Consider the following 55,462-nt stretch of genomic DNA (forward strand, 5'->3'; position numbering starts at 1 on the left):
ACTCGGCGACGAACCGCCGCAACCGCTCCGCGTCGCGCTCCCACACCACCAGCTCGGCATGCCGGGCCAGCGTCCGGGCGTCGGTGTACGGATGGCTGGTGGCGAGACCGGCGAGAACGATGCGCACGGCGTCCTCCATTCAGATCAGCGGCGGAAACGCAGACCATCATGACAGCCCCCGTCGAACCACCGTTCGGGGTGACACTGAGTGCTCGGCCGGGTACGATTGTGCTGCCGCCCATCGCTGATGGGAGTGGAAGTGAGCCCGGGTGGACTGCCGGACGACAGAAGCCCGGGCTTTGCGTTGCCCAGGCTCAGTCGACCACGACGTAGGTCATCTCGACACCAGCGCCCAGCGCCCCAAAAAGAAGCATCGCCCACGGTGGCCAGCGACGCCGCACCAGCGACCACGTCAGGCAGCTCCTGACGCTTGGGATCGAGCCCTGTGCCGACGACCACGCAAGCGGACGGTCGCAGGGCAGCGACGGCCTCGATGATGGCACTCCTGCGCTTGTGGTTCTCATCACGCCAGTGCAGTCGTCGCTGGCGCCGCAGAAGCAGCGCTCGCAGCGCGGCCCTGTGACACTCTGCCCGTACCGGAGAGACCAGCACGGCGGCCATCAGGTAGTAACCATGCGAGAACCGCATGGACTCGTCGACGTAAGCGGAGAACGGGGGGTTCACGAGGAATCATGCTAGCCCCGCCGTTCACGTACAGTGATCACCTCTTCACACTTCGTCCACCTCGGCCGAGGCGCGGCCTCCTGAGAGTCTGGCGTAGCCGGGGCCTCGGTCGAAGAAGCGGTCGGTGGTGGGGCGGAGGTTGGCGCGAAGTTCGGCGGTGCCCTGTTCGTCGATGCGGTCGCCGTCCAGGACCACGCCGTAGTCGCCGAGGGCGCCCGCGATCGAGACCTTGCCGTCGCGGACGTCGGCCGCCACCGCGCGCGGGTCGCGGTCGTAGGGGGAGCCCCAGCCGCCGCCTCCCGTGGTGCGGATGCGGATGATCTCGCCCGCCTGCACCGGGTGGTCGTCCACCAGGCCTTCCATCTCCTTGCCCGCGATCTCCACCCGGAACGGACGGCCGGCCAGGCCGCCGTTGACGCCCCAGCAGGAAAGGATCGAACGGTCGGCGATGGACATGTACGACGCGTCCCGCAGCATGCGGATGTGCTTGTCGTAGCCGAGGCCGCCCCGGAACATGCCGGGGCCGCCCGAGTCGCAGGCCAGCGCGAGCCGCTCCACCCGGAACGGCCAGCGGGCCTCGGCGAACTCGACCGGGATGTTGCGGGAGTCCGGCACCACGTGGATGGTGTCCTCGCCGTCGGCGTACCAGCGCCCGCCGGACCCGCCACCGAGGACCTCTCTCATCAGGTACGGCTGCCCGTCGGCGTCGGCGCCGTGCACGCCGGTGTAGCGGATGGTCTCCTGGTCGGCGGGCATCCGGCCGCCCGTGGCCTTGGCGAGCACGCCCGCCAGGACGCCCAGCAGGCGCAGGATGACGAAGGTGCGGGCGTTGGTGGGGGCGGGGAAAATCGGGGTGAGCAGAGTGCCCTTCTCCGGAAATATCATCTTGATGAGGGGTACGACCCCCTCGTTGACGTCGAGCTCGGCCATGCGCTCCGGCGAGTCGGCCAGGTTGCGCAGGATGGGCGCCAGCCACTTCTTCAGGAAGACACCGTCGGCGTAGTCGCCCGCATGGTTGATCGGCCCCTTGGCCTGCGGTGACGTGCCGGTGAAGTCGATCGTCAGCGGTGCGTCGGCCGCGTGGTCGACGGTGAGCGTGATGCGCTGGGCGTGCAGGCGGGGCTCGTCGACGCCGTCGTGCTCAGCGTAGTCCTCCCAGGTGTAGACGCCCTCGGGGATCTTGGCCAGCAGTTCCCTGCGGAACGTCTCGGTGGTCTTGTCGATGATCGTGTCGAAGCACTCCTCGACGGCGGCCCTGCCGTACCTGTCGAACAGCTCGCTCAGGCGGCGGGCGCCCATCAGGCACGCCGAGCACTCGGCGTCGAGGTCCCCGGCGAGCGAGTCCGGCATCCGGGAGTTGCGCGTCATGATGCGCAGCGCCGTCTCGTTCGGCACGCCCTCGTCCCACAGCTTGATCGGCGGGACCATCAGCCCCTCCTCGAACACCGACCGGGCGTGCGAGGGCATCGAGCCCGGCACGGAGCCGCCGATGTCGTCGTGGTGGCCGAACGCCTGCACGAACGCCACCACCTCGCCCTGATGGAAGACCGGGACGGTGACGCACAGATCGGGCAGGTGGCCGATGCCGCCCTCGGACAGGTAGACGTCGTTGTGGAAGTAGACGTCGCCCGGCTTCATCGTCTCGACGGGGAAATCGCGGACGATCGGCTGGACGAGCGCGCTGTAGGACCGGCCGGTCAGCTTGCGCAGCCGTACGTCGTGGATGCCCGCGCGGAAGTCGTGCGCGTCGCGGATCATCGGCGAGCGGGCCGTGCGCGCGATGGCGGTCTCGACCTCCTTCTCCACCGAGGCGAGGGTGCCCTCGACGATCTCCACCAGAATCGGGTCCGCAGCCTTCACCCCACGACCGCTCACAGCCCCCGCACGCGGATCCGTCCGCACATCCACGTGCGGGTCCACATGCGGGTCCACTGGGTCCACCTGCGGGGCCGTTTCTGGGGCGGCCGCCGATTCGGGGGGTGCCTCTGAGTCGTTCACCGGAGCCTCACCGTTCACGCCGCACCTCCACGTTGCCGTACTCGTCCACCTCGGCGGTGAAACCGGGGTGGATGGGGATGGTGGAGCCGTACTCCTCGATGACCGCGGGCCCCTCGACGACGGCGCCGGGTTCCAGCGCGGCGCGCTGGTGGATCGGCGTGTCGTGCCGCTCCTCGAAGTGCACCTTCCTGGCCGCCGCCACGGGCTCGACCTTCTGGTACGGGCTGCGCCGGATGGCCGGCCGGGTGATCGGCCCGATGCCCGAGACGCGGAAGTTGACCCATTCGACGCCGTGGCGCTGATCGTCGCGGTAGGCGTAGCCGTACAGCTTCTCGTGGGCGTCGTGGAAGCGGCTGACCACCTCCTTCCGCCAGCCCTCGTCGATCGGCCCGACCGGGGCGGGGACGCGGACCTCGTACGCCTGGCCGTAGTAGCGCAGGTCGGCGCTGCGGACGTGGACCGGCTGGTCGAAGCCCTCGCGGTCGAGCGCCTCGGCCGCCTCGGCCTCCAGCTCGGCGAACAGCCGCGCCGTCGTGTCCAGCTCCAGCTCGCGGGTGACGTGCGTACGGACGTAGTCGTTCTTGACGTCCACGGTGAGCAGCCCGAACGCCGACACGTTCCCCGGCTCGGGCGGGACGATCACCGCGGGCAGGCCGAGGATGTCGATGAGGCGGCAGGCCAGCAGCGGCCCCGAGCCGCCGAACGTCACCAGCGGGAAGTCCCGTACGTCCAGGCCGCGCTTGACGGTGAGCCGGCGGATCGCGTTGCTCTGGTTGAACGCGCTGATCTCCAGGATGCCCGTCGCGGTGCGCTCGGGGGTGAGCCCGAGCTTGTCGGCCAGCGCCTCGATGCCCGTCCGGGCGGCGTCGGCGTCGAGCGGGATCTCGCCGCCGAGCAGGTGCGGCGGGATGCGGCCGAGGTAGACGTGCGCGTCGGTGACGGTCACCTCGGTGCCACCCCTGCGGTAGCAGAGGGGGCCCGGATCGGCGCCCGCCGAGCGGGGTCCGACCTTGAGCGTGCCCTCCGGCGAGATCCACGCGACCGAGCCGCCGCCCGCTCCCACGGTGACGATGTCGATCATCGGGATCTTGCAGGGGTAGCGGCCGACCGCGCCCTCGGTGGTGATGGACGGCTCGCCGTCGATCACCACCGCCACGTCCGTCGAGGTGCCGCCGCCGTCCAGGGTGATCACCGACGGGTGGCCGGCGGTGTCGGCGATCAGCGCCGCGCCGAGCGCGCCCGCCGCCGGCCCCGACAGCACGGTGGTGATGGGCTGGTTGACGACCTCACGGGCCGACAGCACGCCGCCGTTGGACTTCATCACCGAGAACGTCCGGCCCAGGCGGCTCGACAGGTTGGCGATGTACCGGCGCATGCCGGGCTTGACCGCCGCGTCGACCAGCGTGGTGACGGCGCGCTCGTACTCGCGGTATTCACGCAGCACGTCGCTGGAGATCGAGACGACCGCCTCGGGGTGCTCGCGCGCCAGCACCTCCCGCATCCGCCGCTCGTGGTCGGGGTTGGCGTAGGAGTGCAGGAAGCAGACGCCGATCGTGGTGACGCCTCTGGTACGGAACCAGCGGGCCACCTCGACCGCCTGCTCCTCGGGAAACGGCCGGACCTCGGCGCCCAGGTGGTCGAGCCGGCCGCCGACGGTCCGCACCAGGTGCACCGGCACGATCCGCGGCGGCTTGACCCAGAAGTAGGAGTTGCCGTAACCGTCGGGGACGCTCTGCCTGCCGATCTCCAGGATGAACTCGAAGCCCTCGGTGGTGATCAGCCCGAGGTCGGCGATGCGCTCTTCGAGCAGCTGGTTCGTGGCCACGGTGGTGCCGTGCACGATCGAGGAGACGTTGTGCTCTCCCAGGTGCTCGCCCAGATGCTCGCCCAGCTTGCCGAGGCCGGTGATGAACCCGTCGGCCGGGTTGGCGGGGGTGGAAGGGGTCTTGGTCGTGACGATCTCACCGGTCTGCTCGTCCACGGCCACCACATCGGTGAACGTGCCGCCGGTGTCGACTCCAATACGGACGCTTCGCATGGCTCCTCAGCTTCGGCGCCGGCCGAGCACTTCGTGGATGACCTTTGGCGCGTTCTCGGTGCCGACGTAGGCCGCGAGTCGCACCACCATCTCCTGCGATTTGGCCAGCTCGGCCTCCACCCTGGCCTTACCCGACTGGCCGGCCTGCACGCCGAAGTAGGCGCCGATGATGGTGCCGACCACTCCGGCGACGCCGGCGAACAGCGCGGCGAACTCGCCGGTGGCGAACACGGCCGCGCCGAACGCGACGAGCACGGCGATGATGCCGGTCACCACCACGAGGAAGCCGTAACGCCATCTGGCCGCATCGGCCTGCGCGGCCGTGACATCGTCCGGCGTCATCATGGCGTCGAGTGTGGGCGGTTTGTCGGTGACCACAGATTCCTCCTGTTGTTTCAGAGGAGAAATCTCCCATGAGGTCATAGAACTAGCCAAGCGATAAGGTGGCACCCCGTGACTGATCTGTCTGCCTTGTCTCCTGTGCCCTCGGGGTCCCGCGCCGCTGTGCTGAAGTTCTACTTCGGCCCCATGGACTGCGGGAAGTCCACGCTGGCGCTGCAGATGAACTACAACCACAGCCGCCAGGGCAGGCGTGGGCTGGTGCTGACCAAACATGACAGGTCGGGCGGCCCGAGGGTCACCAGCAGAATAGGGCTCGGCCGGGAGGCCGTCGAGGTGGTCGACGGCCTCGATCTGGTGGAGCTGGTACGCGGGCACGACCGGATCGACTACCTCATCTGCGACGAGGCGTGCTTCTACGCCGTGGAGCAGATCGAGCAGCTCGCCGACCTGGTCGACGAGCACGGCGTCGACGTCTACGCCTTCGGCCTCGCCTCGGACTTCAGGTCGGTGATGTTCCCCGCGGCGCAGCGGCTGTTCGAGCTCGCCGACGAGGTGTGCCGGCTGCAGGTCGAGGTGCTGTGCTGGTGCGGGCGGCCGGGGCTGCTGAACGGCAGGATCGTCGGCGGGCGGCTGGTGCGCACCGGCGAGCAGGTGGTCATCGGCGACACCGACGCCTCCCCTGTCCGCTATCAGGTGCTCTGCCGCCGCCACCACCGCACGGGGCTGCTCGGCGAGGGCATGCCGCAGGGAGCAGGGGAGCCCGGGGAATCCGTCGTCGGTCAGACCGCGCAGTAACCGTCGTCGCATCCGTCGGCGGGGGCGGCGAGCTGGGTGATCGGCTTCTGGCCGGTGCGTTCGGCGACCTCGTCGATCGCGGCCTCGAACGTCTCCACCGGCTGCGCGCCCGACACCGCGTACTGGCCCTCGAACAGGAACAGCGGCACCCCGGTGACACCGAGCGTGCGCGCCCTGGCGATCTGCTCGCCGACCTGCTCGGCGCCCTCGCCCGTGTCGCGTACGCCCACCTCGGTGGCGAGCCGGGCCAGCACCTCCGGGTCGCTGACGTCCAGCCCGTCGGTGAAGTGGGCGCGGAACAGCCGCTCGGCCATCTCCATGCCGAGCCCCTGCCGGGACGCCACCTCGACCAGCCGGTGCGCCTGCAGCGTGTTGGCGCTCAGCGCACGGTCGTAGCGCAGGTCCAGGCCCTCCTCGGCGGCCACGCCGATGACCCGGGAGGCCATCTGCCCGGCGTTGGCGCCGAACTTGCGGTCCAGCATCGCGAGCACCGGCTCGGCCTCGGCGGGCGTGCTGGGATCGAGCTGGAAGGGACGCATCGTCACTTCGATCGTGCCGCCCTTGGCGCGGAACGCCTCAGCCGCCCGGGCGAAGCGGGCGTGGCCGATATAACACCAGGGGCAGACCACGTCGGAGAAGATTTCAACTTTCACGTTCGATGACAACCTGTGGCGCGGCTGCGGCATTCCACTCCTGTACGGTCAGCCGGAGGCGAGCTCCTCCAGCCGGTAGGGGAGATAGGCCGAGCCGTCCACGAGGGCCGACGCCCCGCGCCACCAGCCGAACCACTCGGCGCTGCGCCACATCCAGTCCACCCGCTCGATCGCGGCCACCACGTCGCCGACGTCCGCCCAGCGCTCGCCCAGCTGCTCGGCGGTGGCGCCGTGGCGCAGCGCCCAGTCGCGCAGGATCCGGGCCGCCGCCGCCTCCACCGGCTTGGTGTACGGGTCGGGCTCGTCACCCGGCAGGCGGTGCGGGCCCAGCCCGGCGGCCACCCCCCAGCTCCACTGCGCCTCGGCGGGGCGGGAGTAACGCAGCGAATGGAAGTCCAGGTTGGAGCCGAGGTCCTCGTCGGCCCGCCGGGTGACCACCGCGTCGAGCCGCCCGCCGGCGTCGAAGTGGACGACCAACCGCTGGCCCGGCCGCACGCCCCGGGGCAGGTCGAAGCGGTCCTCCGCCTGCCAGGAGTTGAGGTCCACCTCGGCGGCCGGCTCACCCCACAGCTCGTCGGCGGCGTCGTCGGACACCCAGGCGGCCAGCATCTCCAGCGCGGTCAGGTCCGTCCACGGCTCGATCGCGACCGCCGTGCGCAGCACCTCGTCGGGCGCGGGCAGCTTGCCGCCCCTGGGCCGCGTCCACCACTCGACGCCCAGGTCCCGGGTGCCGACGAGCAGCGCGGCGATGGCGGCGAGCTCGGACGACCGCCGGGTGAGCGACGCGCCCACCGCCAGGCCGACGCAGCGGTCGGCACGCTCGTCACCGATGACCGGGCGCGCGTCGGCGATCAACGCGTCGGCGGTCGGGTGCTCCTCTCCGAGCAGGTCTCTGACGACTCGTCTGGCCTCGGTCCGTGCGTCTTCAGCATGTGCCTGCCGCATACCGTCACGCTACGCCGGGAGATCCTTTTCCGCGAGACCCGGCACGTCCGGGCCTTGGCCGCTCGCCTCCGGCCTGCGGCCGGCCCCGCGAATCCGGCGGACCCTCCGGCCCCTGACTGTACGCACGCGGCCGCGCCGAAGCGCTAGCGGCGGCCGCGTCCGAGCAGCCAGCCCACGGCGGCGCCGGTGAGCGCCACGCCCGCACCCATGCCGAAGGCGGCCAGCATCACCCACGGGCGCGTCTCGGTGCGTTGCTCGACCGGTCGCTCGTAGACGGCCGGGCCGGCGACCGCCGCCCGGCCAGGCCATGGCTCCCGTGGTGCCGCCTCGGAGACCGGCCGGCGCAGGCCGCCTTCCCCGGTTGCTCCGGGGACCGGCAGGTCAGGGCTGCCTTCGCCGAACTCCCCGACGGGCGCTCCCGTGGGACGATCCGGGGCGCGGAGGTGGTCCTCCACGGCCGCGAAGAACTCGCCGGCCGTCTTCTTGGCCACTGAGCCGAGCATGCGCTGACCCACTCCGCCGATCATGCCGCCGATCACCGCGTCGGCGTCGTAGTCGACCCGGGTGCCGCTGTCGATCTCGCTGAGTCGTACCAGCACGGTGGCGTCCACCGTGCCCGGCGCGCCCTGTCCCCGGGCTCTGAGCACGAAGCTCTCCGGTGCGGAGGGGTCGGCCAGCGCCACCTCCCCCTGGTAGACGCCCTTCAAGGACGCGATCCCCGCGTTGACCGTCATCCGGTAGGTGTCCGGCCCGCACGCCTCCAGGCGCTCACAGCCCGGGATGGTGCGCACCAGCACCGCCGGATCCTGCAGCGCGGCCCACACACGGTCTCTTTCGATGCCGATCACGGCACTGCCTGCGACTTTCACACAGCCACTCTAGAAAGCGATCTCCCGCCGCGATAAGGGCAACACCTGCCCAACCGGTTCCCGATCCGTCAGGAGGGCTGGCAGGATGGGGCGGCATTGTGCGGGGGGGACGACGGGGGCGGCAAAGGTGGGCGAGGCGAGGGCGGCCGTGGGAGCGGCCGTGGTGACCGTAGTCCTGCTGGCCGGGGCCTGTTCGGCGGGATCGCCGTCGCGCGTCGCCGGCACTGAGCCCACGCGAGCCCCACCCCCGCGCCGCAGGATGGCCAGGGGCTTCCGCGTCCTGGTCAGGAAGATCAAGCGCCGGGGCTTCGAGCTGGGCAACCTCCAGGCGTACCTGGAAGCCGCCGCCTCCGCGCGCAGGTAGGCCCCCGTCCGCCCTGAGGCGTAGGCGGCGGTCAGCCGCGCGGGTGACGCGCCGGACCACCGCCGGGCGCCATCGTTGAGCCTCGTGTGACCAAGGTCGCATCGCATTGCTCTACAGGCTGTAGTACTACTTTGAGTAGATGTACTACAGCCCGTAGAGCTCAGGACCGGCGAGGGGAAAATGGACGCACTAGATCTTGCGCGGTGGCAGTTCGGGGTGACCACCGTCTACCACTTCCTGTTCGTGCCGTTGACGATCGGCCTGGGCGTCTTCGTGGCAGGACTGCAGACCGCCTGGCACCGTACGGGGAAGGAGCACTACCTCCGGCTGACGAAGTTCTTCGGCAAGCTCTTTCTGATCAACTTCGCGATGGGCGTGGTCACCGGCATCGTGCAGGAGTTCCAGTTCGGCATGAACTGGTCGGAGTACTCCACCTTCGTGGGTGATGTGTTCGGCGCGCCGCTGGCCATGGAGGCGTTGCTGGCGTTCTTCATGGAATCCACGTTCCTGGGCCTGTGGATCTTCGGCTGGGACCGGCTGCCGAAGAGGGTGCACCTGGCGTGCATCTGGGCGGCCGCGATCGGCTCGAACCTTTCCGCCTACTTCATCCTGGCGGCCAACGCGTGGATGAAGCACCCGGTCGGCTACGAGGTCGTCGACGGCAAGGCCCGGATGACCGACCTGTGGGCGGTGCTGACCAACTCGACCGCCCTGGCCCAGGTGCCGCACGTGATCGGCTCGGCGTTCGTGGTGGCGGGCGGGTTCGTGCTGGCGGTGTGCGGCTACTGGCTGCTGCGGACGCGCGCCGACATGTGGCGCGGCGCCGCGCGGGCGGCGCTGGTGATGACGGCCATCGCGGGGGCGGTCGTCGCGGGCACCGGCGACACGTCCGCCAAGCTCCTGTACGAGCAGCAGCCGATGAAGCTGGCCTCCGCCGAGGGGCTCGAACGCGACACCGCCGGCGCGGCGTTCTCGGTGGCGCCCGGCATCGAGATCCCCAAGGTGCTCAGCTTCCTGTCCACCAACGACTTCGACGCCACCGTGCAGGGCACCGAGGACCTGCAGGCGCGGTTCGAGAAGGAGTTCGGCCCCGGCGACTACCGGCCGAACCAGACGATCGTGTTCTGGTCGTTCCGCGTCATGATCGTGTTCGGCCTGGCCACCGTCGGCCTGTCGGTGCTCGCCCTGTGGCTGACCCGGCGCCGCCGGCCGATGCCGGGTTGGCTGTCCCGGCTGTTCGTGCTGGCCCTGCCCGCGCCGCTGATCGCGGTGACCGCCGGCTGGCTGCTGAGCGAGATGGGCAGGCAGCCCTGGGTGGTGGCGGGCGAGCTGCTCACCGCGGCCGGCGTCTCCCCCGGGGTGAGCCTGACCGAGGTGGCCATCTCACTGACGATCTTCACCCTGCTGTACGGCTCGCTCGCGGTGGCGGAGGTCGTCCTGCTGACCAGGCATGTGCGCAAGGGCCTCGACGAGCCCGAGCCCGTCCGCACGGCCGAGAAACTCGAACCGTCGCTCATGTATTGAGACGCGGACAATCCTGAGGTGCGGACAGTCATGAGGTGCACACAATGATCGACCTGTGGTTCGTCATCATCGCCTTCCTGTGGACCGGCTACTTCGTCCTTGAGGGCTTCGACTTCGGTGTGGGGTTGCTGGCGCCGTTCGTCAGCGCGGACGGCGAGGAGCAGCGGCAGAGCCTGCAGACGATCGGCCCGGTCTGGGACGGCAACGAGGTCTGGCTGATCACCGCCGTGGGCGCCATGTTCGCCGCCTTCCCGGCCTGGTACGCGGGCATGTTCAGCGGCTTCTACCTGCCTGTCGTGCTGGTCCTGGTCGGCCTGATCGTGCGCGGCGTCGGCCTGGAGTGGCGCGGCAAGGTGGCCGACCCCGCCTGGTGCGACCTGGGCATCGTGGTCGGCAGCGCGCTGCCGGCGTTCGTCTGGGGCACGGTCTTCGCCGATCTGCTGTACGGCAGCGCCGGGGCGGCACTGCTCGGCGGGGCGTTCACGCTCTCGGTGTGCCTGCTGCACGGCGCGGTGTTCCTGGCACTGCGGACCGAGGGTCCGGTACGCCGGCGCGCCAGGACGGCCGCGCTGGCCGCGAGCGTCGTGGTGATCCCGGTGGCCGTGGTGGCGCTGTCGAGCATGGGCTCCCCGCCGGCGCTGGTCGCCTTGGGCCTGCTGGCGGCGGCCACCGTGCTGGCCTTCCTGCGCAGGGAGGGCTGGGCGTTCACCGCCATGGCGGCGGCCATCGTGCTGGTCTCGGTGGCGGTCTTCAGCCAGCTCAGGGGCGCGCCCCTGCCCGGCCTGACGCTGGCCGAGGCGGCCTCCGGCCCCTACACGCTGACCATGCTGACCTGGATCGGGCTGATCGCGCTGCCGTTCGTGCTCGGCTATCAGGGGTGGACGTACTGGGTGTTCAGAAAGCGTGTTCAGGTGGCGACCGCGCCGCCGAGGTAGAGGCGGCCCAGACGGGGGTCGGCGGCCAGCCTGCGCGCGGGGCCGGAGATGTGCACCCGGCCGAGGTCGAGCACGCAGCCGACGTCGGCCATCTCCAGCGCCCGGCGCGCGTTCTGCTCCACCAGCAGCACCGCGACCCCGGCCCGGCGCATCAGGTCGATCTGGTCGAAGACGGTCTGAGTGGTGCGCGGGTCGAGCCCCATCGACGGCTCGTCGAGCAGCACCACGGCGGGTTCGAGCATGAGGGCGCGGGCGAACTCGACCTGCTTCTGCTGCCCGCCGGACAGCAGCCCGGCCATGCTTGCCCACCTCTCGGCGACGACCGGGAACAGCGCCTTGACCTCCTCGATCCGCCGCTCCAGCCTGGCCGTGTCGCGGACGGTGTAGCCGCCGAGCCGGACGTTCTCGGCCACCGTCATCTCGCGGAAGACGCTGTGCCCCTGCAGCACGTGGGCCAGCCCGAGACCGAGCAGCCGCTGCGGCGAGCGGCCGGTGACGTCGTGGCCGTTCAGCAGCACCCGGCCCGACCTGGGCGCGAGCAGTCCGCTGGCGACTCTGAGCACAGTGGACTTGCCCGCGCCGTTGGGGCCGACCAGGCAGACCACCTCGCCGGCTCTGACCGTGACGGACAGGCCGCGCAGCACCGGCGCCGCCCGCCCATAACCGGCCACGACCTCTTCCAGGCAGAGCACGATCTCAGACACCTAGGTACGCCTCCAGCACACGAGGGTCGTTGCGCACCGCCGAAGGCGGCCCTTCCGCGATGGGCCTGCCCCGGTCGAAGACGATCACATGGTCGCTCATGCCCATGACCATGTCCATGTTGTGCTCGACGACCAGGAACGTGCGGCCTTCGGCGTTGAGGTCACGCACCAGCGTGACGATCCGGTCGATGAGCGCCGGGTTGACGCCGCCCGCCGGCTCGTCGAGCAGCACCAGCTCGGGCTCGGCCATGAGGACGGCGGCCAGCTCCAGCAGTTTCTGCTGGCCGTAGGAGAGGTTGCGGGCCTCGGCCCGCTCCAGGTGGTCGATGCCCATCCGGCGCAGCCAGTGGCGGGCCCGCTCCACCTCACCCCTGTCGTGCAGCCCGGCCAGCAGCTCGCGCAGCCGGGTGCGGCGGACGGCGACGAGCATGTTCTCCAGCACGGTCAGGCGGGGGAAGATCCGGCAGAGCTGGAAGGTGCGGCCGAGTCCGGCGTGCGCCACGCGGTGTGGCGAGCGACCGGTGATGTCGCGGTCGCGGTAGGTCACGCGGCCCGAGTCCGGCTTGATCATTCCGGTGACGAGGTTGAAGAAGGTGGTCTTGCCGCAGCCGTTCGGGCCGATCAGGGCGTTGATCGCGCCGTCGCGGATCTCGACGGACGCCCCCTCCACGGCCAGCACCCCGCCGAAGGCCTTGGTCAGCCCCTCCGTGCGCAGCGAGATCATCGGGCCGCCCCTTCCAGCCGCTGCCCCGCACTCTCCTCGGGGATGGAGCCCGTGTCCCGTTTCCTGGCGAACCTGGCGATGATGCCCTCCGGCATGAAGAGGACCACCAGGATGAGCAGCAGCCCGGTCGCGGTCAGGTGAATCTGCGTCTCGCCCAGCGCGACCAGGAAGTACTCGCCGGCCGGGGCGACGATGAGCGCGCCGAGCAGCGGGCCGAGCAGGTGCCTGGCCCCGCCGAGCAGGCTCATCAGCACCATGTACGAGCCGATCAGGATGGAGAAGACGAAGATCGGGTCGAGACTGCCGAACCAGAGCGCGTACAAGCCTCCCGCCAGGGCGACGAACAGGGCCGACAGCGCGAAGGCGGCGACCTTGTAGGCCGCCGTCGGCACGCCGAGCGACTCGGCCTTGTCCTCGTCCTCCCTGATCGCCCGCAGTCCGGCGCCGAAGCGCGAGCGGCCGATGAACCACCAGGCCGCCAGCACCAGGGCGAGCAGCGCCAGGAACAGGTAGAAGAACACCAGGTGCGTCTCCCCTCGGTGCAGATCCGGGAACGGCGAGGGCACCTGCAGGCCGGTCGAACCGCCGGTCAGCGAGCGCCAGCCCTGGACGAGCAGGTTCATCATCGACACCAGCGCGATCGACACGATCACGAACGACGCGCCGCGCACCCGCACCGCCGCGATCCCCACGGCCACGGCGAACCCCGTGACCAGCACTGCCGCCGCGAGCAGCGCGACGAGCCAGGGCACGCCCAGCCGGGTCACCAGCAGCCCGGTGCCGTACGCGCCGAGCCCGAAGAACGCCGAGTGGCCGAGCGAGACGTAGCCGGTGAACCCGCCGAGCAGGTTCCACGAGGTGGCCATCGCCGCGTACATCACGGTGAGCACCCCGGCGTAGACCAGGTAATAGTTGGGCACGAGCCACGGGTAGCCGATCGCCAGCGCGGCGGCGAGCGCCAGGAGTCCTCTAGAAGCGATGCGCAAGCCGGCCTCCGAAGAACCCCTGGGGGCGCACGAGCAGGGTCAGGAAGAGGAATACGTAGAACATCATCGTCGCCCAGGTGGCGTCGACCGTCACCAGCACGAGGCCTTCGACCACGCCGAGCATGACCGCCGCGAGCGCCGCGCCGAGCACGCTGCCGAGGCCCCCGACCACGATGATGGCCATCAGCTTGCCGATCCACACCCAGTGCGAGGCGGGGAAGAACGGCGTGATCAGCGCCAGCACCGTGCCGCCGACGGCGGCGGTCGCCAGCCCCAGCCCGAATCCGTAGCCGGCGACCCGCTCGGTCTGGATGCCGACCAGCCTGGCCGCCTCCCGGTGCTGGATGGTGGCGCGCAGCGACCGGCCGAACCTGCTTCTGATCAGCACCGCGAACAGCACGCCGAGCGTGACGGCGGCGACCCCGAAGGCGATCAGTTTGTCGTACGGCAGGTGCACCCCGCCGACGGTGAACGACCGGGTCGCGTAGTCCATGCTGATCGACTTGTAGGACCCGCTGTAGACGGTGCCGAGCAGCCCTTCGATGGTGAGCGCGAGGCCGAAGGTGAGCAGCACCGACATCATGGCCACGTTCTCGGGGTCCAGCCGGGCGATGAGCAGCCGCTGCACCGCCACCCCGAGCGCGAAGAAGATCGGCACGGTCAGCGGCAGCGTCAGGAACGGGTCCACGCCGAGCGCGGTGTGCAGCGTGTACGTCAGGTAGGCGGCCAGGAACAGAAAGGCCGGGTGCGCCACCATCACCACCCGCATGACGCCGAAGTACAGCGACAGCCCGGAGGCGAGCAGGGCGTACAGGCCGCCCGTCAGCACGCCCAGGGCCAGCCCCTGCAGGAGCAGGCTCACCACTGCTTCTTCGGGTAGACGAGCTCGGTCGTCTGGGCCTCGGACCCCTCGGGCAGCACGATCTCGACCTTGCCGTCCACGTACTGCTGGATCATGTGCGCCTGCTCGGGCCGGCCCTTGTCGTCGAAGGAGAGCGGGCCCACGACGGTGTCGAAGGTGGCCTGCCGCAGGTGCGCGGTCAGCTTGTCCTGGCACTCCTTGGCGGGCTCGACGCATTTGACGGCGTTGACGGCCGCCTCGACGACCTGGCCGACGGTGTAGCCGTTGGCGGCGTCCTCGTTGGCCTCTCCGTCGAACATCTCCTGATAGCGCTTGACGAGCTCGTCGTTGCCGGTGAAGCCGGAGCGGGCGGACCAGCCGACGGGCGAGACGATGTGCTCGACGGCGCCCTTGACCGCGTCGGGGAACTCCGACAGCGTCGGCCCGGTGGAGAAGGCGGCCAGCTTGGGCTGCACCTTCAGCTCCTGCAGGGCGCGCACCAGGCCCACGGAGTCCTCGAACTGCGTGCCGCCGACCACGATGTCCGGCTTCGCGGCGGCGATCTTGGCGGCGATGGGGGCGAAGTCGGTGGTCTCCGGCGGGTAGACCTCGTCCACCACCGTCTCGATCCCGGCGGCGGCCAGCTTGTCCCTGAGCCCGTAGGCGGTGCCCTGCGCGAACGGGTCGTCCAGGCTGGCGTACGCCGCGGTCTTGGGCCGTTGGCCGGCGGGCAGCTTGACGAGGTAGTCGGCCAGGTAGTCGTAGTGGTCGTCCGCGATGGCGGGAGCGGCGTAGAACAGTCGCGTGAAGCCCTGCTCGAAGACCTCCTTGGCGGCCCCTGCGGGCTCCACGAAGAGCATGTCGTACGACTCCGCGACCTTGGCCGCCGGGATGACCAGCCGCGAGGAGAACGGCCCGAAGACCAGGTTGACCTTGTCCTGGGTGATGAGGGACTCGTAGTCGGAGCTGACCCTGTTGGGGTCGGAGGCGTCGTCGCGGAAGATCAGCTCGACCGGCCTGCCGAGCAGCCCGCCCCTGGCGTTCACCCGGTCCGCCCAGACCTGGTAGCCCTCCTGGATACCCTTGCCAGGCTCGGAGAAGTCGCCGGTCAGCGGGAGCGAGATGCCGATCTTGACTGGTCCCTGTCCCGGCTGCGGCGCCGCGCCGGGCTCGTCCGTCTTCGCGCAGGCGGCCAGTCCCAGACTCACTATCGTGATGATCGCCAGGCCGTTGAGAACTCTTGCCATGGGGGGCACCTCCGTGAGAAGAGGTAGTACGTAAGCGCTTTCGCAAGCGCTTTCGGTCACGATTACACGCGATTCACCGCCAGACAAGGGGGATGTGCGATGCCGTCTCCGCCCCGGCTCATCGATGTCGCCAGAGCCGCCGGGGTCTCTCTGGCGACGGCGTCGCGGGCCATGACGGGCAGCGCCGGCGTACGCGCGGAGGTCGCCGCGCACGTGCGGGCGGTCGCGTCACAGGTCGGCTACGTGCCCAACAGCCATGCCAGGGCGCTGGCCGGCGGGCAGGCGTCGATGGTCGGGCTGATCGTGCATGACGTGGGCGACCCCTACTTCGCCGAGATCGCCAGGGGCGTGCTGCGCGAGACCGACCGCCGCGGCTATCTGGCGCTCATCAGCCAGACCGAGCGCGATCCGCGGGCCGAGCTGGCCAGGATCCGGGCGCTGAGGGCGCACCGGGTGACCTCGATCGTGCTGGCCGGCTCGGGTTACGTCGAGGCGGACGCGGAGGCCGGCACCGCCGCCGAGGTGCGCTCGTTCACCGCCGCGGGCGGCCGGGTGACGGTGATCGGCCGCCATCACCTCCCGGTGGACGCGGTGCTGCCCGACAACGTCAACGGCGGCGCCACCCTCATGCGGCACCTGCTGGAGCTGGGCCACCGCCGCATCGGCGTGCTCGGCGGCCCGGCGAGCCTGACCACCGTCGAGGACCGGCTGGCCGGGTTGCGGTCGGCCGCCGACGCCGGCGGGCTCGGCTGGCAGGCGATCCCCGTCGTGCACGGCGACTTCACCCGCGAGGGCGGCGCGGCGGCCGCCGCGAGGCTGCTGGCGGCACACCCGGCCCTGACGGCCGTGGTCGCGCTGAACGACCCGATGGCGGTGGGCGCGCTGTCATGGCTGCTCCACAGCGGGCGCCGGGTGCCCGAAGAGATCTCGCTCGCCGGGTTCGACGACGTGCCGGTGGCCGCCGACGTCTACCCGGCGCTCACCACGATCAGACTGCCGATGATCGCGATGGGCCGGCAGGCCCTGGAGCTGGCGCTCAAACCTCCCGCCTCCCGGCCACGCCGCCGCCGCACCACGCACGAGCTGGTGGTCAGGGCGTCCACCGCGCCGGTCAGCCGGCCGTCGGGGTCGGGCTGACGCGGTGGTCCGTCAGGTGCAGGTCGCCCTTGAGCGGACCCTGGAGCGTCTTCAGCACCTTGAGGTCGCCCAGCACCGTCCACAGCGGGCCGACCAGGTGCGGCTTGTACTCGGGCGCCTGGTCCATCCAGGCGTTCTTCCCTTCCTCACTGGTGAAGGTGTTCACGAAGAACTCGCCGGCGTCGGTCTTGCAGTAGCCGGTGCGCAGGTCGCTCGCGTCGACCTGCATGCGGGGTTCGCAGCCCACCTGGGCGGAGAGGTCCTCCACGGTGAGCGGCGCCGCGGGGGCCTGGTTGTTCGCGGCGGCGACATAGCCGCCGCCGCTCTCGTCGCCTCCTGGCGCACATGCTGCGACGAGCCCGACCAGCAGCGCGAAAGCGGTCAGACGTGAATAAGTCGTCATGTGCGGAGGTACGCAGGCTTCGCCGCCGGGGTTCAGCGCAAAATGACACAGCCGCGTTCGGCCAGCCGGCGCAGCACCGGAGGGTCGCCGTCGAGCTTGTTCCAGCGCAGGTCGAGCCGGTCCAGCGCGGGCAGTTCGGCCGGCAGCTCCCGCAGGCGGTTGTTGCGCAGGTCGAGGTGGGAGAGCCGGGGCAGCCGCGTAAGCGCGTCGGGCACCGAGCGCAGCAGGTTGTCGCGCAGATCCAGCACGCGCAGCTCGCCCAGCTCCGCCATCGAGCCGGGCAGCGCCGTCAGCCGGTTGCCCCGCAGGTGCAGCTCACGCAGGCGGCCCAGCGCGCCGATGGAGTCGGGCAGCGCCTCCAGCCGGTTGTTGTAAAGCCGGAGCTCCACCAGCGACCTCATCCGGCCGAGGCTCCCGGGCAGCCGGGTGAGGCGGTTGTCGGTCAGGTTGAGGTAGGCGAGCCGGTCCAGCCTGCCGAGCGCCTCGGGGACCTCGGTGAGCCCGTTGTCGCTGGCGTACAGATAGTCCGTGAGAGGTAGGTCGGCCAGCTCGGGCGGGAGCGAGGTGAGCCGGTTGTGCCCCAGGTCGAGCATGCGCAGCGCGCTCAGCCCGCCGATGGCGGCGGGCACCTCGGTCAGGGCGTTCTCGGCCAGGTTGAGTGATGCGAGACCGGTCAGCTTCCACAGCCCGCCGGGCACCCCGGTCAGCCCGTTGCCGCCGGCCGAGAGGTGCCGGAGACCGCGTGGCAGCCCGTCGGGCAGGGTCCGGACGGCGTTGCCGTACAGGAAGAGCGTTTCCAGGTGCGGCGGGCAGCGCGGGAACTCCGTCAGCGCGTTGCCGTCCAGATGGAGTGCGCGCAGCGCGGTGAGGCCGGACAGGTCGGGCAGCGCGCGCAGGCGGTTGCCGTCGAGCCTGAGCTCCTCCAGCGAGGGCAGCCGGGCCACCCAGGGCGGCAGCTCGGTGAGCTCGTTCCAGGCCAGGTCGATCAGTCGCGCACCGGCCAGTTCGGCGGCGGTGCCCGGCATCGCGGTCAGGCGCTCGCCCGGCGCCCGTAGTTCGGTGTTCACCTACGAGATCATGCCCTTCGGAGGTCGAACAGCTCCGAGGGGGAGATCGGCATCCGGTCGATGTCGATGCCCTCGGCGTCCTCCAGGGCCGAGGCGATCACCGCGGAGACCGGGATCACCCCGGCCTCTCCCGCGCCCTTGATCCCCAGCGGGTTCAGCGGGGACGGCGTCTCCAGGTGGCCGGTCTCGATGTGCGGGACCTCGGTGGCGTACGGCATCAGGAAGTCCATGAAGGAGGCGTTCTGCAGCTGCCCGTCCGCGTCGTAGGCCATCCGCTCGTACAGGGCGCCGCCGATGCCCTGCGCCACTCCCCCGTGGATCTGCCCCTCCACGATCATCGGGTTGATCAGCTTGCCGCAGTCGTGCACGACGACGTAGCGCACCACGTTGATCTCGGCGGTCTCCGGGTCGGTCTCCACGATGGCCGCGTGCATGCCGGCGGCGAAGGTGGACCTGATCGGCGAGTAGTAGCCGCGCCCTTCCAGCCCCGGCTCCTCCCCCTCGGCGACCGGCGGCCGCTCGGGCGAGGCGACCCCGGCGAACTGGGTGGCCTTGGCCGTCTCCTCGTCGAAGGCGTACCGCAGCGGGTTGGCCAGCACCGCGACCGTGGACAGCGGGATGGACGCCGACGGCGAGCCCGCCACGTGCACCAGCCCGTCGCTGATGGTCAGGTCGGCCGGGTCGGCCTCCAGCGCGTCCCCGGCGATGCGCAGCGCCTTCTCCCGCACCTTGGCGCAGGCCAGCGCGATGGCGTTGCCGCTCATCACGGCCGCGCGGGAGGCGAAGGTGCCCACCGCGTAGCCGAAGCGGCGGGTGTCGCCGGTGACGACCGAGACCCGCTCGATCGGCACCCCGAGCCGGTCGGCGGCGATCTGCGCGAACGCGGTCTCGTGCCCCTGCCCCTGCGAGGTGAGCCCGGTCGAGACGTGCACCCGCCCATCGGAGGTGATCTGCACGTGCCCGCCCTCGTACGGCCCGACGCCGGTCCCCTCGACGTAGCAGCCGATGCCGATGCCCCTGCCGGGCGCGGGCCGGAAGTCGTCCCAGCCGATGAGCTCCTTCACCATGCGCAGCATCCGGGGGTAGTCGCCGCTGTCGTAGATGAGCGGCCGCCCGTCCTGGAAGATCATCCCCTGGTCGTACGGGAACTCGTCCGGCTGGATGAAGTTGACCTCCCGCACCCGGGTCCGATCCTTGCCCAGATGGCGGGCGATCTTGTCCATGGTCCGCTCCATGCAGAACACGCCCTGCGGCCGTCCCGCGCCCCGGTAGGGCGTGACCTGCACGGTGTTGGTGTAGACGGCGGTGAACTCGACCCGGTACGCCCCGATCCGGTAGGGGCCGAGCAGCTGCGTCGAGGTGACGATCGGCACGATGATCCCGTACGGCGTGTAGGCGCCGTGGTCGTGCAGGATCGTCACGTCCAGCCCGAGCACCCGCCCCTCGTCGTCGAAGCCCACCCGCACGTGCTGCACCTGGCCGCGCTCGTGCGCGGCGGAGATGAAGTGCTCGCGCCGGTCCTCGGTCCACTTCAGCTCGCGGCCGAGCAGCATGGCCGCCCACGGCACCAGGATCTCCTCCGGCCACGGGTGCACGATCTTCACGCCGAACCCGCCGCCCACGTCCGGGGCGATCACCTCGACGTGCGGCAGCGGCAGGCCGAGCGCGGCGGCGATGGCCATCCGGACGCTGGTGGAGGTCTGGGTGCTGGAGTAGACGCGCAGGTCGGTGCCGTCCCAGCGGGCGTGGACGCCGCGGCCTTCGAGCGGCGTGCTGGCGCTGCGCTCGATGTCGAGCCGGAAGGCCAGCGTGTGCGGGGCGGCCGCGATGGCCTCCGCCGCGCTGCGACCGGTCTCCGACGGGACCTCCTGCACCAGGTGCGCGCCCACGTTCCCCGGCACGTCCTCGTGCACCAGCGCCGAACCGTGCGCCGCCTCCTCCAGCCCGACGACCGGCTTGAGCGGCTCGTAGTCCACCTCGATCAGCCCGCAGGCGTCCTCGGCGAGATAGCGGTCGGCGGCCACCACCATGACGACGGGCTCGCCCACGTGCCTGACGATCTCCCTGGCCAGCGGGTAGGCGGTGCGCCCGTGGGTGAGGGCCGGATGCGGGATCAGCAACGGCAGCGGGCGGCCGACCCGCTCCGGCAGGTCCTCCCAGGTGTAGATGGCCACCAGGCCCGCCACGTCCAGGGCCGCCGACACGTCGATGTCCCGGATGCGGGCGTGCGCGTGCGGCGAGCGTACGAACGCGACCGCGAGCGCGCCGGAGCCCAGGTCGTCGAGGTAACGACCGTGCCCGGCGAGCAGCCGGGGGTCCTCGCGGCGGCGCACCGGCTCCCCGAACAGCCTGGTGGTCACGGGCCTCGCCTCCTCGTGGTCACGCCTCTTCGGCGAGCAGCTCGGCCGCCCGGTGGACGGCCTTGGCGATGTTCTGGTAGCCGGTGCAGCGGCACAGGTTGCCGGAGATGCCCTCCAGCACCTCCTCGTCCGTGGGCGCCGGGTTCTCCTTCAGCAGCGCGGTCACCGTGCACAGGAAGCCCGGCGTGCAGAACCCGCACTGCAGGGCGTGGCAGTCGGCGAAGGCCCGCTGCACCGGCGAGAGCCCGTCCGGCCCGGCCAGCCCCTCCACCGTGGTGATCTCGCGCCCGTCCACGGTCACCGCGAACGTCAGGCAGGAGCGCACCGGCTGCCCGTCGAGCAGCACCGTGCAGCAGCCGCACACGCCGTGCTCGCAGCCCACGTGGGTGCCGGTCAGCCCTAGGTCGTGGCGCAGGCAGTCGGACAGCAGCCTTCGGCCCGGCACCGTGACCCGGCGCGCGGTGCCGTTCACCGTCAGGGTGATCTCGTGCTCGGCCGTCACGCCGCCGCCTCTCTCGCCGCTTCCCGCAGCGCCCGCTCGGCCAGTACACCCACCAGATGCAGCCGGTACGCGGGCGAGGCGTGCACGTCGCCCTCCGGATCGGTGCGCTCGCGCACCGCCGCGGCCACCGCCGGCCAGTCGACGCGCGCCGCGGGACGCCGCTCGCACGCGCCGCTCACGTCCACCACCACCGGCACCGGCCCGACCCCCACGCACGCCACCCGCGCGGAGTCGACACGCAGGTCCCCGTCCAGCCGCACCACGGCGCAGACGCCGGCCAGCGCGTAGTCGCCGTGCCTCCTGGCCACCTCGCGGAACGCCGTCCCGGTCCGCGCGCCCAGCGCCGGGAAGTGCGCGGACACGGCCAGCTCGCCCGCCCGCACCGCCGACTCCATCGGCCCGAGGAAGAACTCGCGGGCCGGCACGTCACGCACCGCCGTCCCCGGCGGCAGCGCCACCACCCCGCCGCTGTCCGCACCGTCCCCTCCGGTACGCGCCAGCCGTACCGAACCTTCCAGTACGGCCAGCACGGCGGGCAGCTCGGCGGCCGGGTCGGCGTGCACGAGACTGCCCACGACCGTGCCCCGGTTGCGGATCACCGGGTGGGCGACCAGCCGCAGCGCCTTGCCGAGCAGTGGGTGCGCGCCACCTCGCTCCACCTCGGAGTGCCGGGCCAGCGCGCCCACGGTGACGCCCGCCGGAGTGTCGCGCACCACGGCGAGAGCCGGCAGCCGGTTGATGTCGACCAGGTGCGCGGGCGCCGCCAGCCGCATGTTGAGCATCGGAATCAGGCTCTGCCCGCCCGCGAGCACCTTGCCGCGCGCCCCGACGGCGGCCAGCGTCTCCAGGGCCTCCCCGAGGTCGCGGGGGCCGTGGTACTCGAACGGCGGCGGCTTCACCCGGTGTCGCTCCTGACCGTCTCGGGGGTCCGCCCGGCGATCACCCGCAGCAGGTGCCAGCCGCCGACCACCACGATGGTGCCCAGCGCGATGCCCTCCAGCCTGAAGTCGTCACTGATCACGTGCTTCACCGGTCCGATCGCCAGGATGATGCCCGCCCCGATCGGGACCATGTTGACCGGATCGGCGAAATCCACCCGGTTCTCGATCCAGATCTTGGCTCCGAGCAGCCCGATCATGCCGTACAGGATGACCGTGACGCCGCCCAGCACGCCGGACGGCGTGGCCGACACCAGCGCGCCGAACTTGGGGATCAGCCCGAACGCGATCGCGATGACGCCCGCGATGTAGTAGGCGGCCGTGGAGTAGACCTTGGTGGCGGCCATGACGCCGATGTTCTCGGCGTAGGTGGTGGTGGGCGAGCCGCCGACCGCGCTGGTCACCACGGTGGCGATGCCGTCGGCGGCGATGGCGCGGCCCACGTACGGGTCGACGTCGGTCTCGGTCATCTCGCCGACGGCCTTGACGTGGCCGATGTTCTCCGCGACCAGCGCGATGACGGCGGGCAGCACCAGCAGCACCGCCGAGGTCTCGAAGTCCGGCCAGTGCGTGTCCGGCCAGCCGAACCAGGGGGCCGCGTCGACCTTGCTGAGATCCACCCGGAAGTGCGCCGCGACCTGGATGGTCCCGTCGTCGTAGGCGGGCACCATGCCGAAGATCCGGTCGGCGCCCCAGGAGAGCACGAACCCGGCCGCCAGCCCGATGAGGATGCCGATCCGGCCGACGAACCCCTTGAACGCCACCACGAGCACGAACGTCACCAGCATCGTGACCAGCGCCATCCACTGATCCTGCGGCCAGTAGACGTCCGCCACCACGTACGCCAGCCCGAACCCGATGAGCATGACCACCGCGCCGGTCACCACCGGCGGGAAGACCTTGTTGATCACTTCCACGCCCAGGAAGTGCACCGCCAGGCCGACCAGCGCCAGCACGAACCCGACGACCAGGATCGCCCCGGTGACGATCGCGTCGGCGCCGGCCGTGTCACCGCCGAACAGCGCCCTGATGGCCAGCACGCCGCCCACGAACGACGCGCTGGTGCCCAGGTAGCTCGGCACCTTCCCCTTGACGATCAGCAGGAACAGGATGGTCGCGACCCCCGACATCATGATCGCGACATTGGGGTCGAGCCCCATCACCAGCGGGAAGACGAACGTCGCCCCGAACATCGCCACCACATGCTGCGCCCCGAACCCCACCATCCGAGGCCAGCTCAACCGCTCATCAGGCCGTACGACCTCGCCGGGGGCCAGGTGTTTGCCGTCGCCGTGTTTGGTCCATCCCAAGGCCATGTGAGCCCCTCTTCGCCCGGACCGGGTGCTTGCGTTGCGGGCAGATTAGGCCCACTGGCGAGCGTGTACACGGGCATGATCTGCCAAATCTGGCCCGCTGACCAGAGCTCTTCTCGCGCACACCTTCCCCAGCGGCTCGGTGATCAACCGGGAGGCGGCAGGGACGGCGCCGTCCCTGCCGCCCGATCCGATAAAGTACTAATTTCGGCCAGGCCGAATAGTGATTACGTCCTGGACCTTCGCGACAAGGAGGCCGTTCATGTCCGCAAGGGCTGACGCCATTCCGCCCTCGTCCCTAGGCGTGCCCGACGTCGACGTCCGGGGGAGTGATTTCACGCAGGCGGCGGGCGGATTCGCCGCCGAACACGAGGACCTGGCGGAAGACGCCCGTTGGATTCTCGACGCCATCGCCGCACTGGGCGACTTCGCCGGCACAGATGAGACGGCGAACACGTTCAGGCAGGGCTATGCCACCGCGTTGCAGTCGACCATCACCTATGTCGACGCACTACGCGACATATATCCGGGGATCGCCGAACGGCTGGCCGGGATGAGGACCGGCTTCGACGTCGCGAACTGGGCCAGCATCCAATCGCTGCCGAAAGTGTCCGACCTGCCCGAGTTCTCGGCGCCGGACGAGAAGCCCAACCCCTGACGATCTCTGGAGACCCAATGACCACACCGGACGGCGGCGCCCCCTTCCTCGACGAGGAGATGCATCGCTTTCTCGGCCAGTTCCAAGCCACCACTCGGCCGCTGGAAGAATTGCAGGAGAGCCTCGGTGCCGTTCGCGGCCGGGGTGCGGCGGCCCATGGCCAGGTGGAGGCGGAGGTGCTGGCGAGCGGTGCGCTGGGCGGACTCCGGATCGATCCTCGGGCCATGCGCCTCGGCGCGGACGCTCTGGCGGAGGCGGTGCTCACCGCCGCGAGCAACGCCGCCGCGGATCTGACCACACAACTGACCGCGATGATGACGGACGGCCTGAACCCGTTCGCCGACGAGGTCAGGCGTTCCAGCCAGGGGTGGTGACCTCGCGCGACTGGTCCTGGCCGGCCCGCGTCGACCCGGTGAGCTCAGGTCTGGCCGGAGGTCATCCGCACGCGGTGGACATCAGTAGCCGCGCAAGCGCCTGAACTGGTCCTGGCCCGCGGCGACACCCAGCTTGGCGAGCATCTGCTCCCACGTGGGCAACAGGCTGGCCGGATCGTCGATCACGTCGCCGGGCCTGTTGAGCGCGTTTCCGGTCATGGTGAAGATGGAGGATCCGATGACGAACATGGTGGCGTTCTGCGCCGCCTTGTTCTTCGGCAGCAGCTTCGCGGCCTTCCCGAAGTTGGCCGGATCCACATGATAGAAGACCATGGCCGCCGCGAAATTCTTCACCATGTAGGCGCCGCGGTCACCCCACGACCCCAGGTCCTCGCCCCTCGCCAACTTGACCCCGTCAACGATCACCTGGTCGAGGGCCGTGTACGTGAGACTGCCTCCCACAGCGCCGAGCAGCCGCTTGCCGACCGCATGCTCGTACATCTTGAGCAGCAGTCGCGCCTGCGACCTGCGCGTCGCCCAGTTGATCAGCACCTGGATCTTCTTGTCGATCGCCGGCCAGCAGAAGAACATCAGCAGCTCGAGCCATTGGATCAAGGCCATCGTCCGGAGCGCGTGCTGCGTCCGTGCCAGCATCTCGGCGTAGTCGTCGATCGCGTCGGCCAGCCCGCGGACGTACGCGGAGACCAGCGGCGGATACGGCGCGACCTCATCCTTGAAGTAGGTGGTGAAGGCATCGATGCCCGCGCCGGAGTTGGGCGGGCGCCACAGTCTGCCCGCGACCTCCTCCACGTCCGCCAAGCTGATGTCCACCCGCCGGGCCAGCTGCCGGAGCAGTTGCGCGGCCTCGCGCGCCTTGGCCGGGTCGCCGTCGGGGTAGGCGACCTGCAGCATCTGCAGGACCACGGCGCCGACACCAGCGGCGGACAGCACCATTCCGCCCGCCGGGAAGAATTTCGAGAGGGACTTGGGGGACGGACTCACGTAGCGGACCCTTTCTCCAAACCGGATCATGCTCAAGTCGCCCGATCATCCCATGACCTTGTCCGTAAGCTGATCAGGCGACGTGGATGGTGAACCCGTCGCCGCTGACCACCTGGCCGGTGCGGATCTTGGCCCGCTTCCTGAGCTCCACCTCGCCGTCCACCAGCACCATGCCCTCGGCGATCAGGTGCTTGGCCAGGCCGCCTGTCTCGGTGACCCCGCAGTACTTCAGCAGGTCGCACAGGGGGATGTAGTCGGAGCGCAGCTCGAAGTCCAGGTCCACGAGGACCAAGCCTAGATGCCGCGCATCCTCAGCACGTGCAGGGCCAGGGTGAGGTTCAGGCGGAGGTGGGGGTCGTCGGTGAAGTTGCCGAGGAGGCGTTCGAGCTTGCCGATCCGGTAGCGCAGCGTGTTGTAGTGGAAGTGCAGCCGCCTGGCCGTCTCCGCGACGTTCAGATTGGTCTCCAGCAGGACCTGCAGGGTGCGCCTCAGGTCGGCGTTCTCGGCGTCGGCGTCGGCGGCGAGCGGGCCCAGGGTCTCGCGGACGAAGGCGTGCAGCTCGTCGGTGTCGTTCACCAGCGACAGCAGCCGGTAGACGCCGAGCTGGTCGAAGTGCGCGACCGCGCCCCTGCCGTGCAGCTGGCGGCCGACGCGGGCCGCCTTGAGCGCCTGGGAGTACGCCTCCGGCAGGGTCTGCGCGCCCTGGCAGGGCCGGGAGGTGCCGGTCGAGAACGTCGCGGGCGGCACGTCGGCGAAGGCGGAGGCGGCGTCCTTCGCCACCCGGTCGGCGTCCACGGCGGCGTCCAGCACCGCCACCACCTCGTGCGAGAAGCCCGCGACCGCGCCGCGCTGGTCGTGGCGGCGCATCGCGGCGGTCCAGCAGGTGACCAGGCGGTCCTGCGCGGTGCGCTCGTCGCCGTCGGGGTCGAGCTCGGCCACCAGTACGGTGACGGGCCGCTCCAGGTCCCAGCCGAACGCCCTGGCCCTGGCCGTGACCCGCTCGGCCGTCCCGGCCCGGCCGGTGAGCACGTCGCGCAGGAAGTCGGCCCGGTACTTGCTCTCGACCGCGTTGACCGCCTCCTGCCGGGTGACGGCGAGCGCGGCGACGGTGGCGGCGCGTTCGAGGATGCCCACGTCGCTGTCCTGGATCGCCCCGGCCGCGCTGTAGGCGACGATCCGCCCATGGTGGTGCCCGCCCGCGACCACCGGCACCGAGGTCATCGCCCCGCCCCCCGCGCCGGGGTCGGCGGAGGTGTCCGTCGGCGGCAGCCGGACGGCGGAGCCCGTCGCGCCGGCGGGAGGCGGCGGCGGGCCCTCGCGGGCGATCGACTCGCGCAGCAGCGCGACCTGCTCGGGCGGCCCGGCGACGGCCAGGATCCGGCCGCCGCCGTCCACGGCCGCGACCGACACGTCGAGCAGCACGGCGACCTCGGCGGTGACCTCGTCCAGCCCGCCTCCGGCCAGCACCACCTGAACCAGCGCCCGGTGCGCTTCCTCCGCGCGGACCAGCGCGGCCGCCTGCCGGTTGAGGATGTCGGTCAGCACCTGGTTGAGGATGTCGTCGAAGCCGACGTCGTTCGGCAGCAGGATGAGCGGGAAACCGAGCCGGTCCGCCTGCTCGGTCATCTCTTCCGGCAGCTCGTCCACGTAACGGCCGAGCTTGATGGCCAGCGCGGCCAGCCCGCGCTCGTCCAGGTCGGCCACCAGGCGGCCGAGCGACTGCGGGGTGTTGCGCAGGGGGTAGCCGGTCGTGAGCAGCAGCTCGTGCGGCTTCACCCAGGCCAGGATGTCGGGCACCTCCATGACGTTGAGGCGCTGCACGATGCGGCCCAGGCCGCTCTTCCCCGCGAGCAGCCGCGCCCCCGCGAGAGTCGACACGCCCAGCACCTCCCCCACGGACACGCCGTGGATGATCGTTCCGGTGCTGGCAAGACGGACGGGGGGCTCCATCACATCCTCCTAAGGGGGCCGTCGCCCTGAGGCGACGGGGGAATCGGGAGCGGGAGGATCGCCAAGGCCCGAGCGTGTAGTGACCTGTCTGGCCTGCGCATCAGAGTTCTCCGTTCGTCACCACAGAAGATGTGCGGCACGGTGATAATGATCATGTGGCTCGCCAGGTGCGCACTTCCCCCGGCGCGGCGTACGACCTCGGGTACCACGTCGTGTGGTGCCCGAAGTACCACCCCTCGGTTCTGGGCGGGCGGGTGGAGGCTCGCTTGGAGGAGTTGATCCGCGCCGACTTCGTGGCCACGGTCGGCGCGGCGTCCGACGGGTGCAGCGGCCGGGATCGACATGGGTGTTGCCTCGCTCGTGGTGAACCCCGCCGGCACCTCCCGCGCCTGCACGCGCTGCGGGCACTGCGCTGCGGAGAACCGCGTCGCCCAAGGCGGGTTCCGATGTACGGCGTGCGGGCATACGGCGCACGCCGACGTGAACGCGGCGGTCAACAGCCTCAGGGCAGGGCTCGCCCTTCGTCAGGCTGCGGAAGCGGCTTGGCGAGAAGCCGCCCCACTCAGGGAGCGGAGGAGTCACGGGGTGATTGTCACCTGGGATCGGTCTGTCAGGAAGAGCCAACCTTCCCGCCGACTGTTGGCAAATTTCTCCGTACGGGAGGTTGCCGGGGCCGTTCTACGGTCAGGTCAGGGTCCGTAGGGAGGTCCGGTGACGGTCGGTACTCACGCTCGGCGGGTTCGCGTCCACGTCACGGGCGCCGCGAGCACGGCGGTACGTCCCGTCCTGGAGTCGCCCCGGTGTCCCGCCAGGGTGCTCGCCGCGTTCTCCGCCGGGATATACCTCGAGGTCAGGACCGAGCTGGAGCCGTCGGTGATCGCCGTGATCAGCGGCGCGGGCATCCGGCTGCCCAACTCGCTGCTGCTCGCCACCGAGCTGCCGCACGTCACGGTGGGTGACGAGGCGTACGTCGGCGACGGGACGGTGGAGGTGGGACGGCTGAGCCTGCGTGCCCGCCGCTGGTGGGATCCCGCGCCCCCGCTGGGCGAGGTGGATCCGCGAGCCCTGGCGTCGCTGAGCCGGGCTTTCCAGGCCGAGCGGGGCGCCCCCGGGCTGGCGGGCCACGACGCGGTCGAGCTGCTGGCCGCCAGCTGCGCCTCCGGGTGGCTGCTGGGCGCGGTGACGGCGGCGGAGCGGCTGGTGGGCCTCGGTCCCGGCCTGACCCCGAGCGGGGACGACGTGCTGGCCGGACTGCTGGTGACGCTCCGCCACCTGGGCGCCGCGACCGGGGTCGAGCGGGCGGTGCGGCTGGGCGGCTGGCTGGCGGCGGCCGTCACCTTCGACGCCCGCACCCGTACGACGCCGCTCTCGGCGACGCTACTGCACTGTGCCGCCCGGGGGGAGGCGTGCCCCGAGGTGATCGCGGTGCTACGCGGCCTCGCCGGGCGTCAACCCCTCGAATCCGCGCTACGCCGCCTGCACGGCCTCGGCCACACCTCCGGCGCCGACCTGGCCCAGGGCGTCGCCATCGGCCTCGAAGCGGTCCTCGCCCTGGGCGAGCACCGATGAGCGCCCCGGACGAGCCCCGCGACCCGGGCACGGACCTCGACGCGGGTACGGAATCCGGCACGGGCGCGGTGGCAGGCGGAGGGGCGGGGCCAAGCGCGGGGTCGGTGCCAGGGGCGGGTACGAGGTCCGACGCGGTGTTCGTGCGGCGGGGGGCCTACTACGACTCGGTGACGCTCATGCGGGTGAGCGGGGCCCTGGCGGAGTTGCCCGGCACGGAGGTGGCCATCGTCGCCATGGCCACGGAACTTAACCTCGGCCTCGCGCGCGACCTGGGCTTCGACGTGCCCGGCGCCGATCCGGGCGATCTGCTCGTGGCGCTGCGCGGGGCGGACGTCGAAGCGGCGGTGGCCGAGCTGGACCTCCGGTTGCAGGCACAGGCGGGCCGGCCGGTGCAGGGGAGCCAAACGGCGGAGCAGCCGCCGCTCACCACCCGATCGGCGGCGGCCAGGTCGGCGGCGGATCTCGTGCTGGTGTCGGTGCCTGGCGAGCACGCGTTCTGCGAGGCGCTCGACGCCATCGAGGCCGGGCTGCCCGTGATGATCTTCAGTGACGGGGTGCCCGTCGCGCAGGAACGCCTGCTCAAAGAGCTGGCCGACGAGCGCGGCCTGCTGGTCATGGGCCCCGACTGCGGCACGGCCGTCGTCGGCGGCGTCGGTCTCGGCTTCGCCAATGTGCTCAGGCCCGGCCCGGTCGGCGTGGTCGCCGCCTCCGGCACCGGCGCGCAGCAGGTCACCTGCCTGCTCGACCTGGCCGGGGTGGGCGTCAGCCACGTGCTCGGCGTCGGGGGCAGGGACCTGTCCACGCCGATCGGGGGCCGCGCCACGCTGCGGGCGCTGCGGATGCTCGACGACGATCCGGGCACCGAGCTCATCATGCTCATCTCCAAGCCGCCCTCCCCTGACGTGGCGGAATCCGTACAGAAAGTCCTCGCGACGCTGCGCACGCCGGTCGTGACGGCGCTGCTCGGCCAGGGCGAGGACCTGACGGCGGCGACCGAGACGGCGCTACGCGCCCTCAACCGCCCGGTGCCGCAGTGGCCGCACCACCCCGCCGACACGTCGAGCAGACCGGGCGGGTCGGGCGGGACGGACGGGACGGACGGGACGGACGGGTCCGACGGGTCTGCGGAGGGGGTGCTCGTCGGCATCTACTCCGGTGGCACGCTGTGCGCCGAGGCGGCGTCGGTCGCCGGGCGAGGTGAGTTCACCGACTACGGCGACGACGCCTACACCCGGGGCCGCGCGCACCCGATGATCGACCCGACGCTCCGGCTGGAGGCGCTGCGCCGGGTGCGGCCGGGTGACGTGGTGCTCATGGACGTCGTGCTGGGCCACGGCGCGGACCCCGACCCGGCCGCCGGCCTGGCCCCCGTCATCGCGGGCGTCCCGGCGCCAGTCGTGGTGGCGCTCATCGGCACCGAGGCCGACCCGCAGGGGCTGCGGCGGCAGCGCGCCGCGTTCGGCCGGGCGGGCGCCGCCGTGTTCGCCTCCAACGCGCAGGCCGCCCGCCACGCCAGGAGCCTGCTCGGCGATCCCCCGGGCACGGGTGACCCGGGACAGGGGAGAACGCGATGACGCTGCTCGGCGATCCCTCGGGCACGGGTCACCGGGGGTGAAGGGAAACACGATGACGTTGCTCGACGGCCCGCCCCAAGTGATCACGGCCGGCGTGAGCCTGCTGGCGGAGTCGCTGCGTGAGCAGGCGACCGAGGTCACCACCGTGGCCTGGCGTCCGCCCCTGGCGGGCACGGCCGATGCCCTGGCCAGGATCCTCGCCGACCCGCGCAGGCGCACGGCCAACGAGCTCGCCGTCCACAGGCTCACCACCGCCCGCCCGCACCTGGTGGGGGTGCGCAGGGCGTCGGAGGTGCTGCGGCTGCCGGCGCGGACGTTCCTGCACGCGGGCCCGCCCATCACCTGGCAGCGGGCCTCGGGCCCGATGCGGGGCGCGCTGATCGGCGCGATGCTGCTGGAGGGGTACGCCCGCGACGAGCGGGAGGCCACCGCCGCCCTGGCCGGTGGCGACGTCAGGCTGGAGCCGTGCCACCAGCACGCGACCGTGGGGCCGATGGCGGGCGTGGTGAGCCCGTCGATGTGGATGTTCGAGGTGCGCGACGCCGAGCACGGCGGCACCGCCTACTGCTCGCTGAACGAGGGGCTGGGCAAGGTGCTGCGCTACGGCGCGTACGGGCCCGAGGTGCTCGACCGGCTGGGCTGGATGGACGACGTGCTGGGGCCGGTGCTGTCGGCGGCGGTCGAGCTGGCCGGGCCGATCGACCTGCGGTCGCTGATCGCGCAGGCGCTGCAGATGGGCGACGAGCTGCACAACCGCAATCGGGCGGCGACCTCGCTGCTGTTGCGCGAGCTCGCGCCCGCCGTGGCCGACGCCGCTCCGGCGGGCGCCTCCGAGGTGCTGCGGTTCATCGCCGGCAACGACCACTTCTTCCTCAACGCGGGCATGGCGGCGGCCAAGGTGAGCACCGACGCGGCCCGCGACATCCCGGGGTCGTCGCTGGTCGTCGCGATGGCGCGCAACGGCACCGACTTCGGCGTGCAGGTCTCGGGGCTCGGGTCGCGGTGGTTCACCGGGCCGGCGGGCGTGCCTGACGGGCTCTATCTGGGCGCGTACGGTCCAGCGGACGCCAATCCGGACATCGGCGACTCGACGATCACGGAGACGTCGGGGCTGGGCGGGTTCGCGATGGCGGCGGCCCCGGCCATCGTGCGGTTCGTGGGCGGCGAGGTGGCGGACGCGGTGGCGGCGACCCGGTCGATGTACGAGATCACGCTGGCCGAGCATCCCGCCTACCAGATTCCGGGGCTGGGCTTCCGTGGCACGCCGGTGGGGATCGACGTGACGCTGGTGGCCAGGACCGGGGTGCTGCCGGTGGTCAACACCGGGATCGCCGGGCGGGTGGCGGGCACCGGGCAGGTGGGCGCGGGTCTGGTGAGCCCGCCTCCCGAGGCGTTCACCGGTGCCCTGCTGGCCCTGGCCGATTCCGTATCAGATCCCTTCGTAGGTGGACATATCACCACGTCAGATCCTCTATAAGGACTCTTCAGCTTTCCCTCAGAGTGATGCGCCGATATCGTGGCGAACCTCATAATCTGGAGCTGTCACGCAGTGCGTGTGGCGGACGAGGCTGAAGATGGGGGCGGACATGGCAGCGGACCGCGTGCTCAGCGGCCCCGGCGCCGAAGGCGGCGCTCCGCAGAGCCAAGGCCGCCTGATCGGCCGGCGCTACCGCCTGATGTCGCCGGTCGGCAGGGGCGGCATGGGCATGGTGTGGCACGCCCACGACGTCCTGTTAGCCCGTGACGTGGCGGTCAAGGAGCTCATCCTGCCGTTCGGGCTCGACCACGCGGGCAAGCAGGTGGCATACCGGCGGATGCTGCGCGAGGCCAGGTCCGCCGCGCGGCTCACCCATCCGGGCATCGTCACCGTGCATGACGTGGTCGAGGAGGACGGCCGGCCCTGGATCGTCATGGAGCTGGTCCGGGCCTGGTCCCTGGAGCAGGCGGTGCGGCAGAGCGGCCCGCTGCCGGTGATCCAGGCGGCCGAGATCGGCATCCGGGTGCTGGACGCGGTCAGGCACGCGCACGCGGCCGGCATCCTGCACCGTGACATCAAGCCGGGCAACGTGCTGCTCACCTCCGACCGGGTGGTGCTGACGGACTTCGGTATCGCCGCGATCGAGGGCGATGTGACGATCACGCAGACCGGGCTGCTCATGGGCTCGCCGGCCTACGTCCCGCCGGAGCGGTTGTCCGGGCAGCCGCTCACCCAGGCGGCCGACCTGTGGTCGTTCGGGGCGACGCTGTACGCGGCGGTCGAGGGCCGCCCGCCGTACGAGGGGCCCGACGCGATCGCGGTGCTCGGCGCGGTGCTCACCCAGGAGCCGAACCCACCGCAGCGCGCGGGCGCGCTGGGGCACGTCATCGAGGGCCTGCTCCGCAAGAGCCCGGCGGACCGGCTCACCGCCGAGCAGGTCGAGGAGCTCCTGGAGCGGGTGCTGAGCGCGCACGGCGCGGTGCGGCCGCGCAGCAAGGAGCCGCCGCAGCATCCTCTGCCGCCGCAGCCCGACCCCGGCCCCGGCCCCGGCAGGGGAATGGACACCTCCTCCGGGCCGCTGCCCTCCCGGATCGTGGAGACGCCCTCAGGTCCGGTACGCGTGCCGTACGACCCGATGACCAGCCCGTCCGGCGGCTACTCGATGCCGTTCGACGGGGATTCGACCCCGTCGGGCAGCCACCGCACCGACCAGCTGCCGCCGTCGCCGCGTCCGGACAGGTTCGACGCGTTCACCAGTGCCTCGGGCTCGCAGCGGATGCCGGAGGACACCTCCGGCGCCCGCAGCGCCTCGGGTGCGCATCCTCTGCCGGGGCGGGCGCCGGACGAGCCGTTCGTGTCACGCGGCCTGCTGGACAGCTCGTCGAACCCGCAGCAGCCGCTCAGCGCACCGCCGGAGCCCTACTCCAGCCTGCGCGGCCATCTGCCCGACCCGGACGGGCCGTCGGCGCCGCCGATCCTCCCGCTGACCAGTGACAGCCGGAGCGCGAGCCGCCCCACTCCGTGGCCGCTCGCCTCGGCCGACGACCTGCGCGACCACTCCCGCGGCCTGACGCGGGAGTCCGCGCACAACCGCCTGTCGACCCTGCCGGGCGTGGCGCACCGCAACACCACGAGCAGGCGCAGGCCCGAGGAGACGGGCAACGCCTGGGTGCGGGACGGACGGCCGACGCCGCTGCTCATCGTCACCGCCGTCGCGTCCGTGCTCACCGTGGTGGCCGTGCTGATGTTCATCGCCTCCGGCAGCGGCTCGCCGGCCCCGGCGCCGAACGTGGCGAGCAGCGCGCCGCCCACGGCCGGCGCGCTCCGCACCGAGCCGAAGGCCTCACCGGTGCCCGATGGCTATCGGGAGCAGACGCCCGCCGGGTTCACCGTCGGGGTGCCTCCGGACTGGAAGCTGGCCTCGTCGGAGGGCGAGGCCACCTTCTCCGGCCCGAAGGACTCAGGCGCGCGCATCGTGGTCGAGGACGTGACGTCGCAACCGGACGGCGGGCTGGCCGAGCTCAGCCGTGAGGAGTCCGACGGCGGCGTGGACGGCTACATCCAGGTACAGCTCCAGGGGGTGCGCTACCGGGCGTGGAAGGCGGCCGACTGGGAGTACACCTACACCACGGAGAACGGTGTCCCCATGCACGCCCTGTCCAGGTACGTCACCATCGACGACAGCACCGCCTACAAGATCACCTTCGACATGCCGGAGCTGACCTGGGACGACCAGGCCAAGACCCGCAAGGTGTTCCTAGACACCTTCCGCCAGACCACCTGACACGCCCTCCGGCACCGGAGCCGTCCCGCCGATCGCGCGGTCGAGGAAGTCGCGGACCGTGGCGGCCAGCTCGGCCCTGCGATCCGACAGGGCGTGGTCGGTCGGCCATTCGTCATGCTGGAGCCGGGCCCCGGCGAAGGCGCTCACCAGCGGCCGGTGGTGCACCTCGGCGGGTGTGACGGGGTCCAGCCCGGTGCCGATGAGCAGCACGGGCCGCCCGGCGAACGACGGCGCCAGCGCCGCCAGGCTCCACCGCTCCCCCGCCGCCTCCATCTCACCGACCAGCGCCTCGCCGCTGGTGCCCCGCAGCGGGAGCAGGTCGGCGTCGAAGGCCTCCACGTACGCGCGCCGCCCGGCGGGGTCGAGCCGGCGGGCGACCGTACCGAAGTCGAAGCCGGACACCGAGACGGTGGCGGCGACGCCCGGATCGCCGGCGGCGGTCATCAGCGCCGCGAAGCCGCCGAAGCTGTGCCCGAAGACGGCCAGCCGTCCGGGGTCGAGCCGGTGGGCGGCCGCGAACGCCTCCTCCCGCACGGCGCGCAGCACGCGGGCGACGTCGTCGAGCGCGTTCGCCCAGGACCAGTGGCCGCCGACGCCCCAGGAGCCGCGGTAGTGGAAGACCAGGGCGGCGTATCCGGCCCGGCGCAGCGACTGGGCCAGGTCGAAGTTGCGCTCGTTGCCCGGGAAGCCGTGGCACAGGACGGCCACCGGGTGCGGGCCCTCCCCCTCGGGCAGGTGCAGGACGCCGAGCAGCGCGACCCCGTCGCTGTCGAACGTCACCGCGGATGTGGCGGCTCTCATGCCGATCTCCCCTCTGTTCAGGGCCGAACGTTAACAGCTCATCGAACCAATCGGTACTATCACCTGCATGCCCGTCCCCAAGGGAACCGCGCTCGACCCCGCCCGCACCCGCGCCGCCATCCTGGAGGCCGCCACGGCCGCCTTCTACGACCACGGCCTCGACGGCGTGGGCGTGGCCGACCTGTGCGCCCGCACCGGGGTGTCGAAGGAGACTCTCTACCGCCACTTCGGCTCCAAACAGGGCCTCATCGAGGCCGTGCTGGAGGCGCGCAGCGACCGGGTCACCCGGTGGCTGCGGGCCGCGGCGGACGCCGCGGGCCCCGACCCGGCCGACCGGCTCGCGGCGATCTTCGACGCGCTGGCCGGCTGGCACGCCGAGCCGGGCTTCCGCGGCTGCGCGCTGGTCAACGCCGCCACCCAGCACCACGAGGGCTCGGTCAGGGCGGCGGCCGCCAGGCATCTCGACCGCCGCCTGGCCCTGCTGGAGGACATCGCCGTCCGGGCGGGCGTGCGCGAGCCCGGCGTGCTGGCCTACCAGCTCCTGCTGCTCGTCTCGGGCAGCACCACCGCGGCCGACCTGCACCCCGGCGGCGGCGCGGCCGCGCGCCACGCCCGGCAGGCCGCCCTCACGCTCCTCCGGGCCGCCACGCCGGCAGGCTGATCCGGTGCGGTACGGTTTTGCCGCATGGAGCTGGGGAGCATCTACTTCTATCCGGTGAAGTCGACGGGCGGACACGAGGTCGGCGAGGCCGAGGTGCAGCCCTGGGGCCTGGCCGGCGACCGGCGCTACCTCGTCGTCGACGAGGGCCGCCGGCCGATGAGCGCTCGCGAGAACCCCGTCATGCTGGCCTGCGTGGCCGAGCCCGACGGTGACAGCGTCACGCTCACCGGCCCGCACGCCGCTCCCCTGCGCGTCACCCCCACCTCCCACCGGTTCGTCGCCGACGTCTGGGGCACGCCGGTGGAGGTCACCGACTGCGGCGACGACGCCGCCGGCTGGATGTCCGCGCTGATCGGGCGGCCCGGCAGGCTGGCCTGGCTGGACGATCCGACCCGCCGTCCGGTCAATCCCGCCTATGGCGAGCCGCAGGACCGGGTCAGCCTGGCCGACGGCTACCCACTGCTGCTGACCTCGACGACGTCATTGGCCCAGGTCGACGAGTGGGTGGCGCAGACGGCCGCATCGCTCGGCGAGCCGCCGCCCGCGCCGCTGTCGATGCGCAGGTTCCGGCCGAGCGTCGTGGTGGACGGCGCGGACGTCCCGTTCGCCGAGGACGCGTGGCAGCGGCTGCGGATCGGCGAGGTGGAGTTCCGGGTGGTCAAGCTGTGCGACCGGTGCGTGATGACCACCGTCGATCCCGAGACCACGGCCAAGGGCAAGGAGCCGATCCGGACCCTGGCCAGGCACCGCAGGTGGGACGGCAAGACCTGGTTCGGCGTCAACCTCATCCCCGACGGCACCGGCAAGATCGCCAAGGGTGACCCGGTGACCGTGCTCTGACGCGAAAGACAGCTCGAAAGGACATCTGTCCCCTTTGGGGGTCCTTGCGGATTATGCGAGACTTCGCTGGTGACCAGCGCCCCCACGAAGCCCGCCATCTCCCCACCTGACCGCATCCGCCGTGTGCAGTTCCGTACGCTGGGAGTTCTGTCCGGCGCGCAGATCGTGGGCGGGGTGGGAGTCGCCGTCGGGCTCGCCCTCAGCTCGGTGGTCGTGGACGAGCTGTCGGGCTCGACGGTGATCAGCGGGTTCGCCGGGACCGCCACCGTGCTCGGCGCCGCGCTGCTGGCGCTGCCGATCGCCAAGGCCGCCGGCCGGGGCGGGCGCCGGGTGGGCCTGGCCCTGGCCTACCTGGCGGCGCTGCTGGGCTGCGTGATCTCGGTGACGGCCATCGGCATGGAGAACTGGCCGCTGCTGCTGGCCGGGCTGGTGCTGGTGGGCGGCGGCAGCGCCGGCAACCTCGCCGCCCGCTACTCCGCCACCGACCTGTCCCCGCCCGGCCACGCCGCCAGGCACCTGTCGCTGGTCGTCTGGGCCGCCACGATCGGCTCCGTCGCCGGTCCCATGCTGGCCGAGCCCACCGACCGGATCGGCCTGGACGCCGGGCTGGCGGGCAAGGCGGGGCCGTTCGCGTTCGCCGCGCTCGCCTTCGCGGGGGCACTGGTGATCGTCCTGGCCGGGCTGCGCCCCGACCCGCTCAAGCTGGCCCGCGAGCTGGACGGCACGCCACCCGCCGCCAAGGGCGGGACCCGGACGATCAGGACCGGCTGGCTGAGCCTGCGCGCCGCCCCGATGGCCCGCACGGCGCTGGTGATGATCGCGGTCAGCCACACCGCGATGGTGTCGATCATGTCGATGACCCCGGTGCAGCTCCACCACGACGGCTCGTCGCTGGACGTCATCGGGATCGTGATCAGCCTGCACATCGCCGGCATGTACGTGTTGTCGCCGGTGGTCGGCTGGCTGGCGGACAAGGTGGGCAGGGTGCCGGTGCTACTGCTCGGCATGGCCCTGCTGCTGGCCTCCGCCGCCCTGGCGGGCACCGCCGGGCACCGCGTCTGGCAGGTGAGCGTGGCGCTGTTCCTGCTCGGCCTGGGCTGGTCGTGCGGCCTGGTGGCCGGCTCGGCGCTGGTCAGCGAGTCGGTGCCGATCGAGGGGCGGACGGCTGTACAGGGCCTGTCGGACCTGCTGATGAACGTCTGCGGCGCCACCGGCACGATCATCGCCGGGGCGATCGTGGGCGGCCTGTCCTACGGCGTGCTCGGCCTGGTGGTCGGCGTGATGGTGACGGCGGCAGGGCTCTGGCTGGCCGTCACTTGGCGTCGGCGTAGCAGCTGACCGCGACCGCCTCCATCGGGAACCGGACCGGCGTCCGGCCGAACAGCAGTCTGCTGGCCTCGGCGGCCGCCGCCGAGACGCTCGCCATCACCTCTTCGGCCTGGTCCAGCGGGCAGTGCACGATGACCTCGTCATGCTGGAAGAACACCAGCCGGGCGGGGTCGGGCAGGGTCCCGCGCAGCACCGCCATCAGCGACAGCGCCCACTCGGCGGCCGTGGCCTGCACCACGAAGTTGCGGGTGAACCGGCCCCGGTCGCGCAGCGCCCTGGCGCCCTCCGGGCCGGAGACCAGCTCCTTCCACCGCCCGGACGGCGGCGGGCTGGTGCGGCCCAGCCAGGAGCGGACCAGCCGCCCCTCCTCGCCCCTCTTGGCCGCGTCCTCGACGAACCGGTAGGCCTGCGGGAAGCGCTGGCGCAGGATGGCCAGCAGCTTGGCGGCGTCGCCGCTGGTGCCGCCGTACATGGCGGACAGCATCGCGATCTTGGCGTTGTCGCGCTCGCCGCCGAACGACTTGGCCAGCGCCGAGTAGAGGTCGATCTCGCCGGCCGCGGCGGCCAGCCCCGCGTCACCGGCCATCGCGGCCAGCACCCGCGGCTCCAGCTGGGCGGCGTCGGCGACGATCAGGGTCCACCCGTCGTCGGCCACCACCACCCGCCGCATCACCTTGGGGATCTGCAGCGCCCCGCCGCCGTCGGTGGCCCAGCGCCCGGACACCACGCCGCCCACCACGTATTCGGCGCGGAAGCGGCCGTCGCGCACCCACTGGTCCGCCCAGGTCCAGCCGTGGAAGCTGTGCAGCCGGGCCAGCTCCTTGTAGGCGAGCAGCGGCCCGACCGCCGGGTGGTCGATCTGCTTGAGCTCCCAGGACCGGGTGGACTTCAGCGCCACCCCGGCGGCCTTGAACGCCTTGACGAGCTGCTGCACCGAGTCGGGGTTGACCGGATGGCCGAACGCGGCCGACACCTCGTCGGCCAGCGCCTGCAGCTTGGCCGGCCGCATGCCGTGCACCGGGCGCGGCCCGAGCATTTCGGTGAGCAGGGCGTCGTGCAGGTCCGCGCGCCACGGCAGACCGTCGTGGCCCATCTCGGCGGCGATCAGCGCGCCCGCCGACTCGGCCGCCACCAGCAGCCGGAACCGGCCCGGATCGGGCAGCGCCTCGATCCGGCGCAGCTGGTCGGCCAGCACCTCGGCCACCGCCTCGGCGCCCAGCGGCTCGGGCGCGAACAGCGTGCCGGGCTCGTCGGGCCGCTCGGCCGGCACGGGCAGCCCGTGCAGCCGGGCGTGGGCGGCCCGGGCCGAGCGGGGCTCGCCGTAGCGGCCCTCGTGGGCGAGCAGCAGCCCCTCGGTGAGCGCGAGGTCGTGGCAGCGCGCCACCCGCAGGCCGGCGCGCAGCAGGGCGGGGTAGCTCTCACGGGTGTCGGCCCACACCCAGCGCGGCCGCGCGGCCTCGTGGTCGCGCACGGCCGCCACCAGGTCGCCGGCCTGCTCGGCCGTCCCCCCGGCGGGGAGGATCGTCTGTCCTGCCAGGACCGTGTGCACGTCTCCAAGAGTGCCAGGCGACTACGACAACTCCGACAGATCGATCACCACCTCGTCCTCGACCGGCGGCTCCAGCTCCTGCCGCAGGCAGCCGGTGGCGGCCAGGCACCGCACGGTCAGCCGGTCCGGGGTGACCGACAGGTGCAGGAACTGCTTGAAGAACGGCGGGGTGTCCCAGTCCGACAGCTCGGACAGGTAGCGGTGGAACACCGTGCCCACCGGCAGCCGGAACGGCCACGGCCAGGAGCCGAGCAGCCGCGCCGCCCACCGCATCCGCGCCGTCACCTTCACCGGCTGCCCGATGGGCCTGACCGGGGTGTTCTTGATCTGCTCGGCCATGATGCAGGCCGCCTCGTCGGGCGTGAGGCCGATCCACTTCATGCGCAGCCGCTTGGCGTAGAGCTGGCTGTAGAACGACAGCGAGTCCCCGCGCAGCGGATAGCTCCGGTAGTCGTCCTCGTGCACCCCGCCCACGTCCACCCGGCGGATGGTGTGGGTGGCGTGCATGAAGGCGCCCGCGCCGCCCGAGACGATGTACTGGATCACCCGGTCGCCGACCTTGACGGGGTAGCGCTGGTAGTTGTGCACGTCGCCGCCGATGGCCGCGACGTAGCGGTGCCGGGGGTCGCGGACGATGTCGTCGACGGTGCCGCCGTCCTGGAGCTTGGACGGTTTGTACTCGTTGCGGGTGTAGATCGGCTTGCCGGTGACCAGGATCTTCGGGCGGGGGTCGAGCGACACCTGGCGCAGCCACGCGGTCTGCTCGCGGTCGATCATCCCCCCGATGCCGGTGTCGACGCCCACGACGAGCAGGCTCGGGCTCTCGATCACCCAGTACGGTCCCGGCTGCGCGGCCTGCTCGGCCGGTTGCTGCGACGGCCTGCTCCTGAGCTCGCGGGCCTCGGCGAGCACCCGCTCGTCGATGGTCTCCGGCCGCCGCCACAGCAGCCCGCGCGGCCCCCGGTCCGGTCTGGGCTTGAGCGGGGGCGCGTCACAGAACACCCGCATGAACCCGCCCAGCCCGTCGTACCAGTCGTGGTTGCCGGGAATGGCGTAGATCGGCGCGTCGTAGTCCTGGTACGGCCGGAAGAACTTGTCGCCGTACTCGTTGCCCGACCCCGCCGGATAGAGCACGTCGCTGGCGATCACCGCGAAGGCGGTGCCCTCACCCGCCTTGAGCATCCCCGGCACGACGGCGTACTGGGAGGCGTCGCCCTCGCCGGTGTCGCCCAGCAGCAGGAAGTCGAAGCTCTCCCCGAGGCCCGGCCTGATCCGGAACCCGGCGTCGGCCCCGCGCTCCCGTTGCGCGGCGACCCACCGCACGCGCACCTCCCCCGACGGGTCGCCGAACAGCCCGGCGAGGATCTCATTCCTGGAGCGCCACAGGGTGCGTAAGTTCAGCCAGCTGAAACCATTCTTGTCCGGGCGAAGCCGGGTGAACGTGCCGATCTCCTGACAGGCCCACCCGGCGCCCTCCTCCGACACGCGGGACGACGCCCGCTTCCCCCGCTCTGCCGTGATTTCCACCATGACCACATCTTTGCCATGTCGCACCGGAAGCGCACCCTGAAACGGAGAGTGCCGCCATAAGCACGGATGGTGTAGCGTCTACGCCCCAAGCAAGCGGTTGGCGTCCGCTAGGGAGGCTTCGATGCCCCGCAACGGTTCCGATGACGCACTCCGGCGAAGCTCCACGGCGGTGACGGCCGTCGAGGGCCTGCTCGCTTACGCGCAGACCCAGCGTCGTTGGGGACGGGGCGCGATCAGGAGCGCCGACCGGGCGATCGCCATGAGCCGCGCCCTGGTCGCCGAGGCTCCCGAGCACACGCCGCTGCTGGCCCGCGCGTTGCGCACCGCGGCCCGCCTGCACCTGCGGCGCGGCCGGCCGGGCGACGCCCTCCCGCTGGCCGAGGAGGCGGCCGGCCTCGCCAGGCAGTCGGGCGGCGCCCAGCTGACGCTGTGCCTGTACTGCCTGGCCGAGGTCTACCGGTCACTCCACCGCTACGCCGACGCCGTCGCCCTGATGTCCGAGGCGGACGACCACCCACCCCCGGAGTGACCCGCCGTGACGCCCCCGGCCAGGACCCCGCACGGGCCCGCCTCAGCCGATGCCCGGGTTCGGGATTCTGGACGGGTCCCGCCTCAGGGGATGCCCGGGTTCGGGATTCGGTACGGATCCCGCCTCAGGGGATCAGGACGCCCGGGTTCAGGATGCCGGTGGGATCGACCTCGTTCTTGACCGCGCGCAGGATCGCCGTGCCCAGGGGGCCGATCTCGGTGGCGTAGGCGTCGCGGTGGTCTCGGCCGACGCCGTGGTGGTGCGAGATGGTGCCGCCGGCCCCGACGATCGCCTCGTTCGCCGCCGCCTTCGCGCGCTCCCACTGGGCCAGCGGGTCGGCGTCCTGCGCGGTCACCACGGTGAAGTACAGCGACGCGCCGGTCTCGTACACGTGCGAGATGTGACACATGACCAGCGGCGAGCCGAGCGAGCCGAGCATCGCCAGCCGGACCGCGTCGTACAGGCGGGGCAGGCCCGCCCAGAAGCACGCGGTCTCCAGCGTCTCGACGGTGGCCCCGGCGGCGAGCAGTGAGTCGCGCAGGTAGGGGGCCGAGAAGCGGCCGCGCGCCCAGGCCTCGCCGGGCTCGGCGCCGAGCGGTTCGCCGCCGTGGCCGGACAGGACGGCCGAGGCGGCCGCCCGGCGCTCGGCCACCCGCGAGCCCTCGTAGCCGGTGATCACCAGGCAGCCCGGGTCGCCGCCGCCGATGGCGTCCGGGCGGGCCAGGCCGATCATGGTCTCGGTCTCGTCGGACAGGCGCAGGACGGTGGGCGGCGGGCCGTCCTGGGCGAGGGCGCGCAGCGCGGCGGCGCCCGCCTGGAAGCCGGGCAGCCGCCAGCCTTCGTAGAGGCGCTCGGCGGGCAGGCGGCGGACGCGCAGGCGGAGCCCGGTGATGACGCCGAACGCGCCCTCCGAGCCGAGGACGAGCTGGCGCAGGTCGGGGCCGGCGGCGGACTTGGGCGCCCGGCCCAGGTCCAGGGAGCCGGCCGGGGTCGCCACGGTGAGGCCGACGACCATGTCGTCGAAGCGGCCGTAGCCGGCCGACGCCTGGCCGCTGGAGCGGGCCGCCGCGAAGCCGCCGAGGGTGGCGTACTCGTAGGACTGCGGGAAGTGGCCGAGGGTGAGGCCGTGCGCGGCGAGCAGGCGTTCGGCCTCGGGCGCGCGCACGCCGGGCTCGAAAGTGGCGATCATCGACTCGGTGTCCACGTCGACGAGCCGGTCCATCCGGCTCAGGTCCAGGCAGACGACGCGGGTGAAGCCGGCGCGGGAGGCCGCCAGGCCGCCGACGACCGAGGTGCCGCCGCCGAAGGGGACGACGGCGACGCGTTCGGCCGCGCACAGCCGCAGCAGCCGCGTCACCTCGTCGTGGGCGCCGGGCAGCACGACGGCGTCCGGCGCGTCCGCGCCGTCGCCCGCGCGGATCCGCATCAGGTCGGGGGTGGACTTGCCGCGGGTGTGCCGGACCCGCGCTTCATCAGATGTCAGGACATGTTCGGCGCCGACCAGGTCTGTGAGCGCCCGGATCTGCCGAGGCTCCAGCGCGACCGGCGGAAGGCGTACCGACTCCAGGGTGGCGGCGGGAGCGGTCGGCGCGCGCACGCCCAGCAGGTCCCGCAGCAGCGCGTGGACCTGTTCGGGGAGCTCGCGGGCCTGGGCGGGATCGCCCCAGCCCGACCAGAGCATGGGTTCGGAAGGCACGCATACACTGTGACACATGCCGTCGATTCGTCACAATGAGGGTGTGCTCGACGCCGCCCGGGACTGCGTGCTCGCCTACGGGGTGCGCCGCACCACGCTCACCGACGTGGCCCGCCGGGCGGGGGTGTCGCGGATGACGATCTACCGGCACTGGCCGGACGTGCGCGCGCTGGTCGCCGACCTGATGACCCGCGAGTGGGTGAAGATCATCAACGGGCTCGACCTGTCGGAGCCGGTGCCGGCCGTGGTGACGGGGGTGCGCCGGATGCGCGAGCACCCGCTCTGGCGCAAGATCGTCGAGGCCGACCCGGAGATGCTGCTGCCCTACCTGCTCGACCGGCGGGGCACCAGCCAGGAGGCGGTGCTGGACATGCTGGAGCCCGTACTGGGAGACACCCGCAAGGCCAGGGCGGTGCTGCTGATCGCCCAGTCGTTCCTGGTGTCGGCCCCGACCATGCTCGGCCCGCCGACGCTGGACGACCTCGACGCCGAGCTCGCCGCGATCCTGGAGGCCTACCTTGGATAGCTCGCTGAACGCCGCCAGGAGGACCAGGGAGCTGGCGCGGGCGGCGGAGGAGACCGCCGACGTGCTCGTGGTGGGGCTGGGCGCGACGGGCGCGGGCGCGGCGCTGGACGCCGCCGCGCGCGGGCTGAGCGTGGTCGCGATCGACGCGCACGACCTGGCGTTCGGCACGTCGAGGTGGAGCTCCAAGCTGATCCACGGCGGCCTGCGCTACCTCGCCAGAGGCCAGGTGGGCGTGGCCTACGAGAGCGCGATGGAGCGCGGTCTCCTGCTCACCCGCACGGCCCCGCACCTGGTCAGCGCCTTCCCGTACGTGCTGCCGCTCACGCCCGCCGTCTCCGGCCGCCAGGCGGCCCTGGTGATGACCGGCTACCGGCTCGGCGACGGCCTGCGGGCCGCCGCGCGCACCCCGCGCCGCCTGCTCCCCGGCCCCTCCACCCTCACCGCGGCCCGGGCGCGCGAGCTGGCGCCCGCACTGATCCGGTACGGCCTGCGCGGCGGACTGCTGTCCTGGGACGGGCGGCTGCTGGACGACGCCCGGCTGGTCGTGGCCCTGGCCAGGACGGCGGCCGGGCACGGTGCCCGGATCCTGACCCGCTGCCGGGCCCTGGAACTCTCGGGGGCGGGCGCGCGGGTGCGTGACGAGGTGACGGGCGAGGAGTTCGCCGTCCGCGCCCGGGCGGTGGTCAACGCGACGGGGGTCTGGGCCGGGACGCTGGACCCCGCGGTGCGGCTGCGCCCCTCGCGCGGCACGCACCTGGTGCTGAGGGCCGGCGCGCTGCCGGGGCTGCGGGCCGGGCTTCACGTGCCCGTTCCCGGGGAGAGCAACCGGTTCGCGCTCGTGCTGCCCCAGCCGGACGGGCGCGTCCACGTGGGGCTCACGGACGTCGCCGTGGACGGGCCGGTCCCCGATGTGCCGGAGGCGCCGGAGGAGGACATCAGGACGCTCCTGGACGTGCTGAACACGGTGCTGGAGGCCGGCCTGCCGCGCACGGCCGTGGCGGGGGCCCACGCGGGCCTCAGGCCGCTCCTGGCGGCCGACGGGCGCTCCGCGGACCTGTCGCGCAGGCACGCGGTGCTGGCGCGTGACGGGATCGTCACGGTCGTGGGCGGCAAGCTGACCACCTACCGGCGGATGGCCGAGGACGCCGTGGACCGGGCGGTCGCGGTGCGCGGCCTGCGCGCGGGACCGAGCCGGACCGCCGCGCTACCGCTCGTGGGAGCCGGGCCGGTGCCCGCCGGGGCGCGACCGGGGCTGGTCCGCCGCTACGGCGCCGAGGCGGCGGCCGCGGAGCGGCTGGTGGCGGCGCACCCGGAGCCGGTCGGGCTCGGCCTGACCCTGGGCGACCTGGTCTGGTCGGTCCGGCACGAGGGCGCGCTGGACGTGGACGACCTGCTCGATCGCAGGACCAGGATCGGTCTGGTCGCCGAGGATCGGGAGCGGGCCGCAGGGGTAGCACTCGGGGCATTCCGCTGAAATAGCACCCTTCCGTTAGGTTAGTCTTACCTAATCAGCGGAAGGGGGCCGGTGTGGCGAAGGGCTGTGAGCACGCGGAGGGTTGCCACACCGGTGGCATACCCACCCTGGCGAGCGCCACGGTGGGCGCCCGGCTCTGGCTGCTCATCGAACACGAAGGCCCGTGGCCGTCACATCTGGAAAACTCCGAGCTTCCTGAGAACGTCGCCAAACTGGTCACACGGGCGCTCGAACGCGGTATCCGCCCGCAGCTGATCCGCCGCCCCGGAAAGCGCACCCGCCCGAGACAGCAGGGGATCCGTGTGCTACTGGGCTACGCCGTAGGCGACGAACCGTGGCTGGCCGGCGGTGTCGTCGCAGGTCCTGACGATCTTGACCTGGACGCGCTGGTGGCCGGAGTGGTCCCCGAGTCCTGCATACTTGAAGACGAGCCGGTATTTCTGGTCTGCACGCACGCCAAGCGCAATGTGTGCTGCGCCCGCATTGGATTGCCCCTCGCTCGTTCGCTGGCAGATTTCTTGCCGGACAGAGTATGGGAAACGTCACACGTTGGCGGCGATCGGTACGCCGCCAACCTCGTGTGCTTGCCACACGGAATTTTCTACGGCAGCATGTCTCAGGCCGCTGCGATCGCAGCGGCTGACGCGTACCGGTCGGGCGAGATCATTCTTGACCGTTACCGGGGACGCGCAGGCATCCCTGAGCCATTGCAAGCCGTCGAGCATTTCGCCCGAACCCATACGGGAGAGTGCTCTGTCGGCGCAGTGGCCGTGGAATCCTCAAGGTCGGACGGCGACGTCACCGAAGCCATCGTGCGCTGCGGAGACGTCCGGTTCCAGGTTGTGATCGAGCCATCGGCGTTCCAAGCGCCGTGTGGCACGGCTTTCGCCGAGAAGATCGCCACCTACCGGCTGGTTTCGCTGGACAGGCTGACCCCTGTGCGGTATGCCACGCCTGCCCTCAGCTGACCAAGGGAACATCACGGTCCTGGATTGCGTTGGAACAGATAAGCCAAGCGTCCAATGCGGCTTCAATTACCGAAATACCTCTCACGAAGGTGGTTTTCTCATGTCTCAGGTACGTCGGCAGCTCGCCCGCCCGCGCCCCAGCTGGGGTTGGCAGGATGATGCCGCGTGCCGGGGTGAGGACCTCGTGCTCTTCTTCGGCCCTGACGGAGAGCGGCAGCCCGAGCGCGATGTGCGCGAGCGCAAGGCCAAGGCGATCTGCGGCGGGTGTCCCGTCCGCAACGAGTGCCTCGACTACGCTCTGTCCCGTCCGGAGAAGTACGGCACGTGGGGTGGCCTCAACGAGGACGAGCGCGCCTCGGAGCGTCGCCGTCGCATGCGCCGCGCGGCCAGCGCCGGCATCTCCGCCGCCTGACCCCCGGCCACAGCAGTCGCAGAGCATCGCGTGATCCCGCAGTTGTCCCGATGATCCGGAGTCTGGCCAGCCAAGCCCAGACTCCGGCGAACCCGGTCGGGACAACTGCTTGATCAGGCGAACCTCAGCCCCCGCACCAAAAAGCCGCCGTCCGATTTCGGACGGCGGCTTTCGCATGCCCGCCGAGCGGGCCTGGCTCTAACTCATCCCCCTAGACGAGCAGGTCGTCGAACTCCCCGTCCTTGGCTCCCAGGACGAACGCGGTGATCTCGTCCTGCGTGTAGACCAGTGCGGGACCGTCGGGGAAGCGGGAATTGCGCATCGCCACCTCGCCCGTCGGCAGGGGCGCCACCTCAACACAGTTGCCGCTGGGATTGCTCCGCGCGCTCTTACGCCAGACGACGGGCAGGCGACGAGCGGGCGTTCCGTTCCGGAACTCAGGCATGAGTGCGACTCCTTGGCCTTACGGATGCACGTGCATCCGTGCTTACGGCCAGAGGATACGGGGGCGCGCTGATCTGCATATACGGGTTGACCAAAATTCCGGTATGCCGTGGATCACATGGTTCAGGGGGGGATTTACCCGTTGAGCAGGCGCTCCAGGAACCGCCTGGTCTGCTTGGGCTGCTCCGCCTGAACGCTCAGCCGGTCCATCACGCGGATGTAATGCTCGGTCTCGGCAGTCTTGTCCAGATAGAGGGCGCTGGTGAGCTGCTCCATGTACACCACGTCGGGCAGCTCGCGCTCGGGAAAGCGCAGAATGCTGAACGGCCCGCCCGCCGCCGCGTGACCGCCCCGCTCGAACGGCATGATCTGCACGGTGACGTTGGGCTCGGCCGTCATCGCCACCAGGTGCTCGATCTGCTCCCGCATGACGCCGGGCCCGCCGAGCATCCGGCGCACCACCGCCTCGTCGATGACCGCCCACAGCGTGAGCGGGTCCTCCCACGACAGCCTTCCCTGCCGGGTGGTGCGCAGCCGGACCCGGCGATCGAGCTCCGGCTCCGGCGCCCTCTCGTGGGCCAGCTCGATAACCGCCCGGGCATAGCGGGGCGTCTGGAGCAGGCCGGGGACGAACTGGTTCTCGTAGGTGCGGATGATCGAGGCGGCGCCTTCGAGCCCGATGTAGACCTCGAACCAGCCGGGCAGCAGGTCACCGTACTTGTGCCACCAGCCGGGGGCGTTGGCCTGCCTGGCCAGGGCGAGCAGCGGCGCCTGCTCGCCGGGGTCGGTGACGCCGTAGAGCGACAGCAGGTCGGCCACGTCGCGCTCCTTGAAGCTGACCTGGCCGAGCTCCAGTCTGCTGATCTTGGCGTGCGAGGCGCGGATGGAGTAGCCGGCGTCCTCGCGGGAGATGCCGCGCCTGGTGCGGAGCCTGCGCAGTTGCGTGCCGAGCATGATCCGCAGCACGGTCGGGCTACCCGGCGCGTGCTTCAGGATGGAGCTGCTCCGCACACTTTCGGCGCGCTCTCGGCTCAACGTCATCTCTCCCAGATCATCTGCACGTGCAGATGCGATTTGCATCCGTAAACGCGGAAAAGTCTTGCATCACCAAGCGCTCCCCGTAAAGATGGGCTCTTGGATCACCAGACCGCGTTTCGGGGGCCACATGACGACTTTCGACGCCCGGCCGGAAGCCGCCAGCGGCACCCGGCCGCCGGGATGGCTTTCGGCCGTCCTGATCGACGGTCGCCCCAGTGACTGCGACGCGGTCTTCACCTTCCATGATCTCAGTGCGTTCGAGCCCGGCTGCGTCTCCATGGCCAGACGGTTCATCGACCAGACGTTCGGCTCGTGGGGGGCCGAGCGGGTCACGTTCGACACCCAGCTGGTGGCCTCGGAGCTGGTCACCAACGCGATGCGGCACGGAGGCGGGGCGATCCAGCTGCGGCTGCTCCGCCACGATGCCGAGTTCGCCTGCGTGGTCGCCGACCACAACCAGCGGGCGCCGATCGCCGCGGTGACGGACATCTTCGCGGAGTACGGCCGCGGGCTCCGGCTGGTGGACGCGCTCTGCGCGGGCTGGGGCTGGCTCACCCCCCGGGGGCCGCGCAAGCTCGTCTGGGCCGTACTACGGGGTTAGCGCTCAGGCCGGGTTCTGGCCAGCACGTCCAGCACGTCGCCGTCGGTGAGCTGGTCGAAGTGCTCGTACCACTGCCCGACCGCCCTGAAGTCGATCGGCGCGCACAGCACCACCACCTCGTCCGCCTCCCGCCTCATCGCCTCCACCGTGTCGGCGGCGCCGACCGGCACCGCCAGCGTCACCCGCGCGGGCTTGGCGGCGGTGACCGTCCGCAGCGCCGCCCGCGCGGTCGCGCCGGTGGCCAGGCCGTCGTCGACCACGATCACCTCGCGGTCCTCCAGGGCGGGCAGCGGCCGGTCCCCCCGGTAGACCCTGACCCTGCGGGCCAGCTCCCGCCGCTCGGCCGCCACCACGCGGGCCAGTGCCTCGGGGGTGAGGCCGAGCCGGGCCAGCAGATGCCGGTCGAACACCGGCTCGCCACCCTCGGCTATCGCGCCGACGCCCAGCTCGGGCTGCGGCGGATAGCCGATCTTCCGGGTGACGAGCACGTCGAGCACGCCGCCCAGCCTGCGCACCACCGGCTCGGCCACCTCCACCCCGCCACGCGGCAGCGCGAGCACCACCGGGTCGCGGATGGCGAGCAGCCGCTCGGCGAGCAGCGCTCCGGCTTCCTCACGGTCGACGAACACGCGCTCCATACGGTGGTCGTACCCGCTGGCCCGCGCTTCGCACGACCGGGCGGGCTACGGCCGGTTGCGGCCCGCGCGGCGCATCTCCTTGTGGATGACCTTCCACTTGTTCTGCATGTCCTTGCGCAGCCGCGCGTCCGTGCGCGAGGCCATCCAGGCGGCCTCCCGCTGGAGCTTGCGCCAGCTCTGCAGCCGCCGCTCGGGCAGCTCACCGCTCGCCACCGCCTCCTGTACGGCGCAGCCGGGCTCGCTGTCATGCCCGCAGTCGTCGAACCGGCAACCGGCGGCCAGCTCCTCGATGTCGGCGAACACCAGGTCGACGCCCTGGCTCATCTCGTAGAGCCCGACCCGGCGGATGCCGGGCGTGTCGATGATGAGCCCGCCGCCGGGCAGCGGGATGAGCTCCCTGTGCACGGTGGTGTGCCGGCCCCGGCCGTCGCCCGCGCGCACCTGCTGGGTCTCCATCACGCCGTCGCCCGCCAGGGCGTTGACGAGGGTCGACTTGCCGGCGCCCGACGGGCCCAGCACGACGGCCGTGCGGGAGCCCGCCAGATAGCCGCGCGCCAGCTCGACGCCCTCGCCCAGCAGCGAGGACACCGCGTGCACGTCCACTCCCGGCGCGGCGGTGCGCACGTCGGCGAGCAGCTCCTCCAGGCCCTGCTCGAACAGGTCGGACTTGGTGACCAGGACGACCGGGGTGCCGCCGGACTCCCAGGCCAGCGCCACCAGCCGCTCGATGCGGCCGAGGTCGGCGTAGTCGGTGGAGTGCATGGACGGCTCGGCGACGAAGACGACGTCGACGTTGGCGGCGAGCACCTGGCCCTGGCCGTCACCCGACAGCCCGCCCCGTGAGTCGCGGCTCACGCCGCCGCGGACGAACGCGGTGTGCCGGAGCAGCACCTGGTCGAGCTCGTAGCGGCCCTCGGGCAGCTCGGTGAGCGCGGCCCAGTCGCCCACGCACGGCAGCGCGACCGGGTCCTCGGCCGACGCCCGGCGCACCCTGGCGCCGTACTTCACCCGGTGTCTGCCGTCGGCGGCGATGACTTCGGCGGCCCCGCGGTCGACTCGGGAGACGCGGGCCGGGACGGTGCCGTCAGGCAGCTCGGCGGCGCGGGACGCGGTCCAGCCGAGCAGAGAAAGATCGAAAAGCAACGGAGTTACACCCTTTGGGTTGAGAAGGAACCCGGGTGGTCTAAGCGCGCACCCGGAGGCTGATGGACGGCATGCCGAACAGCACAGTCCGCATGGTCCCCACCTCCTCGCTCAGTCGCTGAGGTGACTCTACGCACCCGCCCCCGGGGACGCAATCCGATTTTCGGCCCGTCGCGCGCATTGACGCCCGATCGATTGAACCCGGACGGGTATGCCGGCCGTACTTCCTGCCGACGGACTCGAGAAAGGGGAATGATGCGACTGAGCACGTATCCCCCACCCTCGGCCGAGGGAGCAGCCCCCATGGGCAAGCCGCGGTTACGCCACTGGCTGAGGCGCGTGCGCCCCGACCCGGACGTGATCGTGTCCGCGCTCTACCAGCAGTACCACCGGCCGTTGCTGGCCTTCGTGATCCGTCTGACCGGGGGTGACAGGCAGTGGGCGGAGGACGTCGTACAGGAGACCATGATCCGGGCCTGGCGCAGCGCGGAGCGGCTCGATCCGGAGGCGACCTCGCTCATGCCCTGGCTCGCGACGGTGGCCAGACGTATCGTGATCGATGACCGGCGGCGACGCGAGGCCCGGCCCCAGGAGTCGGGCGACGGACCGCTGGCGAGTTTGCCCGTGCCCGACGAAATGGAGGGTCTCCTGCACCAGGTGGTCGTGTCCGAGGCGCTCAAGGCGTTGTCACCGGCCCATCGCGAGATCCTCAACGAGACGATCCTGCGCGACCGGTCGGTCAACGACGCCGCCAAGACGCTGGGCATCCCCGTGGGCACCGTGAAGTCCCGGGTCTACTACGCGGTCCGCGCCCTGCGGGTCGCGCTCGAGGAGAGGGGGGTGACGGCGTGACCTCGCGAGTGGAGCACACCGACGTGGGCGCCTACGCCCTGGGACTGCTGGACGAAGACGACCGGCTGGCCTTCGAGGCCCACCTTCTCCGCTGCCGGTCCTGCGAGGTGGAGCTGTCGGAGCTGTCCGGCGTGGCCAGCGCGCTGACCGGGCTCGGGCCCGTGGAGACCGCCCCTCCTCTCCGGGAACGGCCGGCCGAGGTGATCGACCTGCTCCGCCGCAAGCAGGCCGCCGACCGGCGCACCCGCAGGAGCACGTTTCTGATCGGCGTGGCGGCCTCCATCGCCCTGGTGGTGGGCGGACTCACGGTCGGCGCCCAGTTCGGCGGCCAGAGCGCGACGCCGCCCGCCGCGCACAGCGCGCAGATGGGGCCCGCCGAGCAGTTCTACGCCATGGGCACGCCCCTGCCCGGCGTCGGCGCCGACGGGGTGAGCGGCGGGCTGGTGCTGGAGTCGAAGGGCTGGGGCACCCACGCGGCGCTCGAACTGTCAGGCGTCAAAGGGCCGCTGGAGTGCGAGCTCGTGGCTGTGGGCAAGAACGGCGAACGCCGGATCATGATGGGCTGGGCGGTGCCGACCCCGGGCTACGGTGTGCCGGGCTCACCCGACCCGCTCTACATGCACGGCGCCGCCGCCCTCACGCAGGACGAGATCGACCGCTTCGAGGTCGTCACCACGGCGGGCCGCAAGATCCTGACCGTCGAAGTGTGACGCTTCAGGAGTCGTTCTCCGCCCGGCCCATCCGCCAGTAACCCATGAAGGCCACCGAGCGCCTGTCCATGCCGCGCTCGGCGACCAGGTGCCGCCGGAGCGTCCTGATCATCGAGGCCTCGCCGGCCAGCCAGGCGTAGAGCGATCCGGAGCGCGCCGGCTCCTCGGGCACCTCCCACAGCTCGTCGACGTCGACGTCGACGTCCTCGACGGGGCCGGTCGGCGCCGGTGCGGTGAGCAGCCGGCCGGCCGCCGACCGCACCTCGGGCACCAGCCGGCCGCCGTGCTCGGCGCCCTCTCTGGCCAGCCAGGTGATCTTCACCCGGCTGGGCGAGTCGACCGGCAGGAAGTCGGCCTGGTGCGGCACCTCCAGCAGGGCCTCGCCCTCGGTGTCCGCCGGAAGGCGCTCCAGGATGGCGAGGATCGCGGGGACCGCGGTCTCGTCGCCGGCCAGCAAGATCGTGCTCACGTCGGCCGCGGGCTTGAACTCCACGCCGCCGTGGCCGCCGTCGTGGCGGGCGTCCGGGCCGAACAGCACGGCCTCGTCCCCCGGCCGCGCGGCGCCGACCCACCGCGCGGCGGGCCCGCCGCCGTCGCCGTGCAGCACCACGTCCATGTCCACTTCACGCATGGACGGGCGTACGGCGCGGACGGTGTAGGTGCGCATGGGATTACGCTGATCGTCGGGCAGTGCCTGCCAGCGCTGATACCAGCCGGGGCCGTTCGGCAAGCGGCTCAGGCCGTGCTCCGCGATCGGCATGATGAGCTTGATCCGCTGGTCGAACCCGTTGTCGGCGAAGAATTGGAGATCGTCGCCGGTGAAGGTCACGCGGGCGAAGGACGGGCTCAGGGGCGCCAGATTTCGTACGCGCACGTCGAACATCCGGAAAGGCTCGGTCATCAGGGCTCCAACAGTAAGGTTAGGCTAACCTACCTTAGATGGGGGCGGCCTGGCCGACAAGGGTGCGCGCCTGCCCGTACATGAGCGCCGGGACGGCGACGCCCCGCCGCACGGCTGTGCGGCGGGGCGTCGCGGCGGGGCCTACAGGCCGGGGGCGGGGAACTGCGCGGTGAGCTCGCTCACCTCGTGGTGCACGCGGGTGATGACGTCCTCGGCGTCGCCCTTGGCCAGGGCGCTGACCACCTCGTCCATCCAGGCGCCGATCTGCCGCATCTCCGCCTCCCGCATGCCGCGCGAGGTGACCGACGGCGTGCCGATGCGGATGCCCGACGGGTCGAACGGCTTGCGGGTGTCGAACGGGACGGAGTTGTAGTTGGTCTCCAGCCCGGCCCGGTCGAGCGCCTGGGCGGCGGGCTTGCCGCCGATGCCCTTGGGCGTGAGGTCGAGCAGGATCAGGTGGTTGTCGGTGCCGCCGGAGACCAGGTCGAAGCCGCGCGCGGCGAGCTCCTCGGCCAGGGCCTTGGCATTGGCGACCACCTGGTGGGCGTAGGCCTTGAACTCGTCGGTCGAGGCCTCGCGCAGCGCCACCGCGATGGCCGCGGTGGTGTGGTTGTGCGGGCCGCCCTGCAGACCGGGGAAGACGGCCTTGTTGAGCGCGGTGGCGTGCTCGTCGCTGGTGGCCATGAGCATGGCGCCGCGCGGGCCGCGCAGCGTCTTGTGGGTGGTGGTGGAGATGACGTCGGCGTGGCCGACGGGCGACGGGTGCGCGCCACCGGCGACGAGGCCGGCGATGTGCGCGATGTCGGCGGCCAGCACGGCGCCCACCTCACGGGCGATGGCCGCGAAGCCCTCGAAGTCGATGGTGCGCGGGATGGCGGTGCCGCCGCAGAAGATGAGCTTGGGCCGGTGCTCCAGGGCCAGCTCCCTGACCTCGTCGAGGTCGATGCGGCCGGTGTCCTGGCGGACGCCGTAGCGGACCGGGGTGAACCACTTGCCGGTGGCGGAGACCGACCAGCCGTGCGTGAGGTGGCCGCCGAACGGCAGGCCCATGCCCAGCACGGTGTCGCCCGGCTGCAGGAACGCCATGTAGATCGCCAGGTTGGCGGGCGAGCCGGAGTAGGGCTGGACGTTGGCGTGGTTGACGCCGAACAGCGCCTTGGCCCGCTCGATGGCCACGGTCTCGACCTGGTCGATGACCTGCTGGCCCTCGTAGTAGCGCTTGCCTGCGTAGCCTTCGGAGTATTTGTTGGTCAGGACGGTGCCGGTGGCCTCCAGCACGGCCTTGGAGACGTAGTTCTCCGAGGCGATCAGCTTGACGGTGTCGGCCTGGCGGCGCTCCTCCGCCTGGATGAGCTCGGCGATCTGCGGGTCGACGCTAGCGAGAGAACTCATGACTCTCCTGTCATCATTGACATCTTGCGAAGACCCAGGCGCACGGCCTCCGCTCCTTCCGCTCCCCGGTGGTCGATCCCACCCAATGCGCCAGTCGCGTCGCCTCCGACGATATCGGAAGTGGGCCAGGCTCGATCCTGGAGCCGGGGCGTCCTCGGCCGGCTACCTCGCGCGGCCGACGCCGCCGGAGAGGCGGTCCACCTCGGCGTTGAGGATCGCCCCGATGAGCACGGCCAGCGCGGTGATGTAGAGCCACAGCAGCACCGCGATGGGCGCGGCCAGCGAGCCGTAGACCGAGGCGGGCGAGAACCAGGCGGCCAGCACGGCCCGCAGCACGCCGGCGCAGAGGATCCACAGGAGCAGCGCCAGGATGGCCCCCGGCAGCTCCCGCCACCACTTCGTCCGCACCGGCACGCTCACGTGGTAGAGGACGGTCAGGAAGAGCACCGAGCCGACGATCACCACCGGCCAGTAGAGCAGCTCGATGAGGCCGCCGTACTGCGCCGGCACACCGCTCTTGAGCAGGGTGGGGCCGATGACCAGGATGGGCATCACGATGATGCCGATGACCAGGCCGATCAGGTAGAGGCCGAAGGACATCAGCCGGGTGCGGATGATGCCGCGCTCCTCGCCCAGCCCGTAGGCGACGGAGATGAGGTCGACGTAGACGTACAGGGCGCGCGAGCCCGACCAGAGCGACAGCAGGAAGCCGAGCGAGATGATCGACACCTTGCCCGCGTCGTCCCTCAGCACGTCGCTGAGGAGCGGCCGGACCACACTGGTGATCGTGTCCTCGGTGAACAGCAGGCCGGCCCGGTCGATGACCCAGGCCTCGATCTCCCGCACCTGCTGCCCGCCGATCCAGGTGCCGATCTTGGTCAGCACGCCGATCAGGCCCAGCACGAACGGCGGCAGCGACAGCAGCGCGAAGAACGCCGCCTCACCGGCCAGACCGGTCACCCGGTAGGTCACGCCCGCATTCGTGGTCGCGCGGACAAGCGCCCACGACGTCGTACCGTTGATCCAGCTCAAGCCGGCTCGGGCAGTAGCGGCGAGCCGCCTCTTGGACCGGCTAGGCGCATCCGTGGACGTCATCGCACCCAACGCTGTTTCGCAGTTAGTCGTCGGTTCAGCTTACGTCCCGGACGTCCTGCTCTGGTCGTTGTCGACG

At 71.7% G+C, this 55,462-nt stretch carries 56 protein-coding genes and 1 pseudogene (2 of these 57 only partly in view); 24 read left to right on the forward strand and 33 right to left on the reverse strand.

All coding sequences use genetic code 11. The features are described 5' to 3' along the window. The 4 genes from ACIBQX_RS09545 to ACIBQX_RS09560 all read right to left on the reverse strand — a co-directional run. Window positions 1–127: the 5' end (the start) of a Gfo/Idh/MocA family protein gene (locus ACIBQX_RS09545; protein ID WP_397002470.1), read on the reverse strand. 758 nt of this gene lie to the left of the window's left edge; the window shows 127 of its 885 coding nt (coding positions 1–127); it begins with the start codon at window positions 125–127; its stop codon lies off the left edge, out of view. Window positions 128–729: 602 nt separating this feature from the next. Beyond that, a complete protein-coding gene (locus ACIBQX_RS09550) occupies window positions 730–2,682 on the reverse strand; it encodes a hydantoinase B/oxoprolinase family protein (RefSeq protein WP_397002472.1) in 1,953 nt (650 codons plus the stop codon). 7 nt (window positions 2,683–2,689) lie between these two features. Then, complete coding sequence (locus ACIBQX_RS09555) at window positions 2,690–4,720, reverse strand: hydantoinase/oxoprolinase family protein (protein ID WP_397002474.1); 2,031 nt, start codon at window positions 4,718–4,720, stop codon at window positions 2,690–2,692. A gap of 6 nt (window positions 4,721–4,726) precedes the next feature. Then, on the reverse strand, window positions 4,727–5,098 hold the full coding sequence (locus ACIBQX_RS09560) for a hypothetical protein (protein ID WP_397002476.1): 372 nt from the start codon (window positions 5,096–5,098) through the stop codon (window positions 4,727–4,729). A 75-nt stretch (window positions 5,099–5,173) separates the two neighbouring features. Here ACIBQX_RS09560 and ACIBQX_RS09565 point away from each other — a divergent pair, with 75 nt between their 5' ends. Next, window positions 5,174–5,857, forward strand: coding sequence for a thymidine kinase (locus ACIBQX_RS09565; RefSeq protein ID WP_397002478.1), 684 nt, complete (start codon window positions 5,174–5,176; stop codon window positions 5,855–5,857). Here ACIBQX_RS09565 and ACIBQX_RS09570 read toward each other — a convergent pair. The 3 genes from ACIBQX_RS09570 to ACIBQX_RS09580 form a co-directional block, all read right to left on the reverse strand. After that, a complete protein-coding gene (locus ACIBQX_RS09570) occupies window positions 5,842–6,510 on the reverse strand; it encodes a DsbA family protein (protein ID WP_397002480.1) in 669 nt (222 codons plus the stop codon). The genes ACIBQX_RS09565 and ACIBQX_RS09570 overlap by 16 nt on opposite strands. 48 nt (window positions 6,511–6,558) lie before the next feature. Beyond that, complete coding sequence (locus ACIBQX_RS09575) at window positions 6,559–7,455, reverse strand: hypothetical protein (RefSeq protein WP_397002482.1); 897 nt, start codon at window positions 7,453–7,455, stop codon at window positions 6,559–6,561. Window positions 7,456–7,598: 143 nt separating this feature from the next. Then, window positions 7,599–8,324: a carbon monoxide dehydrogenase subunit G gene (locus tag ACIBQX_RS09580; protein ID WP_397002484.1), complete on the reverse strand. Its 726-nt coding sequence runs from the start codon at window positions 8,322–8,324 to the stop codon at window positions 7,599–7,601. Between the two features lie 160 nt (window positions 8,325–8,484). Here ACIBQX_RS09580 and ACIBQX_RS09585 point away from each other — a divergent pair, with 160 nt between their 5' ends. From ACIBQX_RS09585 to cydB, 3 genes are all read left to right on the forward strand, one after another. Beyond that, window positions 8,485–8,688 (forward strand): hypothetical protein, encoded by a 204-nt coding sequence (locus tag ACIBQX_RS09585; protein ID WP_397002486.1) that lies wholly within the window; start codon window positions 8,485–8,487, stop codon window positions 8,686–8,688. Window positions 8,689–8,868: 180 nt separating this feature from the next. Next, entirely contained in the window at window positions 8,869–10,212 is a 1,344-nt protein-coding gene (locus tag ACIBQX_RS09590) for a cytochrome ubiquinol oxidase subunit I (RefSeq protein WP_397002488.1), read from the forward strand. Window positions 10,213–10,256: 44 nt separating this feature from the next. Next, window positions 10,257–11,147 (forward strand): cytochrome d ubiquinol oxidase subunit II, encoded by an 891-nt coding sequence (gene cydB, locus ACIBQX_RS09595; protein ID WP_397003839.1) that lies wholly within the window; start codon window positions 10,257–10,259, stop codon window positions 11,145–11,147. Here cydB and ACIBQX_RS09600 read toward each other — a convergent pair. The 5 genes from ACIBQX_RS09600 to ACIBQX_RS09620 are packed head-to-tail and all read right to left on the reverse strand — an operon-like array spanning window position 11,120 to window position 15,649. Continuing rightward, a complete protein-coding gene (locus ACIBQX_RS09600; protein WP_397002490.1) occupies window positions 11,120–11,851 on the reverse strand; it encodes an ABC transporter ATP-binding protein in 732 nt (243 codons plus the stop codon). The genes cydB and ACIBQX_RS09600 overlap by 28 nt on opposite strands. Then, the gene (locus ACIBQX_RS09605; RefSeq protein ID WP_397002492.1) at window positions 11,844–12,575 is read right to left on the reverse strand and encodes an ABC transporter ATP-binding protein; all 732 of its coding nucleotides are present in this window, start codon (window positions 12,573–12,575) and stop codon (window positions 11,844–11,846) included. Before ACIBQX_RS09605 ends, ACIBQX_RS09600 begins: the two co-directional genes overlap by 8 nt. Further along, window positions 12,572–13,561: a branched-chain amino acid ABC transporter permease gene (locus ACIBQX_RS09610; RefSeq protein WP_397002494.1), complete on the reverse strand. Its 990-nt coding sequence runs from the start codon at window positions 13,559–13,561 to the stop codon at window positions 12,572–12,574. The genes ACIBQX_RS09605 and ACIBQX_RS09610 overlap by 4 nt, the downstream gene beginning before the upstream one ends. Further along, a complete protein-coding gene (locus tag ACIBQX_RS09615; protein WP_397002496.1) occupies window positions 13,545–14,423 on the reverse strand; it encodes a branched-chain amino acid ABC transporter permease in 879 nt (292 codons plus the stop codon). Before ACIBQX_RS09615 ends, ACIBQX_RS09610 begins: the two co-directional genes overlap by 17 nt. Continuing rightward, a complete protein-coding gene (locus ACIBQX_RS09620; RefSeq protein WP_397002498.1) occupies window positions 14,420–15,649 on the reverse strand; it encodes an amino acid ABC transporter substrate-binding protein in 1,230 nt (409 codons plus the stop codon). Before ACIBQX_RS09620 ends, ACIBQX_RS09615 begins: the two co-directional genes overlap by 4 nt. A gap of 99 nt (window positions 15,650–15,748) precedes the next feature. Here ACIBQX_RS09620 and ACIBQX_RS09625 point away from each other — a divergent pair, with 99 nt between their 5' ends. Further along, a complete protein-coding gene (locus tag ACIBQX_RS09625; protein WP_397002500.1) occupies window positions 15,749–16,786 on the forward strand; it encodes a LacI family DNA-binding transcriptional regulator in 1,038 nt (345 codons plus the stop codon). Here the strand turns inward: ACIBQX_RS09625 and ACIBQX_RS09630 are convergent. Genes ACIBQX_RS09630 through ACIBQX_RS09655 form a run of 6 tightly spaced genes read right to left on the reverse strand, consistent with a single transcriptional unit; the run spans window position 16,761 to window position 23,372 of the window. After that, window positions 16,761–17,189 (reverse strand): hypothetical protein, encoded by a 429-nt coding sequence (locus tag ACIBQX_RS09630; protein ID WP_397002502.1) that lies wholly within the window; start codon window positions 17,187–17,189, stop codon window positions 16,761–16,763. The genes ACIBQX_RS09625 and ACIBQX_RS09630 overlap by 26 nt on opposite strands. Window positions 17,190–17,221: 32 nt before the next feature. Then, entirely contained in the window at window positions 17,222–18,256 is a 1,035-nt protein-coding gene (locus tag ACIBQX_RS09635) for a hypothetical protein (RefSeq protein WP_397002504.1), read from the reverse strand. An 8-nt stretch (window positions 18,257–18,264) separates the two neighbouring features. Further along, complete coding sequence (gene cutA, locus ACIBQX_RS09640) at window positions 18,265–20,616, reverse strand: aerobic carbon-monoxide dehydrogenase large subunit (RefSeq protein ID WP_397002506.1); 2,352 nt, start codon at window positions 20,614–20,616, stop codon at window positions 18,265–18,267. Window positions 20,617–20,635: 19 nt separating this feature from the next. Then, window positions 20,636–21,118 (reverse strand): (2Fe-2S)-binding protein, encoded by a 483-nt coding sequence (locus ACIBQX_RS09645; protein WP_397002508.1) that lies wholly within the window; start codon window positions 21,116–21,118, stop codon window positions 20,636–20,638. Beyond that, a complete protein-coding gene (locus tag ACIBQX_RS09650) occupies window positions 21,115–22,017 on the reverse strand; it encodes an FAD binding domain-containing protein (protein WP_397002510.1) in 903 nt (300 codons plus the stop codon). Before ACIBQX_RS09650 ends, ACIBQX_RS09645 begins: the two co-directional genes overlap by 4 nt. Next, complete coding sequence (locus tag ACIBQX_RS09655; protein ID WP_397002512.1) at window positions 22,014–23,372, reverse strand: uracil-xanthine permease family protein; 1,359 nt, start codon at window positions 23,370–23,372, stop codon at window positions 22,014–22,016. The genes ACIBQX_RS09650 and ACIBQX_RS09655 overlap by 4 nt, the downstream gene beginning before the upstream one ends. A 259-nt stretch (window positions 23,373–23,631) precedes the next feature. Here ACIBQX_RS09655 and ACIBQX_RS09660 point away from each other — a divergent pair, with 259 nt between their 5' ends. Both ACIBQX_RS09660 and ACIBQX_RS09665 read left to right on the forward strand, forming a co-directional pair. After that, window positions 23,632–24,027 (forward strand): hypothetical protein, encoded by a 396-nt coding sequence (locus tag ACIBQX_RS09660; protein ID WP_397002514.1) that lies wholly within the window; start codon window positions 23,632–23,634, stop codon window positions 24,025–24,027. A 17-nt stretch (window positions 24,028–24,044) separates the two neighbouring features. Next, complete coding sequence (locus ACIBQX_RS09665; RefSeq protein ID WP_397002516.1) at window positions 24,045–24,401, forward strand: YbaB/EbfC family nucleoid-associated protein; 357 nt, start codon at window positions 24,045–24,047, stop codon at window positions 24,399–24,401. 81 nt (window positions 24,402–24,482) lie between these two features. Here the strand turns inward: ACIBQX_RS09665 and ACIBQX_RS09670 are convergent, their stop codons facing one another. The 3 genes from ACIBQX_RS09670 to ACIBQX_RS09680 all read right to left on the reverse strand — a co-directional run bounded on the left by ACIBQX_RS09670 (window position 24,483) and on the right by ACIBQX_RS09680 (window position 27,353). Further along, the gene (locus ACIBQX_RS09670) at window positions 24,483–25,403 is read right to left on the reverse strand and encodes a hypothetical protein (RefSeq protein WP_397002518.1); all 921 of its coding nucleotides are present in this window, start codon (window positions 25,401–25,403) and stop codon (window positions 24,483–24,485) included. A 73-nt stretch (window positions 25,404–25,476) separates the two neighbouring features. Then, on the reverse strand, window positions 25,477–25,686 hold the full coding sequence (locus tag ACIBQX_RS09675) for an RNA-binding S4 domain-containing protein (RefSeq protein WP_189143867.1): 210 nt from the start codon (window positions 25,684–25,686) through the stop codon (window positions 25,477–25,479). 11 nt (window positions 25,687–25,697) lie between these two features. Then, window positions 25,698–27,353 carry a PucR family transcriptional regulator gene (locus ACIBQX_RS09680; protein WP_397002520.1) on the reverse strand — a complete coding sequence of 552 codons (1,656 nt, stop codon included), beginning with the start codon at window positions 27,351–27,353 and terminating at the stop codon, window positions 25,698–25,700. 155 nt (window positions 27,354–27,508) lie between these two features. Here ACIBQX_RS09680 and ACIBQX_RS09685 point away from each other — a divergent pair. The 6 genes and pseudogenes from ACIBQX_RS09685 to ACIBQX_RS09710 form a co-directional block, all read left to right on the forward strand. Beyond that, window positions 27,509–27,644, forward strand: a pseudogene (locus ACIBQX_RS09685) (transposase); the annotation flags it as partial. Window positions 27,645–27,695: 51 nt separating this feature from the next. Then, a complete protein-coding gene (locus tag ACIBQX_RS09690) occupies window positions 27,696–28,055 on the forward strand; it encodes a zinc ribbon domain-containing protein (RefSeq protein ID WP_397002522.1) in 360 nt (119 codons plus the stop codon). 9 nt (window positions 28,056–28,064) lie between these two features. Next, window positions 28,065–28,922: a DUF2877 domain-containing protein gene (locus ACIBQX_RS09695; protein ID WP_397002524.1), complete on the forward strand. Its 858-nt coding sequence runs from the start codon at window positions 28,065–28,067 to the stop codon at window positions 28,920–28,922. Continuing rightward, complete coding sequence (locus ACIBQX_RS09700) at window positions 28,919–30,496, forward strand: FdrA family protein (protein ID WP_397002526.1); 1,578 nt, start codon at window positions 28,919–28,921, stop codon at window positions 30,494–30,496. Before ACIBQX_RS09695 ends, ACIBQX_RS09700 begins: the two co-directional genes overlap by 4 nt. A 52-nt stretch (window positions 30,497–30,548) precedes the next feature. Then, on the forward strand, window positions 30,549–31,973 hold the full coding sequence (locus ACIBQX_RS09705; protein WP_397002528.1) for a DUF1116 domain-containing protein: 1,425 nt from the start codon (window positions 30,549–30,551) through the stop codon (window positions 31,971–31,973). 109 nt (window positions 31,974–32,082) lie between these two features. Then, entirely contained in the window at window positions 32,083–34,257 is a 2,175-nt protein-coding gene (locus tag ACIBQX_RS09710) for a protein kinase (protein WP_397002530.1), read from the forward strand. Here ACIBQX_RS09710 and ACIBQX_RS09715 read toward each other — a convergent pair. Further along, window positions 34,231–35,058 carry an alpha/beta hydrolase family protein gene (locus ACIBQX_RS09715; protein ID WP_397002532.1) on the reverse strand — a complete coding sequence of 276 codons (828 nt, stop codon included), beginning with the start codon at window positions 35,056–35,058 and terminating at the stop codon, window positions 34,231–34,233. The genes ACIBQX_RS09710 and ACIBQX_RS09715 overlap by 27 nt on opposite strands. Window positions 35,059–35,125: 67 nt before the next feature. On the opposite strand from ACIBQX_RS09715, the gene ACIBQX_RS09720 reads away from it, so the two are divergent. The 3 genes from ACIBQX_RS09720 (at window position 35,126) to ACIBQX_RS09730 (ending at window position 37,897) form a co-directional block, all read left to right on the forward strand. After that, window positions 35,126–35,719, forward strand: a complete 594-nt coding sequence (locus ACIBQX_RS09720; protein ID WP_397002534.1) for a TetR/AcrR family transcriptional regulator — start codon at window positions 35,126–35,128, stop codon at window positions 35,717–35,719. Between the two features lie 24 nt (window positions 35,720–35,743). Then, complete coding sequence (locus ACIBQX_RS09725; protein WP_397002536.1) at window positions 35,744–36,559, forward strand: MOSC domain-containing protein; 816 nt, start codon at window positions 35,744–35,746, stop codon at window positions 36,557–36,559. Window positions 36,560–36,628: 69 nt separating this feature from the next. Continuing rightward, window positions 36,629–37,897: an MFS transporter gene (locus ACIBQX_RS09730; protein ID WP_397002538.1), complete on the forward strand. Its 1,269-nt coding sequence runs from the start codon at window positions 36,629–36,631 to the stop codon at window positions 37,895–37,897. On the opposite strand, the gene ACIBQX_RS09735 is transcribed toward ACIBQX_RS09730, so the two are convergent. Together ACIBQX_RS09735 and ACIBQX_RS09740 are read right to left on the reverse strand one after the other, a co-directional pair. After that, a complete protein-coding gene (locus ACIBQX_RS09735; RefSeq protein WP_397002540.1) occupies window positions 37,872–39,437 on the reverse strand; it encodes a bifunctional 3'-5' exonuclease/DNA polymerase in 1,566 nt (521 codons plus the stop codon). The two genes, ACIBQX_RS09730 and ACIBQX_RS09735, sit on opposite strands and share 26 nt — an antisense overlap. Before the next feature lie 21 nt (window positions 39,438–39,458). Further along, complete coding sequence (locus ACIBQX_RS09740; RefSeq protein WP_397002542.1) at window positions 39,459–40,967, reverse strand: metallophosphoesterase family protein; 1,509 nt, start codon at window positions 40,965–40,967, stop codon at window positions 39,459–39,461. Between the two features lie 121 nt (window positions 40,968–41,088). Between ACIBQX_RS09740 and ACIBQX_RS09745 the strand changes: the two genes are divergently transcribed. Beyond that, complete coding sequence (locus tag ACIBQX_RS09745; protein WP_397002544.1) at window positions 41,089–41,496, forward strand: hypothetical protein; 408 nt, start codon at window positions 41,089–41,091, stop codon at window positions 41,494–41,496. 124 nt (window positions 41,497–41,620) lie between these two features. Here ACIBQX_RS09745 and ACIBQX_RS09750 read toward each other — a convergent pair whose 3' ends face one another. Continuing rightward, on the reverse strand, window positions 41,621–43,177 hold the full coding sequence (locus ACIBQX_RS09750) for an FAD-binding oxidoreductase (protein ID WP_397003841.1): 1,557 nt from the start codon (window positions 43,175–43,177) through the stop codon (window positions 41,621–41,623). A gap of 31 nt (window positions 43,178–43,208) precedes the next feature. Between ACIBQX_RS09750 and ACIBQX_RS09755 the strand changes: the two genes are divergently transcribed. The 4 genes from ACIBQX_RS09755 (at window position 43,209) to ACIBQX_RS09770 (ending at window position 46,572) form a co-directional block, all read left to right on the forward strand. After that, on the forward strand, window positions 43,209–43,718 hold the full coding sequence (locus ACIBQX_RS09755; protein ID WP_397002546.1) for a TetR/AcrR family transcriptional regulator: 510 nt from the start codon (window positions 43,209–43,211) through the stop codon (window positions 43,716–43,718). Further along, window positions 43,711–45,192, forward strand: a complete 1,482-nt coding sequence (locus tag ACIBQX_RS09760) for a glycerol-3-phosphate dehydrogenase/oxidase (RefSeq protein WP_397002548.1) — start codon at window positions 43,711–43,713, stop codon at window positions 45,190–45,192. The genes ACIBQX_RS09755 and ACIBQX_RS09760 overlap by 8 nt, the downstream gene beginning before the upstream one ends. 53 nt (window positions 45,193–45,245) lie before the next feature. Next, the gene (locus tag ACIBQX_RS09765; protein WP_397002550.1) at window positions 45,246–46,160 is read left to right on the forward strand and encodes a sucrase ferredoxin; all 915 of its coding nucleotides are present in this window, start codon (window positions 45,246–45,248) and stop codon (window positions 46,158–46,160) included. 100 nt (window positions 46,161–46,260) lie between these two features. Further along, window positions 46,261–46,572, forward strand: a complete 312-nt coding sequence (locus tag ACIBQX_RS09770; RefSeq protein WP_157245964.1) for a WhiB family transcriptional regulator — start codon at window positions 46,261–46,263, stop codon at window positions 46,570–46,572. A 211-nt stretch (window positions 46,573–46,783) separates the two neighbouring features. On the opposite strand, the gene ACIBQX_RS09775 is transcribed toward ACIBQX_RS09770, so the two are convergent. Next, entirely contained in the window at window positions 46,784–47,017 is a 234-nt protein-coding gene (locus tag ACIBQX_RS09775; protein ID WP_397002552.1) for a DUF397 domain-containing protein, read from the reverse strand. Window positions 47,018–47,151: 134 nt separating this feature from the next. Next, window positions 47,152–48,051, reverse strand: coding sequence for a DUF5753 domain-containing protein (locus tag ACIBQX_RS09780; RefSeq protein ID WP_397003843.1), 900 nt, complete (start codon window positions 48,049–48,051; stop codon window positions 47,152–47,154). A gap of 130 nt (window positions 48,052–48,181) precedes the next feature. Between ACIBQX_RS09780 and ACIBQX_RS09785 the strand changes: the two genes are divergently transcribed. After that, window positions 48,182–48,655 (forward strand): ATP-binding protein, encoded by a 474-nt coding sequence (locus ACIBQX_RS09785; RefSeq protein ID WP_397002554.1) that lies wholly within the window; start codon window positions 48,182–48,184, stop codon window positions 48,653–48,655. On the opposite strand, the gene ACIBQX_RS09790 is transcribed toward ACIBQX_RS09785, so the two are convergent. Continuing rightward, window positions 48,652–49,293 carry a phosphoribosyltransferase gene (locus ACIBQX_RS09790; RefSeq protein WP_397002556.1) on the reverse strand — a complete coding sequence of 214 codons (642 nt, stop codon included), beginning with the start codon at window positions 49,291–49,293 and terminating at the stop codon, window positions 48,652–48,654. The genes ACIBQX_RS09785 and ACIBQX_RS09790 overlap by 4 nt on opposite strands. Before the next feature lie 45 nt (window positions 49,294–49,338). Next, window positions 49,339–50,436, reverse strand: coding sequence for a ribosome small subunit-dependent GTPase A (rsgA, locus tag ACIBQX_RS09795; protein WP_397002558.1), 1,098 nt, complete (start codon window positions 50,434–50,436; stop codon window positions 49,339–49,341). 363 nt (window positions 50,437–50,799) lie between these two features. On the opposite strand from rsgA, the gene ACIBQX_RS09800 reads away from it, so the two are divergent. Continuing rightward, window positions 50,800–51,288, forward strand: a complete 489-nt coding sequence (locus ACIBQX_RS09800) for a sigma-70 family RNA polymerase sigma factor (protein WP_397003845.1) — start codon at window positions 50,800–50,802, stop codon at window positions 51,286–51,288. Further along, complete coding sequence (locus ACIBQX_RS09805; protein WP_397002560.1) at window positions 51,285–51,998, forward strand: anti-sigma factor family protein; 714 nt, start codon at window positions 51,285–51,287, stop codon at window positions 51,996–51,998. Before ACIBQX_RS09800 ends, ACIBQX_RS09805 begins: the two co-directional genes overlap by 4 nt. A gap of 4 nt (window positions 51,999–52,002) precedes the next feature. Here the strand turns inward: ACIBQX_RS09805 and ACIBQX_RS09810 are convergent, their stop codons facing one another. The 4 genes from ACIBQX_RS09810 to ACIBQX_RS09825 form a co-directional block, all read right to left on the reverse strand. Beyond that, window positions 52,003–52,899 carry a siderophore-interacting protein gene (locus ACIBQX_RS09810; RefSeq protein WP_397002562.1) on the reverse strand — a complete coding sequence of 299 codons (897 nt, stop codon included), beginning with the start codon at window positions 52,897–52,899 and terminating at the stop codon, window positions 52,003–52,005. Window positions 52,900–53,040: 141 nt separating this feature from the next. Further along, entirely contained in the window at window positions 53,041–54,291 is a 1,251-nt protein-coding gene (gene glyA, locus ACIBQX_RS09815; protein ID WP_397002564.1) for a serine hydroxymethyltransferase, read from the reverse strand. A gap of 162 nt (window positions 54,292–54,453) precedes the next feature. Next, window positions 54,454–55,263 carry a YihY/virulence factor BrkB family protein gene (locus ACIBQX_RS09820; protein ID WP_397002566.1) on the reverse strand — a complete coding sequence of 270 codons (810 nt, stop codon included), beginning with the start codon at window positions 55,261–55,263 and terminating at the stop codon, window positions 54,454–54,456. Window positions 55,264–55,425: 162 nt separating this feature from the next. Next, window positions 55,426–55,462, reverse strand: partial view of a YccF domain-containing protein gene (locus ACIBQX_RS09825; protein ID WP_397002568.1) — the 3' portion only. Its footprint extends 359 nt past the window's final position; 37 of the gene's 396 nt are visible here — the last part of the coding sequence; the start codon falls outside the window, past its right edge — the gene reads right to left on this strand; its stop codon occupies window positions 55,426–55,428.

Origin of the sequence: Nonomuraea sp. NPDC049714 (assembly GCF_044465295.1) — a bacterium.
Classification (GTDB): Bacteria; Actinomycetota; Actinomycetes; order Streptosporangiales; family Streptosporangiaceae; genus Nonomuraea.

What these genes read in the sequence shown, in the direction of transcription:
- ACIBQX_RS09775 (WP_397002552.1), bottom strand. Translation starts at nt 47,017, where the DNA reads ATGCCTGAGTTCCGGAACGGAACGCCCGCTCGTCGCCTGCCCGTCGTC.
- ACIBQX_RS09590 (WP_397002488.1), top strand. Translation starts at nt 8,869, where the DNA reads ATGGACGCACTAGATCTTGCGCGGTGGCAGTTCGGGGTGACCACCGTC.
- ACIBQX_RS09705 (WP_397002528.1), top strand. Translation starts at nt 30,549, where the DNA reads ATGACGTTGCTCGACGGCCCGCCCCAAGTGATCACGGCCGGCGTGAGC.
- ACIBQX_RS09755 (WP_397002546.1), top strand. Translation starts at nt 43,209, where the DNA reads ATGCCGTCGATTCGTCACAATGAGGGTGTGCTCGACGCCGCCCGGGAC.
- ACIBQX_RS09710 (WP_397002530.1), top strand. Translation starts at nt 32,083, where the DNA reads ATGGCAGCGGACCGCGTGCTCAGCGGCCCCGGCGCCGAAGGCGGCGCT.
- ACIBQX_RS09740 (WP_397002542.1), bottom strand. Translation starts at nt 40,967, where the DNA reads ATGGTGGAAATCACGGCAGAGCGGGGGAAGCGGGCGTCGTCCCGCGTG.
- ACIBQX_RS09790 (WP_397002556.1), bottom strand. Translation starts at nt 49,293, where the DNA reads ATGGAGCGCGTGTTCGTCGACCGTGAGGAAGCCGGAGCGCTGCTCGCC.
- ACIBQX_RS09605 (WP_397002492.1), bottom strand. Translation starts at nt 12,575, where the DNA reads ATGATCTCGCTGCGCACGGAGGGGCTGACCAAGGCCTTCGGCGGGGTG.
- cydB (WP_397003839.1), top strand. Translation starts at nt 10,257, where the DNA reads ATGATCGACCTGTGGTTCGTCATCATCGCCTTCCTGTGGACCGGCTAC.
- ACIBQX_RS09750 (WP_397003841.1), bottom strand. Translation starts at nt 43,177, where the DNA reads ATGCTCTGGTCGGGCTGGGGCGATCCCGCCCAGGCCCGCGAGCTCCCC.
- ACIBQX_RS09625 (WP_397002500.1), top strand. Translation starts at nt 15,749, where the DNA reads ATGCCGTCTCCGCCCCGGCTCATCGATGTCGCCAGAGCCGCCGGGGTC.
- ACIBQX_RS09725 (WP_397002536.1), top strand. Translation starts at nt 35,744, where the DNA reads ATGGAGCTGGGGAGCATCTACTTCTATCCGGTGAAGTCGACGGGCGGA.
- ACIBQX_RS09630 (WP_397002502.1), bottom strand. Translation starts at nt 17,189, where the DNA reads ATGACGACTTATTCACGTCTGACCGCTTTCGCGCTGCTGGTCGGGCTC.
- ACIBQX_RS09770 (WP_157245964.1), top strand. Translation starts at nt 46,261, where the DNA reads ATGTCTCAGGTACGTCGGCAGCTCGCCCGCCCGCGCCCCAGCTGGGGT.
- ACIBQX_RS09745 (WP_397002544.1), top strand. Translation starts at nt 41,089, where the DNA reads ATGCCCCGCAACGGTTCCGATGACGCACTCCGGCGAAGCTCCACGGCG.
- glyA (WP_397002564.1), bottom strand. Translation starts at nt 54,291, where the DNA reads ATGAGTTCTCTCGCTAGCGTCGACCCGCAGATCGCCGAGCTCATCCAG.
- ACIBQX_RS09690 (WP_397002522.1), top strand. Translation starts at nt 27,696, where the DNA reads ATGGGTGTTGCCTCGCTCGTGGTGAACCCCGCCGGCACCTCCCGCGCC.
- ACIBQX_RS09715 (WP_397002532.1), bottom strand. Translation starts at nt 35,058, where the DNA reads ATGAGAGCCGCCACATCCGCGGTGACGTTCGACAGCGACGGGGTCGCG.
- ACIBQX_RS09700 (WP_397002526.1), top strand. Translation starts at nt 28,919, where the DNA reads ATGAGCGCCCCGGACGAGCCCCGCGACCCGGGCACGGACCTCGACGCG.
- ACIBQX_RS09555 (WP_397002474.1), bottom strand. Translation starts at nt 4,720, where the DNA reads ATGCGAAGCGTCCGTATTGGAGTCGACACCGGCGGCACGTTCACCGAT.
- ACIBQX_RS09620 (WP_397002498.1), bottom strand. Translation starts at nt 15,649, where the DNA reads ATGGCAAGAGTTCTCAACGGCCTGGCGATCATCACGATAGTGAGTCTG.
- ACIBQX_RS09655 (WP_397002512.1), bottom strand. Translation starts at nt 23,372, where the DNA reads ATGGCCTTGGGATGGACCAAACACGGCGACGGCAAACACCTGGCCCCC.
- ACIBQX_RS09660 (WP_397002514.1), top strand. Translation starts at nt 23,632, where the DNA reads ATGTCCGCAAGGGCTGACGCCATTCCGCCCTCGTCCCTAGGCGTGCCC.
- ACIBQX_RS09680 (WP_397002520.1), bottom strand. Translation starts at nt 27,353, where the DNA reads ATGGAGCCCCCCGTCCGTCTTGCCAGCACCGGAACGATCATCCACGGC.
- ACIBQX_RS09785 (WP_397002554.1), top strand. Translation starts at nt 48,182, where the DNA reads ATGACGACTTTCGACGCCCGGCCGGAAGCCGCCAGCGGCACCCGGCCG.
- ACIBQX_RS09810 (WP_397002562.1), bottom strand. Translation starts at nt 52,899, where the DNA reads ATGACCGAGCCTTTCCGGATGTTCGACGTGCGCGTACGAAATCTGGCG.
- ACIBQX_RS09720 (WP_397002534.1), top strand. Translation starts at nt 35,126, where the DNA reads ATGCCCGTCCCCAAGGGAACCGCGCTCGACCCCGCCCGCACCCGCGCC.
- ACIBQX_RS09575 (WP_397002482.1), bottom strand. Translation starts at nt 7,455, where the DNA reads ATGCGGCAGGCACATGCTGAAGACGCACGGACCGAGGCCAGACGAGTC.
- ACIBQX_RS09665 (WP_397002516.1), top strand. Translation starts at nt 24,045, where the DNA reads ATGACCACACCGGACGGCGGCGCCCCCTTCCTCGACGAGGAGATGCAT.